Source organism: Marinobacter lacisalsi, assembly GCF_042651045.1.
GTDB lineage: Bacteria > Pseudomonadota > Gammaproteobacteria > Pseudomonadales > Oleiphilaceae > Marinobacter > Marinobacter lacisalsi.
Genome location: NZ_JBHSDI010000010.1, coordinates 115344 through 173014, shown reverse-complemented (window position 1 = coordinate 173014; position 57671 = coordinate 115344). Strand labels below are relative to the sequence as shown.

Below are 57671 nucleotides of genomic sequence, written 5' to 3'. Positions count from 1 at the left end.
TGATCTTCTTCTACGCTTGGCGCATGAACAGGCTGGATAAGCAGTTCGGCCTGGAAGAGGAGGAGTAACCCGATGAGTCAGTTTGCGATTAACCTCATTTTCGTCGGGGGCTCGTTCCTCCTCTACATCCTGATCGCCCTGTGGGCCAAGGCCGGCAGCACCAGCGACTTCTACGTGGCCGGTGGCGGCGTCCACCCCATCACCAACGGCGCCGCCATCGGCGCGGACTGGACGTCAGCGGCATCCTTTATCTCCATGGCGGGCCTGATTGCCGCCGGCGGTTATGCCAACTCAACATTCCTTATGGGCTGGACCGGTGGTTATGTGCTGCTGGCCATGTTGCTTGCCCCCTACCTGCGCAAGTTCGGCAAGTTCACGGTGCCCGAGTTCATCGGTGACCGGTTCTACAGCCGCAATGCCCGGCTGGTGGCAGTGCTGTGTCTGATTGTGGCGTCGGTCACCTACGTTATCGGTCAGATGGCCGGTGCCGGCGTGGCCTTCTCACGCTTCCTTGAGGTAGACGCTACCACCGGTCTGATGATTGCCGCGGTTGTGGTCTTCATCTACGCGGTTCTGGGCGGCATGAAGGGCATCACCTATACCCAGGTGGCCCAGTACTGCGTGTTGATTGTCGCTTACACCATTCCGGCGATCTTCATCGCCATCGAGCTGACCGGCAATCCGGTACCAATGTTCGCGATGTTCTCGGAGCACACCCAGTCCGGCCTGCCGATTCTGGAGAAGCTGAACCAGGTCATCACCGATCTCGGTTTCGGGTCCTACACCGCCGATGTACCCAACAAGCTCAACATGGTGCTGTTCACCCTGTCGCTGATGATCGGTACCGCCGGTCTGCCCCACGTTATTATCCGCTTCTTCACCGTACCCAAGGTGGCTGACGCACGCTGGTCCGCTGGCTGGGCACTGGTATTCATCGCACTGCTGTACCTGACTGCTCCGGCGGTTGCTTCCATGGCGCGCCTGAACCTGATGACGACCATCTATCCGGAAGGCACGCAGGAGCAACCTATTGAGTGGTCGGAAATCCAGGAAGTCAACGAGAATGGGGAACCTCACTGGATCAAGTCTTGGGAGGTCACCGGCCTGATCACCTTTGAGGACAAGAATAACGACGGTCGCGTCCAGTATTACAACGATGCCAATGAAGACTTCGCCGAGGAAGCCGCGTCCCGTGGCTGGGAAGGCAACGAGTTCTCCTACAACCGGGACATCCTGGTACTGGCGAACCCGGAGATCGCCAGCCTGCCCGGCTGGGTGATCGGCCTGATCGCCGCCGGTGGTCTGGCCGCAGCGTTGTCGACGGCAGCCGGTCTGTTGCTGGCCATCTCGTCCGCCATCAGTCACGACCTGATAAAGGGCGCCATCAACCCCAACATCTCGGACAAGGGTGAACTGCTGGCAGCAAGGATATCCATGGCCGTTGCCATAGTGGTGGCCACCTACCTTGGTGCCAACCCCCCGGGGTTCGCAGCGCAGGTAGTGGCACTGGCCTTCGGTATTGCCGCGGCATCCCTGTTCCCGGCCCTGATGATGGGTATCTTCTCCAAGCGGGTGAATAATGTGGGCGCTATCAGCGGTATGCTGGCAGGCCTGACCTTTACCCTGGTATACATCTTCGTATACAAGGGCTGGCTGTTCATCCCCGGCACCAACAACCTGCCGGATAACGCAGACGCCTGGGTACTGGGCATTTCCCCGCTGTCCATTGGTGCCGTAGGCGCGCTGGTGAACTTCGTGGTGGCCTTCGTAGTATCCAACGCCACCGAGGAGCCGCCGGTGGAAATCCAGGAGCTGGTGGAAAGCGTTCGCTATCCGCGCGGCGCTGGCAAGGCAGTGGATCACTAAGACATAATACGCCCCGTATTCAGAGTCGCATCTGAACGGGTTGATCCACGACGGGCCTCCTTTTCGGAGGCCCGTTTTTTTAAGGCCCCTGGAATGCCGCGAACAGTCCTGCTCTGTGCGGATAGTTTCCGGAGCCTCCCAGAGGAAACACTATGTTCTGGAATTTCGTAGCAACCATTGTCTGTGGCCTGGCAGCCGCGGGCATTGCCATGGCGATCCGCGCAGCGACGGCCAAGAAGGCCCCACGCTGGCTGGTACCGGTATTTGCCGGGCTTGGCATGATGGGCTATCAGATCTATATGGAATACAACTGGTACGATCAGATGACCGCCCGTATGCCGGCGGAGTCTGTCGTGGTCGCCACCGAGTCCCAGGCGGAGTTCTGGCGACCGTGGAGTTTTGCGTTCCCCCAGATCAACCGCATCACGGTGCTGGATACCAACAGCATTACCCGCAACCGGGCCAATCCGGATACCGTCCGCTTCCAGCTCTATCGTTTCCGGTCGACGTTTGGCGGTCGTGTCTCCAAGGGCACCTGGCTGCTGAACTGCCCCAGCCGGGAACTGGTTGCCCTGAACAGCGATGGCACCCCGAATACCGACCAGGTCCGCCGCCTGGGCACGGACGACACACTGCTACAGGAAGTATGCGACTGAATCCATCGACCAGGGAGTAACCGGAGATGATCAGTGTCTGGCTGCTGGTAGTCATTTCCATTGCCTACATCTCCCTGCTGTTCGCGGTTGCCTGGGCCGGTGACCGCCACCCGGGCCTGTACCGCAACAAGCTGGCCCGCCCCCACATCTACGCGCTGTCGCTGGCGGTCTATTTTACCTCGTGGACTTTCTACGGCGCCGTCGGCAGGGCCACCCAGGAGGGCCTCGCCTTCCTGCCCATCTACCTGGGACCGCTACTGGTCTTCCTGTTTGGCACGCCGCTGCTGCGTCGCATCATCTACATCAGCAAACGCAGCAACAGCACCTCCATCGCCGACTTTATCGCCTCCCGTTATGGCAAGTCCCAGTCGCTGGCCGCCCTGATCGCGGTCTTTGCACTGGTCGGCAGCGTGCCGTACATCGCACTGCAACTGAAAGCCATCTCACTGGGCTTCAGCGTACTCTCGGAAAACGGCGTCAATAACTCGCTGAATCAGGCCGCCTGGGCGGATTCCGCCTGGTATATCACCCTGGTGCTGGCGGTATTCACCGTGCTGTTCGGCACCCGTCACCTGGAGTCCACCGAACATCACCGGGGCATGATCCAGGCGGTGGCTTTCGAATCGGTGATCAAACTGGTGGCCTTCGTGGCCGTGGGTCTGTTTGTGGGCTTTGGCATGTATGGGGGCTTTGGCGACCTGCTGAGCCGGGTGCAGGACGCGGATCTGGTGGGCCAACTGACCTGGGACGGCGTCGAGGCGCCGGCGTTCATCACCCAGACCATCGTCGCCATGCTGGCCATCCTGTGCCTGCCACGGCAATTCCACGTCATGGTGGTGGAAAACGCCGACTACCGGGATTTCAATACCGCTCGCTGGGCCATGCCGGCGTACCTGTTGATCGCCAGCGCTTTTGTCCTGCCCATTGCCGCCGCTGGTCTGCTTCACGCCGGCACCGAAGGCGTCAATCCGGACATGCTGATCCTCACCCTGCCCATTATCGAGGAGCAGACCTGGCTGGCGATCCTGGCGTTCCTGGGGGGCGGCTCGGCAGCCGCTGCCATGGTTATCGTGTGCTCGGTGGCCATTGCCACCATGGTCAGTAACGAAATCGTGATGCCGGGGCTGCTCAAGTTCTTCCATCCCCGTATGAACCAGCGCGCGGATCTCAGCCGCCTGCTGCTGAGGATCCGGCGGGTCACCATCTTCCTGGTGCTGATGACCGCCTACGGCTTCTATCGTCTCGCCGGGGCGGATTACAGCCTGACCGCCTTCGGCCTGCTGTCCTTTGCCGCCGCAGCCCAGTTCGGCCCCTCGCTGATTGGCGGCATCCTCTGGCGCCGGGGCAACTACAACGGCGCCATCTGGGGCCTGGCCCTGGGTTTTGCCATGTGGTGTTACACCCTGCTGATTCCGGCCCTGGCCTCCACCGGCTGGCTCAGTGACACCCTCATCGACCAGGGCCTCTGGGGCCTGAGCTGGACCCGCCCCACGGCCCTGCTGGGGCTGGAACTGGACACCATGAGCCATGGCATTATCTGGTCCCTGGGCACCAACACCCTGGTCTACGTGCTGCTATCCATGACCACCCGGCAGCGTGTGCGGGAAAAGATCCAGATAGCGTCATTCTTCCATGAACCCCATCCCCGGGCGGAGACCTCCCAGCAGCAGGCCTGGCAGGGTGAGGTGCTCACCGCCGACCTGCAGGCCCTGACGGAGCGGTTCATGGGGGAAGAGCGTGCCGAGGCACTGTTCACCAACTATGAACGCCGCAATGCCATGCGGCTGTCGCCCCAGCGCCCCGCCAGCAGCCACCTGATGCGCTACATCGAGCGGCAGCTGGCCTCGGTGATCGGCGCGTCCACCGCCAGGGTGGTACTGGAATCCACTCTTACCGGCCGCGATATGCAGATCGAGGATGTGGTGAGCATTGTCGACGAAGCATCACAGGCCATGACCTTCAGCCGCGAGCTGCTGCAGTCCGCCATCGAGAACCTGAGCCTGGGCGTTTCGGTGGTCAACCATCAGCAGCAACTGGTGGTGTGGAACCGCCGTTACCTGGAGCTGTTCTCCTACCCCAAGGGCTATGTGCGGACCGGTCGGCCGGTACAGGACCTGATGCGTTACAACCTCACCAGCGCCAGCCTGCCCGCCCGGCGTATTGACGAGATCATCGAGGACCGCTGCGCAGCCATGAAACAGGGGCGACACATGTCCTACGAGCGGCACCGGCCGGACGGGACTGTGGTGAAGGTCGAGGGCAGCCCGATTCCCGGCGGTGGGTACGTCACCACCTTCCAGGACGTTACCGCCATGCGGCGGACCGAACAGGCGTTGAAAGAGACCAACATCTACCTGGAACAGCGGGTGAAGGAACGCACCCAGGAACTGCAGGTCATCAACGAGCAGATGCTGAAGGCCAAGTCCGTGGCGGAACAGGCCAACCAGAGCAAAACCCGCTTCCTGGCATCCGCCAGCCATGACCTGCTGCAACCACTGAACGCTGCCCGCCTGTTTGCTTCGGCACTTCAGAACAAGGTCATCACTGACGAGACCCGGGAACTGGCAAGCCACCTGGACAGCTCACTGGGTGCTGCCGAGGAAATCATCAGCACCTTGCTGGACATATCGAAAATCGACGCGGGGGCCCTTGAGCCGGATATCACCAGCTTCCCGGTGAACGACATGCTGCGTCACCTGGCCACCGAATTCAGCGCCATTGCCGCCGAGCAGAACCTGTCGCTGACCGTTGTACCCAGCTCTACCTGGGTAACCTCGGACGCCAAGTTGCTGCGGCGGGTGGTGCAGAATTTCCTGTCCAACGCCATTCGCTATTCAGAAAACGGCGGTCGTATCCTGATGGGCTGTCGTCGCCTCAAGGGCTACCTGCGAATCGAGGTCTGGGATACCGGTCCCGGCATTCCGGAGGACCAGCTGGCCCATATCTTCGAGGAATTCCGACGCCTGCGCCAGGGGCGTGACAAGAAGGGCCTGGGCCTTGGGCTGGCTATCGTGGACCGCATCAGCGGCATGTTGGGTCACCCGGTCAATGTCCACTCCCAGGTCGGCCGGGGCAGCACCTTCACGGTTACCGTGCCAAGGGCAGCGCCGGAACAGCGACAAGCCCCGGCTACCCCCAGCCGTAACGGCAGCCGGGGGCTGTCCACACTGAAGGGGCTGCACGTACTGTGTATTGACAATGATCCCCACATCCTCGAAGGCATGCAGGCGCTGCTGGGCAACTGGCATTGCCGGGTCACCACGGCCCTCAGCCTTGAGGGCGCACAGGAGGCATTGGCTGGCGAGGTGCCGGACATCATACTGGCGGACTACCAACTGGATGACGACCGCAACGGACTGGATGCCATGGATAGCCTGAGGAAGGATTTCGACCAGCCGGTACCGGGAATACTGATTACCGGCTATCTTGGGGAGGAAGCCCGTGAAGATGCCAGCCACCGCGGCTACCATATTCTCTACAAGCCAGTTAAGCCCGCTGCACTCCGGGCTCTGGTCAACAAACTGATCAAGAAGCGCTCATGATTAACTCGTTCGGTGAAACCAGTGTCCCCGTCAGCTTCAGGAAACTCAACTTTCTGGTGGTGGACGATTTCGAAAACTTCCGTAACTCCATGCGGCAGATGCTTCGCTCCATGGGAGCCGACAAGATCGAACTGGTCCACAATGGTTCTGTTGCGGTGCAGCGCTGTACCTATGACCACTTCGACGTGCTGCTGTGCAACTACAATCTCGGTGAGGGCAAAAGCGGCCAGCACGTGCTGGAAGAACTTCGTCATCGCAAGTTGTTGCGGCATTCATCGCTGTTTCTGATGGTCACGGCGGAAACATCCCGCGAGATGGTCATGGGAGCCCGGGAATACCACCCCGACGCCTACCTGACCAAACCCATCAACCAGGCCATGCTGGCCAAGCGGCTTGGCGCCCTGGCGGAGCGCCGGGACGCCCTGCTGCCCATCACACGGGCCATGGATCTGGAAGACTACCCGGAGGCCATACAGCAATGCCACGCCCTGCTTCCCCACCACCATCGGCACCGCTCCTGGATCTACAAGACCCTGGCGGAACTCTACGTGCGGGTGGGCGACTACGGCCAGGCCCGCAAGATCTACGACGAGATACTGGGGCAGCGGGCATTGTCATGGGCCCGGCTGGGCAAAGCCCGTGTCCTGGTCGCCGAGGGTTTCCATAACGAGGCCATCACCGCCCTGCAATCGCTTATCGAGGATCACCCGGATCACCTGGAGGCCTACGACCTGCTCGCGGAGAGCCTGCAGCGTACCGGCAAGCCCGGGCAGGCCCAGAAAACCCTGCAGCGGGCGGCCGAGCTTTCCCCCAATGCCCTGCTGAGGCAGCGGGATCTGGCAAAACTCGCCACCCACAACCATGACATTGACACCGCCACCGAGGCCTGGCGTCGCACCGTGAACCTGGGCACCTGGTCGGTGCATGACGACGCCGACCATCACCTGGCACTGGGGCGCTCCCTGACCGACCTGAGCGAGGGCGACCCCACCGGCGAAGGGAAGGAGTACGCCGACGAAGCGGTGAAGGTACTCAAGAACCTGGAGCGCAAGTTTCCGGAGGCGCCGGATATCGGCCCCCGCTCCATGTTGGTACGCGCACGCATCGTGGCTTCCCGGGGCAACCGGGCCAAGGCCCTGGCTTTCCTGGAAAAGGCCCGGGAAGCCTTACCGGAAGAGACGCTGTCCGCCGACGCCGGGCTGGATCTGGCCAAGACCATGTACCGGGTCGGCCAGACTCGTGAGGCAGAACAACTGCTGGGAACCCTGGCCCAGAAGTTCGAAGGCCAGAGCGACATCCTGGAGCAGATTGAGTCCCTGATTGACGAACCGGTCGGCCTTCAGCAACGACTGCAGGCACGGACGCTGAACCGGGAAGGGATCCAGGCGTATGAACAGGGGGCCCTTGGGGAAGCTGCCCGGCATTTCGAGCAGGCCCTGGAGGTGGTTCCCAATCATGCCGCGCTCAACCTGAACCTGATCCAGATACGTTTGAAACAGCTGGACAACAAGGACACGGCCGTCAACCCGCAACACGCCGTGGTCCAGTGCCGGCGCTGCCTGGACGCACTTGAGAACCTGCCGCCACAACATCGCCAGTATCGGCGCTACCAGTCCATGAAACGGAAAGTGGAGAATCTGAATGAGTGATCAGCCGCGCCCCGGCGCCGACAAGCGGCGTGAGATCGAAGTCCCGGATTTTTCCATGGTCATCGCCTCGGCGGTACATGACATGAAAAACTCCCTCGGTATGCTGCTCAGTACCCTGGAGGACCTGCGTCAGGAACTGCAGGGTGCGCCGGCAGAAAACCCCAAGCTGAATACCCTGCAATACGAGGCTGAACGTGTCCACAGCGACCTGCTCCAGTTACTGGGCATTTACCGGCTGGGCGAACACACGCTTTCTGCCCACAGTGATGAACACTATGTGGCGGATTTCCTCAGGGAACAGCTGGCCCGCCACCAGCCGCTGCTCGATGGCCACGGCATCCAGCACGAAATCGTGGCGGATGACAGCGCGGTTGGCTTCTTCGACGATGAGCTGATCGCCGGCATTATTACCAGTTCCCTCAACAACGCCATTCGCTACACCCGCAGCCGGCTGCGCCTGGGCGCCCGGGAGCAGGATGGCTGGCTGGTGCTCAGCATCGAAGATGACGGCAAAGGCTACCCGGAATCCATGCGCGAAGCAGGCGATGCGCTGCTGCGCGCGCCCGACTTCAGTAGCGGTTCCACCAGCCTTGGCCTCTACTTCGCCTCTGCCATTGCCAATCTGCATCAGAACGATGGTCGGCGAGGCGAGATCCGGCTTCACAATGAGGGTGAACTGGGCGGCGGCGTGTTCGAGGTGTGGCTACCCTGAGAGGCCCGTATACAGCGCCGTCAACGCTTACGGGGCAGCTTTCACCGACCTGTGCCACAATTTGGCAACGGGCTACTTGAATTGCCCGTCACCGCCCATTAACGTGTGGCAAGCCCTCAAGGATCCGCCAACGCCGCACATCGCAGCAACACGAGGGCACTCGTACAGACAGGGAGAACACAATGCCCCGTGGCAACGCACTCATCGTCGATGATTCCTCCACCGCCAGGATCATTCTTGCCCGGCTGCTGGAAAAAGCCGATCTCACCAGCAAGGGCGCAGGCTCCGCCGAAGAAGCCCTGAGCATGGTGCAGCACGAGCACTTTGACCTGATCTTCCTGGATCATCTGCTGCCAGGCATGAATGGCTTCGAGGCACTGGAGAAGTTCAAGAGCCGCCCGGACAGCAAAGACATCCCGGTGTTCATGTACACTTCCCAGAACGCCGACCGCTACGTACAGGATGCCAAGGCCCGGGGCGCTGCCGGGGTGATCGGCAAACAGGTGGAGCGGGAACAGCTGGTCCAGATGATCGACACCATCCTGGCGGACAGCGATGATGAGCAGGATTTTGCCACCACCGAGCTGAGCCCCTATCAGACCGTAGCCGACCAGTCGTACCTGCGGCGCCTGACCGGACGCCTCTCCACCCTGGAAATCGCCTACGAGGAAGCCAACGAAGATATCCGCGCCATGAAACAGCACATGGCCCGTGTGGATGCCCAGTTCCAGGAGGAGCTGGAAACCCGTGTCGGCAAGATGCGCCGTTTGTGGATGCTCTCCACCCTGGTTTTCGTACTGGTGGCCCTGTTCCTCGGCCTGCAGATCAACAGCGTGTCGGAAACCGTGGACGGGCTGCATACCCAACTGGGTCTGATCAGTCAGATGATCGGCGGCCTCATGGAGCTGGTTGGCGGCAACGGCGGTGGCTGACCCCGGTTCTCCGCAGACCTGGAAAAACAAGGGCGACCAGATGGTCGCCCTTTTTGACAGCGGGTAGTCAACCCAACCGTCAGAGGTTCAGCACATCCAGCCGGCCAAAATCCTGCTCCGGTCCGGCAGCCTGGACCGCAGGCTGCGATCCCGCCACTGAACGCCCTTTCTCGAAGTCATACAGGCTGGTGTCCGCCAGGTGTGAGGGCTCCACATTGCACATGGCCCGGAACATGGATTCAATGCGACCGGGGTGCTGCTTGTCCCACTGCTGAAGCATATCCTTGACCACCTGGCGCTGGAGATTCTCCTGAGAGCCACACAGGTTACAGGGAATGATCGGGTACTCCTGCAGCGCCGCGTAACGGGCAATATCCTTCTCGCGGCTGTAAGCGAGCGGACGAATCACGGTGTTGCGGCCATCATCGCTGAACAGCTTGGGGGGCATGGACTTCATCTTGCCGCCGTAGAACATGTTCAGGAAAAGGGTCTCCAGCAGGTCGTCCCGGTGATGGCCCAGGGCGATCTTGGTGATGCCGTGTTCCTCCGCAAAATTGTAGAGGATGCCCCGCCGCAGCCGCGAGCACAGGCCACAGGTGGTCTTGCCCTCTGGCACCTTCTCCTTGACGATGCTGTAGGTATCCTTCTCGATGATGTGGTACTCGATACCCAGCTTCGACAGGTAGTCCGGCAGCACGTGCTCGGGGAAGCCCGGCTGTTTCTGGTCCAGGTTGACGGCAATCAGCTCGAAGTTCACCGGGGCGCTCTTCTGCAGATTCATCAGGATATCCAGCATGGTGTAGGAATCCTTGCCACCAGACAGGCACACCATCACCCGGTCACCGGATTCGATCATCCGGAAATCCTGGATAGCCTGTCCGGTATCCCGACGCAGCCGCTTCTGGAGTTTGTTCATCTCCAGCTTTCGCTTGCGTGCGGCTTCGCTGGCCGGCCCCGTGGATACCGCTCCCGCCGTTGTCACATCAGACATAGTCAACCTGTGGTCATGGTGAATAAACAGGCGGCGATTATACCGGAGGCAACCCTTCCACGTCAGGTCTTCGGATCCCTGGTGTCCCGACACTTGGGATTGAGGCACCGCTGGCATACCATGTTGCCATGACCCGGCTACACGATACCCGCAAGGATTACACCCCGACGGACACCCGACGGGCCGCCCGCCAGGCACTGGAGAGCCACATCCAGCAGCTCAGCGCGGCAGTCGAGGCATGCCTGCGGGAAGCCCGTGGCGGCCTCTCCGAACTGGAACTGATCCGCCGACTGCAAGCGCCACCATGGCAGATCGTGGGTTCAGTGGACTACGCCAACCCGGCGGCACTGTACCCGGTCCATTTTCTGCTGTTTCATGTGCTCTATCGCCTGCGGGACGAGCTGGCCGAGCGGGGTGAAACGGTCACCATTTCACCGTTGACCATTTCCCTGAGGGAGTCCGACGTGGTGGCCGGCACCGGTCTGCCCGACAACAGCGACCCGCTCAGGGCCTTCTACCTGGACCTGAACCATTACAAGATGTCGGAGGACGACGTGCTGCGAATGGTGGATGATTTCTGGGCCGGGCGCGTTCACCAGCGTCCGGCAAAGAAGTCTGCAGCCGAGGCCGCCAGCGTACTGGGCTTTGACGCCCTGCCAGCCGATTTTCTGGTGGTCAAGCACCGGTTCCGTCGCGCCGTCATGCAGGCGCACCCGGACCGGGGCGGCGATACGGAACGGGTCCAGCAGCTGAATGAGGCGTTCGCCACCCTGCGCCATTACTTCCGACACGGAGACCCATCATGCTGAGCCGATGTCTGATCACTGCCTCCATCGCCACGGCAATAGCCCTTCCCGCCAGGGCAGACCTGGTAGTGCTCCAGTACCACCATGTCAGCGACCGGACCCCACCGAGCACCAGCACCGATGTGGACCTGTTCCAGTCGCACCTTGAGCGGATACAGGCTCTGGGGCTGGAGGTGGTGCCACTGGACTCGGGTACCAGCGCCGCCCTGGAGGGTAAGCTGGCGAATCGCCAGCAGGTGGCCATCACCTTTGACGATGCCTATGAATCCGTATGGGCCACGGCAGCGCCACTACTGGAAGAGTACGGCTACCCCTACACCATCTTCGTAAATACCGGGGCGGTAGGCAGTGATGGCTACATGACCTGGGAACAACTGGCCCGGGCCAGCCAGCACGCGGGCGTTCTCATAGCCAACCATAGCCATGATCACGGTCACCTGCCGAAACGGCCAGAGGAATCCCGGGACCACTGGCACCAGCGCACCACCGGGACCCTCGACCAGGCCCAGACCATGCTGCAAGAGAAGCTGGGGGTGAGCGAACCGCTGTTCGCCTATCCCTACGGCGAGTATGACACCGGCGTCGAGAAGCTGGTGGACAACCGGGACTGGTTTGGTTACGGACAGCAGTCAGGCGCCATTGGCGCTGAGTCGGACCCAAGCCGTCTGCCAAGATTTCCCATGGCTACAGCGTTCGGCCAGCTCGACAGCCTTGATAACAAGCTTCTCAGCCGCGCCCTGCCGGTGGACTTCAGCACACTGCCGGATGGCATCCTGGCCGACAACCCGCCCCGGCTGACGATGACGCTGCCGGAACCATTGAAACCTTCCGCTCTCACCTGCTTTGCCTCCGGTCAGGGCCGCATTCCTACCCATATCGAAGGGCAATCCGTGTCAGTACAGGCACCCAATGCCTTCAACAGCCGCCGTTTTCGCTATAACTGCACCTATCCGGCAGGACAGGGCCGGTTCTACTGGCTATCCCAGCAATGGGTCGACCTGAGCCAGCCCGAGGACTGACTGGCCCACGGGCAAACTACAGGGAAAAGGCCACACCCAACAGCAGATAACCCAGCAGCGTTACCAGCACAATGCCAATCAGGTTCAGTACCAGGCCTGCCCGTATCATATCGCTGATAGCGAGATGCCCGCTGCCGAAGACAATGGCATTGGGTGGTGTGGCCACCGGCATCATGAACGCACAACTGGCTGCAATGGCCGCCGGCACCGTCAGCAGCAGGGGCGATATGCCCTGACCCACCGCCAGCGCGCCAAGCAGTGGCAGGAAGGCCGCGGCGGTGGCAGTGTTACTGGTCACCTCGGTCAGGAAGATGATCACCGCAACCACCAGCCCGACCATCAACAGGGCCGGCAATATCTCAAGCACCGACAGGCTCTCTGCAATGGCTTCCGCCAGCCCGGAACTGCTGATCACCCCGGCCAGCGCAAGGCCCCCGCCAAACAACAGCAAGACACCCCAGGGCAACTCCCTGGCACTTTCCCAATCCATCAGAGCCCGGCCATCATGCTGCCCGGACCGCAACAGGAACAGCACGATGGCGGCGAATATGGCGATCACCGTGTCGCTCAGCCAGGGGATGGTATCAGCCAGCAGGGGCCGGAATATCCAGGCAGCGGCGGTCAGCCCAAAGACAACCGCCACCCTGACTTCAGGCCTGCCCATGGGACCCAGCGCGCCGAGCTCATCCCGGATAGCATCGCCCGCACTGCCGGCACTGCCCATATTGAAATCCGTCCGGGTCAGCCACCACCAGATCACAAGCAGCATCACCAATGCCACCGGCAGGCCGATAATCATCCATTGGGCGAAGCCAACCGGAATACCCTGTTGATCAGAGAGGTAAGCGGCCAGCAAGGCGTTGGGTGGCGTGCCAATCAGGGTCGCAATACCGCCCACGCTGGCCGAGTAGGCAATCGCCAGCAACAGTGCCACCCCGAACCGACGCCGGCTGTCCTCATCACCGATCTCCATCATGCTCAGCACAGACAGACCAATGGGCAGCATCATGATGGTGGTCGCGGTGTTCGACACCCACATACTCAGGAAGGCGGTGGCCAGCATGAAACCGCCGATCTGGCGCCGGGGACTGGTACCAACCATCAACAGTATGTGCAGGGCGATACGCCGGTGGAGGTTCCAGCGCTGCATCGCCAGCCCCAGGGTAAAACCGCCCAGAAACAGGAAGATGATCGGGTTGGCATAGGGCGTGGTGGCATCCTTGACCGTGCCCAGCCCCAATGCCGGGATCAGCACAATAGGCACCAGCGATGTAGCCGGTATGGGGATGGCTTCCGTGGCCCACCAGGTGGCCATCAGCATCATCAGGCCCAACGCAGCCCAGGCTGAACCGGACAGGCCACCGGGTGGCGGGAAAACCAAGGTCACTGCCAGCAGGGCCAGCCCGGTAAACAGACCAATAAACTGGCTTTTGGGCATCCTTCCGTCGGAATTATCGGCAGTCGGGGACACAGTTCAGCAACCTCCTTCCAGGTGTGAAAGTGCTACTCCTCCTCATCTTCGGCGCAGCGGACGCACAATGATGCCCAGGGCAGGATTTTCAGCCGCTCGGGGTTGATCCGGTCACCGCAACGTTCACACACGTCCCCTTCGCCTTCTTCAAGCCGGTCCAGGGCATGGATGACGTGCCGCAACTCCAGCCGCACTTCAGACTCCAGGGAGTCCACCACCTCGTCGTTCTGGCGCTGTACCGCCTGTTCGGAAAAATCGGCCTCCAGCTTGCCATCCTCACGATGCTGGTGGGCCTTATAGCGCCCCAGCCGCCGAGTCAGCTCCTGCTTCAGACGTTCGAGCTCTTCTTTACGGGTATTGGCCATCAGGTGGGTACCTCCTGCTCAGTCCCGGGAGAACGTAAAAGATTGCAAGGTTACCCCAAAGAATGGCTGAGCAATTGATGGCCGTCAAAAACCGACCATCCACCAGGCGCCACAATCATTTCCATTGCTCATAAAACCTGACCCTGACGGAACGACCATGGCCAACCATCTTCCCATAAAGAGCATCATGCGATCCGGCGAGCCTATACACTGCTCACCGGAGACACCGCTTCGAGAGGCGGCTCGACGGATGTCGGAGCGCGCCTGCAGCTCCATTGTGATCATGGACCAGGGAAAACCCGTGGGGATCTGGACAGAACACGACGCCCTGCTGGTGAACTTCGCCGACCCGGATTCCATGCAGCAGCCCATCGCCCGGGTCATGAGTACGCCGCTCGCCACCATTACCGCCGACACCAGCATTGCTGAAGCAGCCATGCGATTCCGTCGGGAAAACCTTCGGCATTTCCTGGTGGAGGATGACCAGCAACGCACCATCGGCATCCTCACCCAGAGCGATATCGCCATGAACCAGGGCCTGGAACCCTACCTGCGACTGCGTGAGGTGCACTCGGCACTGCGCCAGGCACCGCTGGTGCTCGGTGGACACTTCAAGCTTTCCGAGGCGGCCCGGCGCATGCACCGGACCCACCACGATGCGGCGCTGATCACCTGTGAACAGCGGGGACCGGGCGTCATCACGGAACGGGATATACTGCGTTTCATCAGCAATTACCCGGGCGACACCCCCATTTCCGGCCTGGCCAGCCGGCCATTACTCACCATCGGACCGGATGAGCCGCTGATCCGGGCCCGGGACATGTTGCTGGACAATCGCATCCGCCACCTGGGCGTGGAGGATGACGACGGCAACCTCACCGGTCTGCTTGGCTTTGCCGACCTGATCGCCGGCGCAGAACATATGTACCTTGAGGATCTGCGGGAGGCCCTGGAGCAGCGCGATGAGGCCCTGGAAAGATCACGGCAGCACCTGCAGCTCGCTGAACGGGTTATTGATGCCTCCCTCGAGGGAATCCTGATCACGGATCCGCAAATGCGCATCCAGTTCGTTAACCCGGCCTTCACCCAGCTCACCGGCTATCAGCCGGAAGAGGTTATTGGCCGCACACCGGGGCTACTCGCTTCCGGACGTCACGATGACCGCTTCTACAGCGACATGTGGGACACCCTGAAGCGCTCGGGGTGCTGGCGCGGCGAGATCTGGAACCGCCGCAAGACCGGTGAGCTTTTTCTTGAACTGCTCACCATCACCGCTATCCGCGATGACGACGGCAATATCAGCCACTATGCCGGCCTGTTTACCGACATTACCCAGAACCGGCAGAACGAAGAGCACATCCGCCAGCTGGCGTACTATGATGCGCTGACCGGTCTGCCCAACCGGCGCCTGCTGGAGGACCGGCTGGAGCACGCCATCCGTCATGCCCACCGCAAGCAACAGATGCTGGCAGTCCTGTTTATCGACCTGGACCATTTCAAGACGGTTAACGACACTCATGGCCATGCCGTTGGTGACCAGCTGCTTACCGAGTTGTCTCGCCGGCTTAAAAGCTGTCTGAGGGAAGATGACACCCTGGCCAGACTGGGCGGTGATGAGTTCATCGTACTGCTGCCGGAGCTGGACAGTGTCGACCATGCCCGCCGTGTCGCCTCCCGACTGATCGAAGTAAATGCCCGCCCCTACCGCCTCGGCGATGCCCTGCTTCCGGTTGGCTCCAGCATTGGCATCAGCCTCTATCCCCTGGACGGCGAGGAGGTAAAACCACTGATGCAAGCCGCCGACGAGGCCATGTACCGCGCCAAGGCTGCCGGCAGAAACCGCTTCCGGCTGAGTGGTCCGGAACCGGAGCAGACCGACAGCCAGTCCGGATAAGTCACGCCTGGCGCTTCCGGGTTACGCTTGCTTACGTGCAGTAACAGGTAACCACAATTTTCCACCATGGTCACATTGCGAATCTTGCCAACAGCGACAACACTTGCCATTGCCTGTAATTTTGCATTTTTTTACAAATACAACAGAAAAGGTGATGTCACTATGTCGATCCGGTTTCGCTCGCTGCCCGTTTTGCTCGGGTTATTGCTCACCGCCCTGCCCGCCCTGGCAGAACCCCTGAAGCTCGGGTTGAACTATCCCCAGTCGGGGCGTTATCAGGATCAGGGGCTGCAACAGCGTATGGGCGCCTTCCTTGCCGTGGAAGAAATCAATGCCAGCGGTGGCATCCTCGGGCGGGAGGTGGAACTGGTGATTCGCAATACCCGCGGTGATCCCGACCGTGGTGCCGCCAACACCGCTGACCTGATCGATAACCACGGCGTGGAAATGGTATTCGGCGGGTCCTCTTCCGCGGTGGCCATCGCCTCCGGCCGTGCTGCAAAAGAACGGGACCGACTCTATTTCGGCACCCTGACCTATTCCAACGCCACAACAGGCAGCGCCGGTCATACCCACATGTTTCGGGAACCGTTCAACGCGTGGATGTCCGCCAAGGCATTGGGCAGCTACCTGAGTGAGAACTACGCCGACAAGCAGTTCTTCTATATCACGGCCGACTACACCTGGGGCTGGTCGGTGGAGGAGTCCCTGAGGCAGTTCACCGGCACCAACGATACCAGCCGGCATGGCGGGGTGCTGACCCCCTTCCCAAATGCCCTCACCAACGACTTCCAGGCCGCCCTTCAGGAAGCAGCCGACAGCGATGCCGATGTGCTGGCCATGGTACTGTTCGGGGACGACATGGTGCGCGCCGTCAATATTGCCTATTCCATGGGCCTTCACGACAAGATGCAGATCGTGGTCCCCAACATCACTCTGAGCATGGCCAACCAGGTTGGCCCCAGTATCATGGAAGGCGTTATCGGGGCCGCGCCCTGGGTATGGAATCTGCCGGGCGAGGCGGGCTATGAGCGTGGCCAGACCTTTGTGGACACCTTTTCCAATCGCTTCGAGATGCGTCCGTCCTCAGCCGCGGCATCTGCCTACAGTATTGTCTATCAGTACAAAGATGCGGTAGAAAGAGCTGGAACCACCCGCACCGATGCAGTAATCAAGGCGCTTGAGGGCCATCGCTACACCTTCCTGAAGGACGAGCAGCAATGGCGAGCGTTTGACCACCAGAATGTCCAGTCGGTTTATGTGGTACGTATCCGGCCGCGCGAACAGGTGCTGGCCGACGAGTACTCAAGCGACTACTTCGAAATCGTCCACACCCTGAGCGGTGAGGAAGCAGTACGGACCCGGGAAGAATGGGAGGCAGACCGACGCGAAGCGGACATGCCTTTGAACCTGCAGTAACAATTCACCCCCCCGAATAGATGGAAGAGTACATGATAAAAAGAATGTTTATGGCGCTTACACTGCTGTTCGCCAGTCAGCTAACCAGTGCACAGGAGGTTCTGAAAATTGGCCTTAACTACCCGGCCAGCGGCCGCTACGAGTACCTGGGGCTGCAACAGCGGATGGGGGCGTTTCTTGCCGTGGACGAAATCAACGAAGCCGGGGGCATTCTTGGCCATCCTGTGGAGTTGATCATCCGCAATACCCAGCTGGACCCCAAGCGGGGCGCAGCCAACGTCCGTGAAATGGTCGACGAGGAGAATGTCCAGATGCTGTTCGGCGGGGTATCCTCGGCCGTGGCCATTGCCGCAGGCAGGGCGGCAAAGGAAAAGGACCGAATCTACTTCGGCACCCTCACCTATGCCAATGCCACCACAGGAGTCGCCGGCCATACCCACATGTTCCGGGAATCCTACAACGCCTGGATGACGGCCAGCGCGATGGGGCAGTATTTGTCAGAACAGTTCCAGGACAAGAAGTATTTCTATATCGCGGCCGACTATTCCTGGGGCCACTCGGTGGAAAAATCCATGCGCCGTGCGTCCGGCACGCAGGATGCCGATCGCCACCCCGTGGTCCGTACACCCTTCCCCAATGCAACCTCACGGGATTTCCAGGCTGCCCTCCAGCAGGCGGACGACAGCGGAGCTGAAGTGCTGGTACTGATCCTCGGTGGTGGTGACATGGTCCGTGCGGTGAATATCGCCCATGACATGAACCTGAAGGACAAGATGCAGATCGTCTGGCCCAACACCAGCCTGGGGACCGCACTGCAATTGGGGCCCACACTGATGGAAGGCATTATCGGAGCGGCTCCCTGGTTCTGGAACCTGCCCTACGAAAAGGGCTTTGACCGTGGGATCCAGTTTGTCGAGGCTTTCTCCGAACGGCACAGCATGCGGCCATCATCCGCAGCGGCGTCCGCCTACAGTATCGTTTACCAGTACAAGGATGCCGTCGAACGGGCCGGCACCACCAACACCGCCGATGTCATCGAGGCACTGGAGGGACACCGTTACTCACTGCTGAAGGACGAGCAGCAGTGGCGCGCCTTTGATCATCAGAACGTCCAGTCGGTGTATCTGGTCCGCATGGCCTCCCGCGAGAAAGTGCTGGCCGATGAATACAACAGTGGGTTCTATGAAATCCTCGGGTCCGTGCCCGGCGAAGAGGCCGCCCGGACCCTCGAAGAGTGGCAGGAGGCCCGCCGGGAAGCCGGTGTGCCCCTGACCCTGCAGTGACGCGCTGACGGCGGCCAGGAGGTGGCAGCGGGCGCAACGCCCGCCCCGGCTAATTCGCCTGTAGCCGCCGTACGGCCTCCAGCCAGCCATCATAGAGCCGGTCACGGTCCGCCTTGGACATGACCGGCTCGAACCGGCGCTCACAGCGCCACAGTTTTTCGATTTCCTCCAGGTCCCGATAAACGCCAGCGTGAAGGCCGGCCAGGAAAGCCGCCCCCAGCGCCGTGGTCTCGATAACCTCGGGCCGGTCCACGGTGGCCCCGAGGATATCCGCCAGAAACTGCAGCACCCAGTTGTTGACGACCATGCCACCGTCCACTCGCAGCGCCACCGGACGCTCGCCGTCGTCCTCCATGGCTTTCTGCAGGTCCTTGGTCTGGTAGCACACCGACTGCAGGCCGGCGGTCACAATCTCCTTGATGCCCGTATCCCTGGTCAGCCCGAACATCGCACCCCGTGCCTTGGGATCCCAGTGCGGTGCGCCCAGCCCGGTAAACGCCGGCACCAGATAGACGCCGTGATCCACCGGGGTCTGCTCCGCCAGCATCTCGCACTCGTCCGCCATCTGGATCAGGCTGAGGCCATCCCGCAACCACTGGATGGCGGCGCCCGCAATGAAAATGCTGCCCTCCAGGGCGTAGGTGGTCTTGCCATTGAGCCGGTAGCCCACCGTGGTCAGCAACCGGTGTTCCGACTTCAGTGCCTGCTCTCCGGTGTTGAGGATCAGGAAGCATCCGGTACCGTACGTACTCTTGGCAGTGCCCTCGGCAAAGCAGGTCTGGCCAAACAGCGCCGCCTGCTGATCACCGGCCACACCGCCGATGGTCGCGCCGGCGGCCGGCAGGCCTTCGGCGATAGTGCCGAAATCCGAGGCGCAGTCCCGTACTTCCGGGAGCAGGGATGCCGGCACGTCGAAGAGTTTCAGCAGGTCAGGGTCCCAGCACTGCTCGTGAATATTGAACAGCATGGTGCGGGAGGCATTGGTGGCGTCGGTCAGGAATGAGCGCCTTTCGGTGAACCGCCACAGCAGGAACGTATCGATAGTCCCGAAGGCCAGCTCGCCGCGCTCTGCCCGTTCACGGGCACCATCAACGTTCTCCAGTATCCAGCGGATCTTGGTGGCGGAGAAATAGGGATCGATGATCAGACCGGAACGCTCGGTCACCCCCGGCTCATGGCCGTCCTCCTTGAGTTGCTGGCAGAAACCGGCGGTACGACGATCCTGCCAGACAATAGCATTGTAGACGGGCTTACCGGTCTTCCGGTCCCACACCACGGTGGTTTCCCGCTGGTTGGTAATGCCGACGCCGGCGATCTGGCGGGTGTCCACGCCGCTGTTGTCGAGGACCGCCTGGCAGGTGGCCTTGACGGTCTCCCAGATAGCTTCCGGGTCGTGCTCCACCCAGCCGCTGTCCGGATAGATCTGTGCAAACTCCTGTTGCTCCACGGCATGGATGCGGCCTTCCAGTGTGAACAGAATGGCCCGGGAACTGGTGGTCCCCTGATCGATCGCCAGCAGATATTGACTCATGTGCAGCTTTGCTCCCTGTTATTGTTGAAAGTGCCGCCAAAGCTGTATTGTTCTGCCATAACGCTTGCGCGCCACTCCCGTTATTGGAATGGGTGGGGTTGGAAAAACAGCGTAGCACCCTTTTCGGCTTCCGATGCCCCTGTACGGAACCAGGAAAACAGCTCCCTGCCAAGACCATGCTGGTTGGCGGAGAGATCAGCCGTCGCGGGTTCACGGGCAGACAGTTCATCGTCAGGCACGCCAACAGACAGCTCTCCCCTGCCGGCGTCCACACGGATCATATCACCATCCCGCACCCGGGCCAGTACACCATCCCTGGCAGCTTCTGGATAGACGTGGATCGCGGCCGGAACCTTGCCGCTGGCGCCGGACATACGACCGTCTGTCACCAGCGCCACCTTGTAGCCCCGGTCCTGCAGGCTGCCCAGGTAGGGTGTCAACTTGTGCAGCTCGGGCATGCCATTGGCCGCGGGCCCCTGCCACCGGACCACCGCAACGAAGTCCATGTCCAGTTCTCCGCGGTCGAAAGCCTCGGCCACTTCGGACTGGTCGTCAAAGACCCTGGCCGGCGCTTCCACCACACGGTGCTCAGGCGCGACCGCCGATGTCTTGATAATGCCCCGCCCCAGATTACCCTGCACCACCGTCAGCCCTCCTTCCGGATCGAAGGGTTCCGATGCCGGGCGCAGCACGCCGGCATCAGTGCTGGTCGCCGGCGCCGGATGCCAGGCCAGCTTGCCGTCCTCCAGGGTGGGAATTTCGGTGTAGGCCCGCAGCCCATGACCGACCACCGTGTCGACGTCCTCGTGCAGCAGGCCCGCATCCAGCAGCTCCCGGATCAGGAACGCCGTGCCACCGGCCTGGTGGAAATGATTGACGTCTGCCTGACCATTGGGATACATCCGGGTCAGCAGTGGCGTAACGGTGGACAGCTCCGAGTAGTCATCCCAGTCGATCAGGATACCTGCTGCCCGGGCAATGGCCACCCAGTGCAGGGTGTGGTTGGTGGAGCCTCCGGTGGCCAGCAGCGCCACCAGCGCATTGACGATGGTTTTCTCCGACACCATGTCGGCCAGCCCCAGATGACCGCCATTCGGCCTGGACAGGCGGATCACCTGCTCGGTGGCGGCACGGGTCAGCGCCTCACGCAGAGGCGTTCCCGGGTTCACAAAGGCCGCACCGGGCAGGTGCAGCCCCATGACTTCAACCAGCAGCTGGTTACTGTTGGCTGTGCCATAGAAGGTACAGGTGCCCGGGCTGTGATAGGACTGGCTTTCCGCTTCCAGCAGCTCATCCTTGCCCACCTTGCCCTCGGCATACAACTGACGGATACGCTGCTTTTCCTTGTTCGGCAGGCCAGACGGCATGGGTCCCGCAGGGATCAGTACCGTCGGCAGGTAACCGAAGCTCAGGGCACCAATCAGCAGCCCCGGTACGATCTTGTCGCAGATCCCCAGCAACAGGGTGGCATCAAACATGTTGTGGCTGAGAGCAACCGCCGTGCTCATGGCAATCACGTCCCGGGATACCAGACTCAGCTCCATGCCGGGCTGGCCCTGGGTCACACCGTCACACATGGCCGGGGTGCCGCCGGCGAACTGGGCCACGGAGCCCATGCCATGGGCCGCCTGCCGGATCACGTCCGGAAATCCGGCATAAGGCTGATGGGCGGACAGCATGTCGTTGTAGGCTGAGACCATGGCCACGTTGGCCTGATTCATCAGCTTCAGGGTCTGCTTTTCGCCAGGCTGACAGGCCGCAAAACCATGGGCCAGGTTACCGCAGGACAGTGCCGCCCGGTGCGGTGACTGGCGCCCCAGTTCCTGCATACGCCCAAGGTAGTCTTGCCGGCTGTCGCGGCTGCGGTGGATAATCCGGTCCGTTACCTGCTGTACGGTGGGGTGCATCGATGCTCTCCTTCACCATTCTGTTACACTTTGACACTACCATGACGGGCTGATGACCAACAGCAACGACCTGCAGGCCGCCCGCCCGGGCAGGCCCCAGAAAAGGAACTGATACGCTATGCCAGAGCAGCTACGGCGCACCAAGATTGTCGCCACCCTCGGCCCCGCCACCGATTCTCCGGACACCCTGGAGCGCATCATCCGCGCAGGCCTGGACGTCTGCCGCCTCAACTTCTCCCATGGCAGCGCCGAAGAGCACTGTGAGCGTGCCCGCCGGGTACGCCAGGCGGCTGCCAGGTGCGAACGCTTTGTGGCCGTTCTGGCCGACCTTCAGGGCCCCAAGCTCAGGATCGCGCGGTTCCGCGACAACAAGGTCACCCTGAAGGCGGGCCAGACCTTTGTACTGGATGCGGCCATGGACAAGGAGGCCGGCGATGACCAGTGTGTCGGCATTGACTACGAACAGCTGATCCAGGACGTCACTACCGGCGATATTCTGGTGCTTGACGACGGCCGTATCGAGATGGAAGTGACCGCCGTGAATGATCACAGCATCACCTCTACCGTGCTGATCGGCGGCCCACTGTCCAACAACAAAGGCCTCAACAAACGGGGCGGCGGCCTTTCTGCCGATGCCCTCACCTCCAAGGATCGGGAAGATATCGTTACGGCGGCCGAGCTGGGGGCTGACTATGTGGCCGTTTCCTTCGTGCGCACCGCCGAAGACATGCATACCGCCCGCCGGTTGCTGCGGAATGCGGGCTCCCAGGCAGGCCTGGTGGCCAAGATCGAACGCGCCGAACTGGCCCACGATACCGAAGCCCTGGACGCCGTCATTCTCGCCTCGGACGCTGTCATGGTGGCTCGCGGCGATCTGGCCGTGGAAATCGGTGACGCCGAACTGGTTGCAGTGCAGAAACACGTCATTGCCCGCGCCCGCGCCCTGGACCGGGTGGTCATCACCGCTACCCAGATGATGGAGTCAATGATCGACAACCCCATGCCGACCCGCGCCGAAGTCTCCGACGTCGCCAACGCCGTGATGGACTACACCGACGCGGTCATGCTGTCCGCCGAAACCGCCGTGGGCGACTACCCGATCCAGGCGGTGGAAGCCATGGACCGCATCTGCAAGGGTGCCGAACGTCATCCGTCCATGCATCAGTCCGGCCACCGCATGCACGAGAGTATGGAACGGGTGGACGAGGCCATTGCCCTGTCGGCCATGTATGCCGCCAACCACCTGCAAGGCGTAACCGCCATCATCTGCCTTACCGAAACCGGGTCCACGCCTCTGCTGATGTCCCGCATCAAGTCGGGGCTGCCCATCTTCGCGTTTTCCCGCCATTTCACCACCCAGCACCGGGTGGCGCTGTACCGGGGCGTACAGACCGTACCCTTCGACTCTGCCGAGGTGCCGCCGGAGCAGACCAATGCCCTGGCCGTGCGGCAACTGCAGGACCGGGGCATCGTCAACCCGGGGGACCTGGTGGTATTGACCAAGGGCGACTACGTGAATGCCCAGGGTGGCACCAACACCATGAAAATTGTCCGCGTGAACGACGATATCCGCTGATGGCCCGGGGGCCGGCCCGAATCACCGGCTAGCCCGGTCTGCCTCAACCGAGGCAGCTGGCCAGGCTTTCACGCGCCAGTCTGGCAATAGCCGGCCAGTCCCCTGCGTTGACCTGTTTCTCAGGCGTCAGCCAGGTGCCGCCCACTGCCATCACGTTATCCAGGGCCAGGTACTCCCTGGCCGTATCCCGCCGTATGCCTCCAGTAGGACAGAACATCACATCCGGAAAGGGGCCGGACATCGCCTTCAGGGCTTCCAGACCCCCGGCCACTGCAGCCGGGAAGAACTTGAAAGCACGATATCCCAACTCATATCCCAGCATCAGTTCCGATACCGTCGCCACGCCTGGCAGTAGTGGCGCATTCGAGGTCAACCCGTAATCCAGCAGGCGGGGCGTAATGCCCGGGCTGACCACGAACCGGGCTCCGGCGCTTTCAGCCTGGCGGTAACGGCCCGGGTCGGTCACGGTGCCAGCCCCCACCAGTACTTCCGGGGGCAGGCGCTTGCTCAGGGTCTCGATCGCGGGCAACCCCTGTGGCGTTCTCAGGGTCACCCCCAGCACGCGGATACCCCCTTCCACCAGCGCTTCAGCCAGGGGCAAGGCGTCCTCTTCCCGATGAATGGTAATCACCGGCATCAGGGGTCCCGTCGACAATACGGCCTGGATGCGTTGCCGCTGGTCTTGTGACAGTCCGGGCATGGCACGGTCCTCCTTGGGGTTCAGGGGCTCCAGACAACCCGCAATGGTTGCTGGAAAAAATAACGCACCGGCATCGGTCCGATGGCCAGGGGGGCGGAAACAGCCTCTTCCAGGGCGACCCGCTTGCCTTCACCCCGTATCAGGAGCGCCGTCAAGGCCGCTCCAGACAGGACCCGGGCACTCAGGGTCAACCTTACCGTGGATTGGGAGGGTGGTGTTGTGACCACCACCGACGGGGCATCGGCTGACAGGGCGAACGCCAGCTCGGGAGCATCCGGAAACAACGACGCCGTATGGCCATCTTCACCCATGCCCAGAACCACCACATCCGCAGGCCAATGCAGCGGGTAAAGCCGGTCAGAGGCCCGCTCCGCAGATTGCTCCGGTGACTGGTCATCCGTCTCCACCAGATCGATCAGCCGGGAGCTGGCGGCCGCCCCCTGCAACAGGTTCCGCCGAATCAGGCGGCTGTTGCGCTGGTCGCTGTCCGCGGGTACCCAGCGTTCGTCCGATGGCAGGATCGTCACCTTCTCCCAGGGCAGCGCCTGGCCGGAAAGGACGCGAAAAAAGTCCACCGGCGTCTGTCCACCGGACACCACCATCAACGCACCGCCCCGGGTTTCGATGGACTGGCGCAGACGATCCGCCACCTGCCCGGCGAGATCCCGCGCGAGTGTTTCCGAATCATTCCAGGCACAGAACGCCACCCCGGGGAGCAACGTGTGCTCAGGCGTCTTCATACCAGCTCCGGTCGTCACGGGTGATCATGGCAATAGAGGCCACAGGCCCCCAGCTTCCGGCCGAGTAGCGCTTGGGATGGGCTCCGCATTCCTCGCAGTTATCCAGCAGCTCATCAATCCAGCGCCAGGCGTATTCCACTTCATCTCGGCGTACGAACAGGTACTGGTTGCCTTTCATGACCTCCAGCAACAGCCGCTCATAGGCGTCGGGTATCCGGTCGGTATCAAAAGCCTCGGCAAATGACAGGTCCAACGGGCCCTGGCGTAGCCGCATACCGCGGCTTAGGCCCTGATCCTTGGTGAGAATCTGAAGCGCCATACCTTCATCCGGCTGCAGGCGGATGATCAGCTTGTTGTTGGCCAGATGCTTCTGGTCCGGGTCAAAAATGTAGTGTGGCGCCGGCTTGAAGTGGACAATGATTTCCGAACGTTTTTCGGGCAGCCGCTTGCCTGTGCGGATATAGAAGGGAACACCGGCCCAGCGCCAGTTTTCAATTTCCACCTTGAGAGCGACAAAGGTTTCGGTGTGGCTGTGACCCGCAGCGCCTTCCTCTTCGAGGTATCCGGGTACCGGGTGGCCATCGGCGGTGCCAGCCGTGTACTGCCCCCGAACCAGATGAGTCGGTATACGCGTCTGGGTCATGGGCGAGAGTGCCTTGAGTACCTTGACCTTTTCATCACGGATACTGTGAGAGGAAAGGTCCGATGGCGGGTCCATGGCCAGCAGACACAGCAGCTGCAACAGGTGACTCTGCACCATATCCCGCAGCTGGCCGGCACCATCGAAGTAGGACCAGCGACCTTCGATACCGACACTCTCCGCCACGGTAATCTCCATATGGGAAATATGGTTCTGGTCCCACTGGGAGGCAAACAGGTTATTGGCAAACCGCAGGGCAATCAGGTTCTGCACGGTTTCCTTACCCAGGTAATGATCAATGCGGAAGATGTTCTCCTCCCGGAACACCGACGCCAACTGATCATTGAGCTGCCTGGAGGAAGGCAGGTCATGGCCGATAGGTTTCTCAACCACCACGCGGGTATGCTCGTCACAGCTGTCGAGGTCGGCCAGGTGACTGGTAATGGTGGCGTACAGGCCTGGTGGTGTTGCGTAATACAGGATCAGGGTATTGTCCGCTGGGCCCTCGCTCCGCCATTTTGCCAGGGCTTTGTACCCCTCGGGACTGGAGAAATCGAGGTTCTGGTACCCCACCCGAGCCAGGAAACTCTCCATGGCATCCGCAGAGACCTCGTCCGGCTCCAGCTTTTCCAACAGCCGCTCTCGCACGGCCTCCCTGGCCTCATCCAGTGTGTAGTCCCGTCGCGCCAGCCCAAGGATACGGGTTCCCGGCGACAGCAAGTCTGCACGGTGCAGCTGGTACAGAGCGGGAAACAGCTTCTTCGAGGCAAGATCGCCCATGGCCCCGAACAGAATCAGGTCACAGGCAGTGTCCGGGCTCCCCATATTGGTGCTTCCTCCGGTTCAGGAACGGCAGTTGTCGCCATTTACAGCATGATCATACAAAAATCATGACAACCGTCGCCCCGATTTCCAGTTCATGGTTGAATCAGCGTATGCCCATAATAAAAAACCCGCCACCGGAACTTTCCGGAGGCGGGTTTTTTTCACTGGCGTAGTAGCGTTTCAGGCCTCAGGGGCGCTCGACCTCTGCCTGATCACGAAGCGTGCGGACATAGGCCTGATATTCCTGCTGCCCATTGAGCTGGGCCAGGAACAGACTCATGTTCTTCACATCCTCGCTACCTTCCTCGATTTCGCCATCAGTGACGCCGGACAGGGCAATAACCACCAGGTCCGTGCCATCCTCGGCGGCACCGAAACGGAACTCGCCCTCACCGGGCGCAGGCAGTGAGAATGCTTCAGCCACCACCGGCCCGGCCAGGTCGGCCTGAGCACGAACGACGTCATCGTATTCTGTCCAGCCCTCTCCCTGCGGCGCAATCTCGCCATTGCGAAGCTGGCTCAGGAGTTCCTCGGCCCTTTGCCCGAGCAGTTCCAGGGTACGCTCACGCTCAAGACGATCGCGAATCTGGTCAGCGACTTCTGCCAGGGGCCGGGGCTTCTCCGGCTGGTGCTCAGTCACACGGGCCACCACGGCTGATGTCTGGCTGACGTCAATCAGTTCGGTGTTGAAGCCGTCTTCAAGCACATCGCCGGAGAACAGCTGACGTATAAGGCCGGCATGGTCAAAGGGAGCCCTGTTATTGTCACGGGTCACTCCACTGCGGGTCTGCAGTTCCAGGTCGAACTGCTCAGCGGGGTACTCGAGATCTTCCGATGAAAAGGCCAGATCCGCCAGCTCGGTGCGCTGACGGGAAAACTCATCGCCAGCCTGGCGCCGGGCCAGCTGCGCGCGGATATCCGGTGCCTGCTCCTCGAAGCTTGGGGCGTCCCCCTTGCGAATATCCAGCAGTTTGATGAAGTGGGTACCGAATTCGCTTTCCACCGGGCCGGCCACGTCGCCCTCGTCCAGCGAAAACAGCGCTTCATCGTAGGCGCCACCCAGATCACCCTCCATCAGGTAACCCAGATCACCGCCCTGCTCCGCCGACAGCGGATCATCAGAGAACTCCCGAGCCAGTTCAGCGAAATCGGCGCCTTCCTCCAGACGTTGCTGGATGGTTTCAATACGCTCCTGGGCGTTGTCACCGTCCTCAACCAGGATGTGGGCGCTACGGCGCTCTTCCTGTGTCAGCTGGTCAGCCATCTGGTCATAACGCTGGCGCACCTCCTCTTCAGAGATCTCGATGCGATCCTGTACATCGTCCAGGGACAACACCAGGTATTCGACGTCCACCGATTCAGGCTGCATGAACTGCGACTGGTTTTCGTCGTACCACTGCGCCACATCCTCTTCGGTGACCTCAACCTGGTCAGCCACCGAGTCGCCATTCAGGCGCATCAGGCTGAAATCGCGGCTCTGGCCCTGAATGGCCAGCAGGCGGCGGGCCGACTCAGCCGGCGCGATGCCGCCACGAACCACCGCGGTGCGAATCTGGTTGCTGATATAGTCCCGTTTCAGCAATTCCCGGAATTCGGTGGGGGTCATGCCGAGGTTGCTGACAAAAGAGGTGAAGCGCTGCTGACTGAACTCGCCATTCACCTGGAACTGGGACATACCCACGATCAACTGGTCCACGCTGGCGTTGTTCAGCGCAAGGCCCTGCGCCCCTGCATCCTGGGCCAGCACTTCGGCCTGAATCATGCTTTCAAGAACATCCTTGCGGATCTGGTCCTCATCCAGCAGGGTCGGATCCGGACGTTCCATCTGCCTGAGCCGGTCCTGAGTGGCAATCTGTACCATCCGCAGGTATTCACGTTCGGTAATGTCTTCACCGTTTACCGTTGCCACTTCAGGCTCTCCACGGAAACCACCAACGATGGCATCCATGCCCCAGATGGACAGGGATACGATCAATACGGCGATGATAATCTTGGCAATGGTGCCCTGGGCATTGTCCCGAATGTCTTGAAGCATGTTCCTCCCGGATCGCTCGCACCCGTTTATACCATTGTGCTGGTACCAGGCTCGGCGTCAGGCCTCTTTTCAATGTTCGTCTGAAGAATCAGTCAGCGGGGTTATCGGAACTGCCGGGCCGAGGGAGTCTGTGGAAAGTCCCGGAACCTTCTGTTCGCAGGAGCCGGCCAACACTCGTTAACTGACTGAACGTAAAAAGGCGCACCCGGGATGGAATGCGCCTTGAATTCGAGCAGGGCGGCACTGAACAGAAAATGCCGGCACCGCCTGCCGAAGGAGTCCGTTACTTGACGGCGTCCTTCAGAGCCTTGCCTGCCTTGAACCCGGGCACCTTGGATGCCGGGATCTTGATCTCAGCGCCAGTCTGCGGGTTACGACCAGTGCGAGCGGCACGCTCTTTTACAGAGAAAGTACCAAAGCCGATCAGGGTGACCTGGTCGCCTTTCTGCAGTGCGCCTGTGATGGAGCCGGTCATGGCATCCAGTGCACGGCCGGCGGCGGCCTTGGAGATATCGGCGGACTCTGCAATTGCATCGATAAGTTCGGACTTGTTCACACTAAACCCCTTCGATTTCAGGTTGGAGAAGTTCTCGGTCTGTTTATTTTTCTGAGACGTTCCCGACTATCGCACAAGCGGTCGGAGAATGCCATTTTTCACTTTCTTTATTCCCTGCGGCTGTTAACCGGTCCACGGAATAGGTTCTGATTGCGCGGGAGCCCTTGGTATTGGCTGCTTCACGGCGAAACAGTTATACCAACGGGCTCTCCGGCATGTCAACAAAGCACGCAGCTTTTAATGTGTGTTGATCCGTTCGCCAGCGTCGCCCTCTTCATCTCGACCGGTCGTCCCCTGCCCCTGAGGGGCACTGGTGCTGGCCAGTGGCTCCGGAGTGTACTCCAGGGCGATGTCCAGGACTTCATCGATCCACTTGGCCGGGCGGATCTCCAGCGACTCCTTGATATTGTCCGGTATCTCCTTGAGATCACGAACGTTTTCATCCGGAATGATAACAGTCTTGATGCCGCCCCGATGGGCCGCCAGCAGCTTTTCCTTCAGCCCGCCAATGGGTAGTACCCGGCCACGGAGAGTGATTTCACCGGTCATGGCGACGTCTGCACGGACGGGAATTCCGGTCAGGGAAGACACCAGGGCAGTACACATGCCGATACCCGCGCTGGGCCCGTCTTTCGGTGTAGCGCCTTCAGGTACATGTACATGCAAGTCGTGTTTTTCGTGAAAGTCATCACGAATTCCGAGTCCCGGTGCGCGACTACGGACGACGGTGAGGGCCGCCTGGATGGATTCCTGCATCACATCCCCCAGGGAACCGGTCTTCACCACCCGGCCCTTGCCGGAGGTAACAGCCGTCTCGATAGTGAGCAGCTCGCCACCCACGGAGGTCCAGGCCAGCCCGGTCACGGAACCGACCTGGTTCTTTTCTTCCGCCAGACCGTACTTGAACTTGCGTACGCCTGAGTAGTCCTCCAGCAGCTCCGGCGTCAGCTCGAAAGCGGTCTTCTCGCCCTTCTCCACGTGCTCGCGAACCACCTTGCGACAGATCTTGGCGATCTCCCGCTCAAGCCCCCGCACGCCCGCCTCGCGGGTGTAGTAGCGGATGACGTCTCGCAGGGTCTGCTCCGGAATCTCGAGCTCGTTCCTTTTCAGCCCATTGGCCTTGAGCTGCTTGGGCATCAGATACTTGAGGGCGATATTGACCTTCTCGTCCTCGGTATAACCGGGGATGCGGATGATCTCCATCCGGTCCAGCAACGCCGGCGGGATGTTCATGGAGTTTGACGTACAGACAAACATCACATCGGACAGGTCGTAATCCACTTCCAGGTAATGATCGTTGAACGTGTGGTTCTGTTCCGGGTCCAGCACCTCAAGCAGCGCCGACGCCGGATCGCCCCGGTGGTCCATGCCCATCTTGTCGATTTCGTCAAACAGGAACAGCGGGTTCTTGACCCCGACCTTCGACAGCTTCTGGACCAACTTGCCCGGCAGCGCGCCGATGTAGGTCTTGCGGTGACCACGGATCTCGGCCTCGTCACGAACACCACCCAGGGCCATACGGGTGTATTTGCGATTGGTGGCGCGGGCGATGGACTGACCCAGGGAGGTCTTACCGACACCGGGAGGGCCTACCAGGCACAATACCGGCCCTTTCACCTTTTTCACACGGCTTTGAACCGCCAGGTATTCCAGGATACGGGTCTTTACCTCGTCCAGGCCATAATGGTCCTCATCGAGGATCTCACGGGCCTTCTCGATGTCATGACGGACACGGCTACGCTTCTTCCAGGGCAGCGCCAGCATCCAGTCGATATAACCACGCACAACGGTCGCCTCGGCAGACATCGGCGACATCATCTTGAGCTTGTTCAGTTCGGCTTCGGTTTTCTTGCGGGCCTCTTCCGGCAGGCCAGCTTCCTCGATCTTCTGCTCAAGCTCCTCGAAGTCACCACCGCCTTCACCCAGGGAGCCCATCTCCTTCTGGATGGCCTTCATCTGTTCGTTGAGGTAATACTCCCGCTGGCTCTTCTCCATCTGCTTCTTGACCCGTCCGCGGATTCGCTTCTCCACTTCAATCAGGTCAATTTCGCTGTCCAGCCGGCCGAGCAACAGCTCAACCCGGGTGCGGATATCCAGGGCCTCGAGCAGCTCCTGCTTCTCAGGCACCTTCAACTCCAGGTGGGCGGCCATGGTGTCCGCCAGACGCTCCACTTCATTGATTCCCTGTAGTGCGCTGGAGACCTCGGAAGGCACCTTGCGGGACATCTTGACGTACTTCTCGAATTCTTCGGTCAAGGTACGGACCAGCACATCTTCTTCCCGTTCCGGCACGGAGTCCGGCTCCAGGAGCGACGCGGTGGCCGTCAGGTAATCCCCTTCAGCCACGGCATCGATGTTGGCGCGGGCATTGCCCTCCACCAGCACCTTGACGGTGCCGTCCGGCAGCCTGAGCATTTGCAGGACCGTGGCCAGGGTACCCACGTCAAACACGTCGGACGGGCCCGGGTCATCGGTGCCAGCGTCCCGCTGTGATACCAGCAGAATTTCCTTGCTGCCTTCCATGGCCACTTCCAGGGCCTGGATGGACTTTTCACGCCCCACAAACAGCGGCACCACCATGTGGGGGAAGACAACCACGTCCCGAAGGGGAAGCATCGGGTACTCGGTACGGGTTTCGGGAGTCGGGGTCATACGGAATCCTCTGACGACGTTTCTTTCAGCATACCACCGAATATTGGGATAATTTGCGGGATTGCAATGTTTTTACAGACGGTTGCCGAGCCATACGGGATGTAACCTGGAGACACGTCACACCGTCGCAATAACAGACACAAAAAAAGGGCGTTGCCGCCCTTCTTTTGTCGTCCGGCGTGCACTGCCGTCAATCTTCCGGTACCGCCTTGGCGTGATCGCTGCTGGCGTAGATCTTGAACGGTTCGGAATCACCGTCGATCACGCTTTCGTCGATCACTACTTTTGAGACATCCGGTTCTGACGGAATCTGGTACATGGTGTCCAGCAAGGTAGCTTCCATGATGGAGCGCAAGCCACGGGCCCCGGTTTTCCGGATCAGGGCCTTGCGGGCCACGGCACGCAGGGCGTCTTCCCGGAAGTCCAGCTCCACGCCTTCCATATCGAACAGCTTCTGGTACTGCTTCGTCAGCGCGTTCTTGGGCTGGGTGAGAATCTGCACCAGGGCTTCCTCGTCGAGTTCGGTCAGGGTTGCCACCACAGGCAGACGACCTACAAACTCGGGTATCAGGCCATATTTGACCAGATCCTCGGTTTCCACGTTGCGAATGACATCGCCGGTGCTCTTGGCATCGTCCCGACTGGCAACGGAGGCCGAGAACCCGATACTGCTCTTTTCAGTACGCTCGCGGATCACCTTGTCGAGACCGGCAAAGGCACCACCACAGATAAACAGCATGTTGCCGGTATCCACCTGCAGGAATTCCTGCTGGGGATGCTTGCGGCCACCCTGGGGCGGAACCGAGGCCACGGTGCCCTCGATCAGCTTGAGCAGCGCCTGCTGCACGCCTTCACCGGACACATCACGGGTGATGGACGGGTTATCAGACTTGCGGGAGATCTTGTCGATCTCATCGATATAGACAATGCCACGCTGGGCCTTGTCTACGTCATAGTCGCACTTCTGCAGCAGCTTCTGGATGATGTTCTCGACATCCTCACCCACATAACCGGCTTCCGTCAGCGTGGTGGCGTCGGCAATGGTGAACGGCACATTCAGCATCCGCGCCAGGGTTTCCGCCAGCAGCGTCTTGCCGCTGCCAGTGGGCCCTATCAGCAGGATGTTGCTTTTGCCGAGTTCCACCTCGGCCTTGCCTTCACCATAGCGCAGGCGCTTGTAGTGATTGTACACAGCAACAGACAACACGACTTTGGCACGGTCCTGCCCGATCACGTACTCGTTGAGCGTACCGCGGATTTCCTCCGGTGTCGGCAGGCGGTCACTGGCCTCTTCCTGTGCATTTTCCTGGATTTCCTCCCGGATAATGTCATTGCACAGGTCGACACACTCGTCGCAGATGAATACCGAGGGCCCTGCTATGAGCTTACGGACTTCATGCTGGCTTTTTCCGCAAAACGAGCAGTACAGCAACTTACCGTTGTCGTCGCCCCTGCCGTTTCTTTCATCTGCCATTGAATTACCTCTGGTCTGGTTTCCGGTGCCAATGTGCGGCCTGGCATGCACCTTTACCGCCCTGATATGTAAACAAGGGTACGCGGCCACACATCCTGTCGATTACCGTCAGTATTATTTATTCGATACGCGCTTATCAAGTACGGTGTCGATAAGCCCGTATTCCTTCGCCTGCTGCGGATCCATGAAGTTGTCACGATCAGTGTCTCTGGCGATGGTTTCCAGATCCTGCCCGGTATGCTGCGACAGGATACGGTTCAGGGTGTCACGAATCTTGAGAATCTCTTTCGTATGGATCTCGATATCGGTGGCCTGGCCCTGATAACCGCCCAGCGGCTGATGGATCATCACCCGGGAATTGGGCAGGCACGCGCGCTTGCCCTCGGCGCCGCCGGCCAACAGGAAAGCCCCCATGCTGGCCGCCTGGCCCACACAAAGTGTCGCCACATCGGGCTTTACGAACTGCATGGTGTCATAGATCGACATGCCCGCCGTAACCGAACCACCCGGGCTATTGATGTACAGGTGAATATCCTTGTCCGGATTCTCCGACTCCAGAAACAGCATCTGCGCCACAATCAGGTTGGCCATGTGATCTTCCACCGGCCCCACCATGAAGATGACCCGCTCCTTCAGGAGCCGTGAGTAAATATCGAAAGACCGCTCACCGCGAGAGGTCTGTTCGATCACCATCGGGATCAAGGCGGCATTTGGGTCCATGGAAGAACCGTCAAAAGGCTTCTGGGTCATGTGTGCCTGCACTCCTTTTCGGATTCGGACTGAATGTCTCTGAACATAGAAACAGCCGGACGAGCCGGCTGTTTCTCCGGGCGGTCAGCCCGGGACAAGTGGCTGGCACTTACCCCTGTTGTTGCTGGGCCGCCTGAATGACGTCGTCGTATTTCGCTTTCTTTTCCTTAACTTTGGCCTGATCAAGCACAAAGTCAACCACCGCATCCTCAAGAACCACAGATTCGATCTGGGCCTTCTGCTCCGGATTGCTGTTGAAGTGGGTCACCACCTCTTCCGGCTGCTCGTAGGTGGACGCAATCTCGCGAATTTTCTCGTCAACCTTCTCGTCGTCCGCCTTCAGGTCGTTGACCTTTACGATTTCCTGGAAAAGCAGACCGGTCTTTACACGACGGGTTGCCTGATCCTGGAAAATTTCCTTGGGCAGCTGCTGCGGATCCATCTGGCCGCCAAAACGTTGTACGGCGTCGTTGCGCAGACGGTCGATTTCCTGGTCCACCAGCGCCTGGGGCACGTCCAGTTCAGTGGACTCCAGCAGACCGTCAACCACGTCGTTTTTTACTTTGGCAGACATGGCCTGCTTGAGTTCCCGCTCCATGTTCTTCTTCACTTCCTCGCGGAAGGCTTCCTCGGAGTCAGCCTCGATACCGAAGCGCTTGAAGAACTCTTCGTTCAATTCAGGCAACTGAGGCTCTTCAACCTTCTTGACGCTGATCTCGAACTTGGCGGGCTTACCCTTGAGTTCTTCATTGTGGTAGTCCTCGGGGAACTCAACCTCAATCTCGATATCTTCGCCGGTCTTGGCACCGACGATGCCTTTCTCGAAACCGGGGATCATCTGGCCGGAGCCCAGCTCCAGGCGGTGATCCTGGGCTTCGCCACCCTCAAAGGCCTCGCCGTCGACATAGCCCTTGAAGTCGATGGTCACGGTGTCCTTGTTCTTGGACTTGCGCTTCACTTCCTTCATGGTGGCCTGCTGGCGACGCAGGTTATCGATCATCTTGTCGATATCCTTGTCGGTTACCTCGGCAACCAGCTTTTCAACCTCAACCTTGCTCAGGTCGCCCAGCTCGATTTCCGGCAGCACCTCGAAAATGGCCACGAACTCCAGGTCCTTGCCTTCTTCCATGGTCTTGGGTTCAAACTGCGGCCAGCCCGCCGGGGATACGTCTTTCTCTTCCAGTGCCTTTACATAGCTGTCACGCATGACTTCGCCAACCACTTCCTGGCGAACACTTTCACCGAAACGACGCTTGACCACCTTGTAGGGCACCTTGCCCGGGCGGAAGCCATTCATGCGCACGGTACGCGCGGTTTCCTGAAGACGCTTTTGAACCGCCTGGTCGATTTCCTGGGCGGGCACACCAATCGTCATGCGACGCTCGATGTTTGACGTCGTTTCAACAGACACTTGCATGGAAGTTCCTCAAATTACCGGATCAATTAAGTGGATTTGGGTTTGGCTAAAATTAAAAGACGTAGTCTATCACGGAACCAACGGGGGAGAGAATCACCTGAAAAGCACGAAGGTGACTATGGGGAGCACGGGCTGGATGTTTTTGTGAACAGGATTCGGACGCCAACCGGGCCAGCTGGCTGCGCGAGCCTGGAAACCGACTCGCCCGATGCAGCATCGAACCGGGATGAATCCCGGCAGGCTCACGCAGAAACCCCGGGGGACAGGGCTTCCCAGTCAATTGGTACCGGTGGAGGGACTTGAACCCCCACGCCTTTCGGCACTTGGACCTAAACCAAGCGTGTCTACCAATTCCACCACACCGGCATGAATCATTGTCTGATTCGGGCACCCGTTGCCCGAATCAGACCTGCTCCAGTTCCGCACCTGCTTCAGGGCGTCACCGCACTATCGTATATCACCTGCCATTCCCGCGAAAAGTACGATATCAACCACGTATTCCGGACAATCAGGAAGGAAGGATCAGGAAAAGAGGGAAATGGGGTGGACGAAGGGGTTCGAACCCTCGACCGCAGGAGTCACAATCCTGAGCTCTACCAACTGAGCTACGTCCACCATAATCCTTTCAAACAACGCTCACCGGCCATACCGGATAACGCTAACCTTGCCTGCAGCTGCTTTTAAGTCTGCCTGAACGGCGAATGGCGCGCCCGGCAGGACTCGAACCTGCGACCACCGGCTTAGAAGGCCGATGCTCTATCCAGCTGAGCTACGAGCGCATGACCGTGTGCCCACCTGAACATCAGCATGGGAATGGTCGGGGTAGAGAGATTCGAACTCCCGACATCCTGCTCCCAAAGCAGGCGCGCTACCAGACTGCGCTATACCCCGAAACCTGAACAACAGATGCCTCAGCAAAGTTGGCGCGCATATTACCGGCGGATCCGGGGTGCGTCAACCTGCATCACCGCTATTTTTCTCCCCGCACCGCAGGAAGGCAAGAGGAATTGGCGCCGGATCGCTTACATGCGAGAATGCATAGCTTCCATTTTCGCATCAAAAAGACAATCACATGACCGCAGAACTCATCAAGGGAAAAGAGATCGCGGCGGGCATCCGCCAGCAGGTAGCCGCCGGTGTTGAAGCACGACGCCAGAAAGGCCTGCGGGCACCCGGACTGGCCGTGGTACTGGTGGGCAGCGACCCTGCCTCCCAGGTGTATGTAGGCAACAAACGCAAGGCCTGCGAAGCGGCAGGCATCCACTCCCTGTCCTATGACCTTCCTGCCGACACATCACAGGAAGCGCTGGAAGCCCTGGTTGACGAGCTGAACGACAACCCTGAAGTGGACGGCATCCTGGTCCAGCTCCCCCTGCCCGACCACCTGGACGACGATCCAATCCTGTTGCGCATTCGACCGGACAAAGACGTCGACGGCTTTCACCCCTACAATATTGGCCGCCTGGTCCAGCGGCAGCCGGCCCTGCGCCCCTGCACGCCGAGGGGCATCATCACCCTGCTGGACCATATCGGCACCCCCTACAAGGGCCAGCACGCGGTCATCGTGGGCGCCTCCAATATTGTTGGCCGCCCCATGTCCATGGAACTGCTGCTCAAGGGTGCCACCACCACCGTCACGCACCGTTTCACCAAAAACCTGGAAAAGTTTGTCGGTGAGGCCGACATTCTGATCGCGGCTGCCGGCAAGCCAGGGCTGATCAAGGGCGAATGGATCAAACCGGGCGCCACCGTTATCGATGTGGGCATCAACCGGATGGAGGATGGCAAGCTGCGCGGCGACGTGGACTTTGAGGCGGCCTCAGAGCGCGCTGGCTACATTACGCCGGTACCTGGTGGCGTAGGCCCCATGACCATCGCCACGCTACTGCAGAACACTCTGTATGCAGCGAACGTTCTCCATACGGACGACTGAGCCTTGAGGTTGTAGGCCGAAGCCTCAGACCACACCACCTCCCCAAAAATAAAAAACCCCGAACGGCATAAACCGAACGGGGTTTTCTGAATCAGTTCAGACTATTACTGCCCGAACTTCTCCTTGGCCTTCAGGCGATAGGCGTGCAGGAGCGGCTCGGTGTAGCCGTTCGGCTGCTCGCGGCCCTTCAGAATCAGGTCTTTGGCGGCCTGGAAAGCAACGCTGTCATCAAAGCTGGGTGCCATGTTGCGGTACGTGGGGTCTGCCTCGTTCTGGCGATCCACCACTGCCGCCATACGCTCCAGCGTCTTGACGATCTGGTCTTCGCTGCAGATGCCATGGTACAGCCAGTTGCACAGCAACTGGGACGCAATCCGCAGCGTGGCACGGTCTTCCATCAGGCCTACATCGTTAATGTCAGGCACCTTGGAGCAGCCCACACCGTGGTCGATCCAGCGCACCACATAGCCGAGGATGCCCTGGGCGTTGTTGTCCAGCTCTTCCTGGATTTCACCTTCTGACAGCGACTTGGGATCGTCCATCACCGGCACGGTCAGGATGTCTTCCAGAGCGGCACGCTGACGGCTTTCCAGATCTTTCTGCACGTCCGCCACGCTCACCTGGTGATAGTGGATGGCGTGCAGGGTAGCCGCGGTCGGCGACGGAACCCAGGCGGTGTTGGCGCCAGCTTTCGGATGGCCAATCTTGGCTTCCAGCATACCGGCCATCAGATCCGGCATGGCCCACATGCCCTTGCCGATCTGGGCGACACCACGGAAGCCGGTCTCCAGACCGATATCCACGTTCCACTGCTCATAGGCCTGAATCCAGGTAGCCTGCTTCATCGGCCCCTTGCGGATGAACGGGCCCTTTTCCATGGAGGTGTGGATCTCATCACCGGTGCGATCCAGGAAGCCGGTGTTGATGAACACGGCGCGCTCCTTGGCGGCATGGATGCAGGCCTTCAGGTTCACCGTGGTACGGCGCTCCTCATCCATGATGCCCACCTTCAGGGTAAAGCTCGGCAACCCCAGGGCATCTTCCACCTTGCCGAAGAACTCATTGGTAAAGGCCACTTCTTCGGGACCGTGCATCTTGGGCTTCACGATGTACACGGAGCCGGTGGTGCTGTTCTGGTATTTGCTGTCGCCCTTGAGGTCGTGAATGGCGATCAGCGAGGTCAGCAGGCCGTCCATCAGACCCTCAGGCACTTCGCTGCCATCCTTGAGCAGGATAGCCGGGTTGGTCATCAGGTGACCCACATTACGCACGAACATCAGGCTGCGGCCCTTCAGGCTCAGCTCACTGCCATCGGCAGCGGTATAGGTGCGATCAGGGTGCATGCGACGGGTCATCATCTCGCCGCCCTTCTGGAAGCTCTCTTCCAGGTCACCCTTCATCAGGCCCAGCCAGTTGCGGTAGGCCAGGGTCTTGTCGTCCGCATCAACGGCAGCAACAGAATCCTCACAGTCCATGATGGTGGTCAGCGCGGACTCCATCAGCACGTCTTTCACGTGGGCGCCATCGTCCTTGCCAATGGGATGAGTGGCGTCAACCTGGATCTCGAAGTGCATGCCGTTCTTCACCAGCAGGATGCCGGTGGGCTCGCTCTCGGCGCCGGTGTAGCCGGCAAATGCGGACTCGTCCTTCAGACCGGTGCTTTTACCGTTCTGCAGCTTGACCACCAGTTTGCCGCCTTTGACCAGATACTGGGCAGCATCCTTGTGGCTGCCGGAAGCCAGCGGAGCGGACTCATCCAGCAGGTTGCGGGCAAACTCGATAACCTTGGCGCCACGTACCGGGTTGTAACCGGGGCCTTTCTGGGCTCCGTCTTCCTCGGAGATGGCATCGGTACCGTAAAGGGCGTCGTAAAGGCTGCCCCAGCGTGCGTTAGCAGCGTTCAGGGCAAAACGACCGTTCATCACCGGCACCACCAGCTGCGGACCAGCCATGGTGGCGATTTCCGGGTCAACGTTGGAGGTGGAAATCTTGAACTCACCCGGCTCGTCCACCAGGTAACCGATCTCCTTCAGGAACGACTTGTACTCGTCCATGTTGAAGGGCTGACCCTTGTGGTTGCGGTACCAGCCGTCCATTTTTTCCTGAATATCGTCACGCTTGGCAAGCAGCTCCTTGTTACGGGGCGCCAGCTCGTGGACGATCCGGTCAAAATCGGCCCAGAATTTGTCTGCGTCGACGCCGGTTCCCGGGATCGCTTCGTTGTTCACGAAATCGAACAGGTTCTTTGCGACCTGCAGGCCGCCGACTTGCACGCGTTCTGTCATCGTTGTCTGCCTCAGTGTTGTCTGTATTCCCTAAGAGGCCAGGCGGATTGCGTCATCCATCCTGATGCCTCTTGCTCATACCTCGGGGCGCGATAGTTTACGCCATAATGGGGGCTATTTCACACCTTGCCACTCAGCCCCGGCGCCAGCTGGTGCCTTCACGGCTGTCGTCGAGAATAATGCCCTTTTCCTGCAGTTCGTCGCGGATACGGTCCGCTTCGGCAAAATTTTTCTCTTTTCTGGCGGTCGCCCTGGCCTCGATCATGGCCTCGATCTGCTCGGCGGACAGGTCATCGGGCACGCCGGCCTTGAAGAACGCCTCCGGGTCCTGCTGCAACAGGCCCAGCACCCCGCCCAGACGGACCAGCACCGCCGCCAGCTCACGGATACGGTCTTCATCCCCATCCCGTCGTGCCTGATTCAGCGCTCCGGCGACACCGTGCAGCACACTGATGGCACCTGCGGTATTGAAGTCGTCGTCCATCACCTCGTGGAACTGGCGGTCATAGTCGCTCTCCGGTACGTTCTTGCCCGGAATCACGCCACGCAGGGCGTGGTAAAGCCGCTCCAGCGTCTGACCGGCCTCGACCAGATTGTCCTCGGAGTAATCCACCTGGCTGCGGTAATGGCTCGACACCAGGAAATAGCGCACCACTTCCGGTGGATAGCTGTCCAGAATCTCACGGATGGTAAAGAAGTTGCCCAGGGACTTGGACATCTTCTCCTTGTTCACCCGGATGGCACCGGCGTGCATCCAGGTATTGACGAAATGATGGCCGGTAGCGCATTCAGACTGGGCGATTTCGTTCTCGTGGTGCGGGAACAGCAGATCCGGCCCGCCACCATGGATATCAAAGGTGTCACCTAGGCATTTGGTGGACATGGCGGAGCATTCGATATGCCAGCCCGGACGCCCGTCACCCCAGGGTGATGGCCAGCTGACCTCCCCTGGCTTGGCGGCCTTCCACAGGGCAAAGTCCGCCGGGCTCTTCTTGGCCTGCTCCACATCCACACGGGCGCCGGCCAACAGGTCTTCCAGCTTTTTCTTGCTGAGTTTGCCGTAGCCGTCAAAACTGTCGACGGAGAAATAGACATCGCCATTATCCGCGGCATACGCATGGCCCTTGTGGATAAGCTGATGGATCATGGCGATGATCTCGTCAATAAAATCCGTAGCTTTTGGCTCTTCATCCGGGGCCTGCACGCCCAGCCGGCGCTCGTCCTCGTGCATGGCGCGGATCATGCGATCGGTCAGATCAGTGAACGTCTCACCGTTCTCATCGGCCCGGCGCAGGATCTTGTCGTCAATATCGGTGATATTGCGAACATAGTGCACATCGTAGCCCCGGTGACGCAGATAACGGGTAATCACATCAAAGGCCACCAGAACCCGGGCATGGCCCAGGTGACAGTAGTCGTACACCGTCATACCACAGACGTACATGCGCACCTTGCCCGGCTGAATGGGCTGGAAGTCTTCCTTTTGCTGGCTGAGGGTGTTGTAGATTCTAATCACGCGTTCGGCATCCAGATCATGCGTTAAATGAATTGGGACTACACGGCAACTGACTGGCTCGGAGCAGGACAATCAGAACGTCCGGGAGGGAAGCCAACGGGGAGGTCCTTCCGGGACACGCCGTGAATACATCCCTGTAGGCTCTTCAAAAACGTCCCTGTTTTTGAAGGTCCCGGAAGGACCTCCCCGCCGGCTTCCACCAGCCTTTGTGGTTTACGCCTTTCCCTTACCCCACGAGTCCCGCAGGGTTACGGTCCGGTTAAACACCAGGCGCCCGGACTCGGAGGCCTCTTCATCAAAGAAGAAATACCCCTCCCGCTCGAACTGATACGGCAGATCGCCCCGGGGCTCGCCCAGGCTCTTCTCCGCCCTCACCTTCTCCAGGCGCACCAGCGAATCCGGGTTCAGGTGGTCGGTGAAGTCGCCGGTCTTGTCACTGTCCGGATTTTCGTGGTTGAACAGCCGATCGTAAACGTTGATATCCGCTTCCACACTGTCGGTTGCAGATACCCAGTGGATAACACCATTGGGCTTGTAGCCTTCCGGGTTCACGCCCAGGGTGTTCGGGTCGTACTCGCACCGGAGCTCGACGATCTCGCCACTGTTATCACGGACAATCTCGCGACAGGTCATCACATAGCCGCCACGCAGCCGCACCGCCTGATCGGGGGCCAGCCGCTTCCACTTGCGGGGTGGCTCCTCCACGAAGTCTTCCCGGTCGATGTACAGCTCGCGGGTCCAGGGCACCTGGCGCGTTCCCATATCCGGATTCTGGGGGTGCACCGGCAGCTCCAGGGTTTCTGCCTTGTCTTCAGGATAATTGGTCAGGGTCACCTTCAGGGGTCGCATGACACACATGGCCCGGGGCGAATGGGTGTTCAGGTCCTCCCGGATGGCATGCTCCAGCATGCCCACATCCACCGTGCCACCGGCCTTGTTGACACCAATCATGTCGCAGAAGGTGCGAATGGAAGCCGGCGTGAACCCACGGCGGCGCAGGCCGGAGATAGTGGGCATACGGGGGTCGTCCCAGCCATCCACGTGGCCTTCGTCCACCAGGCGCTTTAACTTGCGCTTGCTGGTTACCGTGTAGTTCAGGTTCAGCCGGGCGAACTCGATCTGCCGGGGCTGGCACGGGGCGGAAATATTCTGGACCACCCAGTCATACAGCGGGCGATGGTCCTCGAATTCCAGGGTGCACAAAGAGTGGGTAATCCCCTCCATGGCATCAGAAATCGGATGGGTAAAGTCATACATCGGGTAGATGCACCACTTGTCGCCGGTCTGATGGTGGGTGGCGTACCTGACCCGATAAAGGATCGGATCCCGCAGGTTGATGTTCGGGGACGCCATGTCGATCTTCGCCCGCAGTACCAGCTCGCCATTGCCAAACTTGCCGTCGCGCATATCCCGGAACAGCTGCAGGTTCTCTTCCACGGGGCGGTCACGGTAAGGGCTGTTGCGGCCCGGCTCTTTCAGGGTGCCACGGTACTCGGTCATCTCCTCGGCCGTCAGGGCACAGACATAGGCCTTACCCTTTTCAATCAGCTCCACCGCGAAATCGTAAATGGCGTCAAAATAGTCCGATGCATACCGCACATCGCCGGCCCACTCGTAGCCCAGCCAGCTGACATCCCGTTTGATGGAGTCTATGTATTCCTGCTCTTCCTTTTCAGGGTTGGTGTCATCGAACCGCAGGTTGCATTCACCACCGAAGGTGTCCGCAATACCAAAATTCAGGCAGATGGACTTGGCGTGACCAATGTGCAGGTAGCCGTTGGGCTCCGGCGGGAACCGGGTAACTACCTTGCCGGTGTGCTCGCCCTTCTCGATGGCGTCTTCGATCAGGCTCTGAATAAAGTTGTGGGCTTTCTTCGACTCGGCGCTCATAAGGTCTCGAAATGAAAGAAGTGGATCTGAAACCGCCTATTATACGCATAAAAGGCGGCGGGACTCATGCATGGCTGCCAACTCTTGCGTACAATATTCTGAAATCGATGACGAATAGCCCACACAGGAAAACCCGATGATTCTGCTGAAAACCACACACGGCGATATTACGCTGGAACTGGACCACGACAAGGCCCCGGAGACCGCGAAGAACTTCGAGCAGTACGTTCGCGATGGCTTTTACGACGGCCTGATTTTCCACCGCGTGATTCCCAACTTCATGGTTCAGGGCGGTGGTTTTACCCCGGACATGCAGCCCCGCAAGACCCGTGAACCGATCCAGAACGAAGCGGATAACGGTCTGAGCAACATGCAGGGTACTGTGGCCATGGCCCGTACCATGGACCCGCATTCCGCCACCGCGCAGTTCTTTATCAATGCCGAGAACAACGGCTTCCTGGATCACACCGCGAAGAATGCCGACGGCTGGGGCTACTGCGTGTTTGGCAAGGTGGTGGACGGTATGGACACGGTCAACCGTATTCGCGCCGTACGCACCGAAAGCCGGGGCATGCACGACGACGTCCCCAGTGAGAATGTGATCATCGAGAAAGCGGAGGTGATCGAAGACGGGGGAGAAGTGTGACCACCCGTTTTATCTCGGACCTCCACCTGGAAGAAGCTCGTCCTGACATCACCCATGCCTTCCTCGCCTTCCTGAAGGACAAGGCCATGGGCATCGATGCGCTTTATATCCTGGGGGATTTCTTCGAAGCATGGATCGGAGACGATGAGGAAACACCGCTGCAGAACCAGGTAGCCGAGGCACTACGCGCTGTCAGCGACAGTGGCACTGCCATCTACCTGATGCACGGCAACCGGGATTTCCTCATCGGCGAGGACTACAGCAGTCGTTGCGGCGCCACCCTGCTGCCAGATCCGACAGTGGTGGATCTGTATGGCACCCCCACCCTGCTGATGCACGGCGACAGCCTGTGCACGGCTGATGTGGAGTACCAGAAGTTCCGTACCACCATGCGCAATCAGCAGTGGCAACAGATGTTCCTGCAACGCCCCCTGGCCGACCGCCAGACCGTGGCCCGCCAGCTACGGGAAATCAGTATGGCGAAGAATCAGGGCAAGGAAGAGTTCATCATGGACGTCACGCCGGAGGAAGTGGTCAGTGAAATGGAAGCGCACCAGGTGCAACGTCTGATTCATGGCCACACCCACCGCCCGGCGGAACACGAACTCGAAGCCAATGGCCAGCCGGCAAAGCGGATAGTACTGGGCGACTGGGCCGAAAACGTCTGGTGGCTGGACGTGTCGGCTGGCGAAGAACCGGTACTGAAAAAACAGCCGCTGGAATAAATGGATGCCGCCTCCGCTACGGGGAGTCTGATATGTCACTTTACAGGACAGCCCAGTATCGGCGGCTTGCCCAGACTATGGCATTGGCGTTTGCCTGGCTGTTGCTGGTTCGTGTAGCGCTTATCCTGCACAGCGGTGTGCTTCCCGAGATCGGGCGCATGCTGCTGAGTGATCTTGCGGGGGCCGCCATTCTGGCTGGCCTGCTGACGCTTGCCCGCACCTTCCTGCTCAGATGGGTGCTGCTGATTGGTCTCAGCGGCCTGCTGATGACCGCAGCCATGCACCTGGCGGCCCATGGCACCTATCCTCGCCTGTCCATGGTGGCCAAGAGTGCCGACCCGGTGTTCCTGGCCTCCTCGGTAATCAGCCCCCACCTGTTGCTCCTGCCGGTCTACATCGGCCTTGCCTGGCTGCTGCTCAGGGCCTACCGCTGGCTGGTCCCGATCCCGCCACACCAGAACTCCTCTGCCGCACTGTTGGTGATAGCCACTACCCTGGTCTATCTGGCCGCGTCTCACAGCCTGACGACCTCCAGGAACAATGTGGTGGCCAGCATGCTGGCACAGGTCCCGGGCGCAATCCTGGCGCCTGCCGGGTCGCAGATCGGCAAGGAAGTCGCAAAGAACGCCACCCCGGACGAGGATGATGACTACTTCCAGGCGGACCTGGCCCGACCGGATGTGGACGACCCTCCCAATGTCCTGCTGATCATGGTGGAAGGCCTGTCGGCCGGGTACTTCCCCTCAATCAGCGAGTATCACGGCCTCACACCCGCCATTTCGCTGCCGGAGCTTGAAGCCACCCTCAGCGACAAGGGCTTCCGTTTGTATCGCAACATGCTCAGCATGGAACGGCAAACGGATCGTGGCACCTTCGCCATCCTTTGCGGCCAGTATCCGGACTTCCAGCGCCTGTCCACAAAGCTGGAGGATGTCGCCAACGGCGAAGCCTTCCCGGTCTGCATGCCCGAACTGTTGCGTGCCCATGGATACATCACCGCCTACTGGCAGGCTGCACCCCTGGAATACATGAGCAAGGACCGGTTCATGCCGCGGGCCGGCTTTACCCGGGTGACCGGTGCGGACGCGTTTGATAAGGGAGGCGAGGAGCCTGAGGGCTGGGGACCGCCGGATCCGGTCTACTTTGCTGACGTGGCACGACGACTGCAAGAACTTGACCAGAGCGAGTCCAGGTGGCTGGTAACCCTGCTGAACGTGGGTACACACCACCCGTTCAATACCGGCGGCAGAATTGCTGGCGATACGGCAGAAGACAGTAACGAGGCCCCACCACTGCCAACCGACCCCCAGGAAGCCCGCCGCAACGCCATGTCGGTGATGGAAGAGGAGCTGATCAGTTTCCTGGGTAACATGGAGCATGCCGGAGTGCTGGACAACACGCTGGTCATTCTCACCTCAGATGAGTCCGGCGGTTTCGTGCGCCAGGGCCAGGCCTTCTTTCCGCTCAATGGCAATACCGGAGTGCTGGCAGTACGGCCGCCCCGGCCCGGGCGCCTGGAGGATTACGCAGACCGTGATCGCATCGTGGCACAACTGGATATCCCCCTGACGATTCTTGACGCTACCGGTGCCGCCGAATCGGGCGGGCCCATGACCGGACGCAGCCTGTTGAGTCATGGCGATGATGTAGAAAGGGAACTGATGCTGGCCGATACCTATACCGGGATGAAATTTTTTCTTCGGGAGTCGGGGAGCTTACTGGCCTGCACTGAAAGCCTTGTTCGTTGTCAGACCTGGCAATTCACCCCCGGCCGCCTTTTTGGATCACTGTCGCCTTCAGACCAGCAGCCCTTTCTGACCCTTGAGCAACGCCTGCATCTCTTCGGCGAATCCGCCAAACTGTCCGCAGGGCCATCCGTCGACGCCCAATGATGAGACTGCTTATCGACACCCTCGGCATCCTGCGCAGGCACCGGCGCAGCCTGTTGCTGTACCACCTGTTCTTTACCGGGCTCACCCTGGCCCTGGTGGGACCGGCAGTCAACGCCCTGTTCTCCACCCTGGAGCCGGTAACCGGCCAGGGCGCGATCAGCACCGGCGGTATTGCGGCATTCCTGCTGTCGGCTGGCGGCCTGGTGTGGATGGTCGTCACCCTGACCGCGATCCTGGCCAGTTTCACGCTGGAACAGGCCGGAATGATGGTGATTGCCTCCTCGGTGGATCGTGCCGGCGAGTACCGGCTGACCCTGGCAGCCCTCTGGCTGGTGGCCCGGCGATCCGGTCGGCTGGTATTGCTGGCCCTGCTACAGGCTCTGGGGCACCTGATTGTGGCCATGCCCTTCCTGCTGACACTGGCGCTGGCATGGTGGGGCCTGTTGTCCGACTACGAAGCCTATTTTATCCGGGTAACCCGCCCTGCCGAGCTGTGGTGGTTCGTTGGTATTGCTGTGTCAGCCCTGGCGGGCATGGTGGTCTGCAACGGCTGGCTGTTCCTTCGCTGGAGCCTGGCGGAGCCCATCGCGACCCTGGAACAGACAACGGCCATGGGGGCGCTGGAGGAAAGCAGCCATCGCATCCACGACAGCAAACGCCAGCTGATTGTCCCCATCGGCCTTTTCGGGGGGCTGCTGTTTCTGCTACCACTGCTGATCACCTACGCGTTCCAGCTAATGGGCACCCCCTATCTGAGCCTGTTTCCAGACAGCCCGAGGGCCCTGACCCCGGCGATTACGGCCTATATAGCCCTGTATCTGCTCACCATGGTTGTAACGGTCTTTGTGCTGTCGGCCGGGTACAGCCTGCTGATCTACCGGGTATACCTGACCACCAGTGGACACTCACACCATCACCACGCCCCGACCCCGCCCAAAGCGACCGGCGTGAGGGCCTTGCTCGCAGAAACCATACTGCTGGCCGTTGCCATTACCCAGGCACTGATGATCGTGGGGGCCTTTGGCGTTCAGGATAAGGTGTCCATCACCGCCCACCGGGGCAACGCGTTCGCTGCCCCGGAAAACACCGCCAGTGCCCTGGAGCAGGCCATTACTGACGGCGCTGACTTCCTTGAAGTGGACGTTCGCATGACCGCGGATGGCACGCTGATACTGTGGCATGACGCCGACCTGCAACGGGTATATGGCCGCCCCGAACGTATTTCCGAACTCTCCTGGGCCGAGATCCGGACACTGGACGCGGGAGCCTGGTTCTCACCCGTTTTTGCCGGCGAACGGATCCTGACGCTAACGGAACTGATTGAACTGGCAAGGGGGCGGGTCAACCTGTTCCTCGATCTCAAGCCGGATCACAAAAGCCGTGACCTGGCCCGCGAAGTCGTCAGCGTGCTTCGCCGTGAAGACGCCCTTGAGGGAACCGTCATCGCAGCAGCCGAACGCCACGTTCTGAATGATGCCAGGGCCATGGAGCCCAGCCTGCGAACGGCTCTGCTCGCCGAGTTCGTGATCGGCCCCCTGCGTGACGAGCAATTCGATATCCTCGGCCTGCGCTACAACCGCATTACCCCGGGAGCCGTTGCCCGTGCCCGACAGCTTGGGTACGAGCTATACGTCTGGACGGTCAACCAGCCCGAGGATATGTCGAAGTTCATCGATATGGGCGTAGACAGCATCATCACCGACAGGCCCGACGTGCTGGCCCGGATACTGGCGGAACGCAAACAGCTTTCAGACGCCGAACGCCTGGCGGTCAAGCTTCGCAGCTGGCTGAAATGACCGTGACCGGACTCACTGGTCATCGGGCTCCCGGTAGGTATCAACACGCTTCAACCAGCCTGCCAACCACTGTTCCCGTTCAATGGGACGTTCGGCCAGCTCCGCCCGCGAGGTGAGTACTTTCGCCGCTGCCTCCCTGAACTGCTCAAGTACCGTAACGGTGGCCAGTTCCTTCTCGGGCATGGCCTCCAGCACCTGCAACAGCCCCCAGCCGACACCCCGATAACGCTCGGACTCGGCCAGCCCCTCCCCTTTGAAGTTCACATAGTCGATCAGGGCGTAGGTTCCGCCGGGCGTCATTGTCAGCGCGTTGATCTTTGCCCGGGTGCGGCCGGGGTTGTCCGAAGCAGCCACGACGTCAGTCATGGCATCCCTGGCTCTCGACATCAGAAAGGCGGCCTGGACGGCCGGTGTGGCCGACAGCAGCTGACGCAGCTGATCGACTCGACTGTCCTCCTGTTCCGCCCGCAGGAAAGCCTCACGATCTGGCCAGGGCGCCCCCTCCGGCGCCTGCCGGAGCAGCCACTGGGGCACATCCACGTCCTGTGCCCCCATATAGGCCACCAGCGATGGAAAACTCTCCACAAATGGGCCGCCGCCACCTACCGGATACCAGATGAAATGGCCGATACCGAGAGAGGGGAAAGGCTCCCCCCGGTTCCAGTGAACCAGACAGGACGGGCGTAAGTCGCACTCATTGCGGAACACCTGGCGGCCGACCCACTCCAGCTGGCTGTCGGTTATCACCAGCGTTGGCGGCGGGTCTGACTGCATAGCAACGCAGCCCTGCGCCAGGCTAATGACGGCAAGGTAAAGGAAGACCATCAGGTATGTTCGCAAACGATTACCCCTCATGCGGATCCGTAGCCACCGGAAATTTGGCGTAGCCCGTAGAGGCCTCCATGGCGTACTGATGGAACCGGCTATCAAACGTCCATAACTGCTCATAACGGCCTACATTCACACCATGGCGTTGATGAGAGGAGAAATACTCGGGTTCCTTGGTCAGGGCCGGGCAGAGGTCAGGATGGCCGCAGAGGTAGTCATAGAGGGAAGACGTCCCACACTTCATGGCTCCGATGATAAGCAGGTAACGGTCACGCGGGATGACGCCTGGCATCGTTGACTCCCTGTCAGAATGAATATCATGGAACTTCCTTAATCTGGAGTGTAGCAAAATCAGGAGACGGTGGAACACGTTCGCCGGGTGTTACCGGGCATTGCATCCTTTCTGAACGGGTGGTCAGGCCGCCCAAAAAAACCCCGGACGGGGCCGGGGTTCAAGTCGAAGGGTCTTGATGTCTTACTGCTCTACAAAGGCACGCTCGATGACGTAATGCCCGAGGTCACCCTGGCGGGCTTCCCTGAAGCCCATGTCATCCAGGATGCGGCAGGTGTCCTTGAGCATGCTGGGGCTGCCACAGACCATGAAGCGGTCGTTCTCCAGATCAAAATCCTGCAGGCCGAGATCCCTGGTCAGTTTGCCGGTCTGCATAGCGTCGGTCAGGCGACCCTGATTACGGAACGCCTCACGGGTTACCGTCGGGTAGTACAGCAACTTGCCGTCCACCATCTCGCCGAAATACTCGTTCTTCGGCAGGCCTTCGATCTCCTCCTGGTACGCCAGTTCGGACGCATAGCGGACACCGTGGGTAACGATGACCTTGTCGAACGCCTCGTACACTTCCGGGTCCTTGATGATGCTCATGAACGGCGCCAGACCGGTGCCGGTGCTGATCAGCCAGAGGTTCTTGCCTGGCAGCAGGTTGTCCAGAATCAGGGTACCGGTAGGCTTGCGGCTGACCAGAATCTCGTCACCCACCTCAATCTTCTGCAGGCGTGAGGTCAGCGGGCCATCAGGCACCTTGATGGAAAAGAACTCCAGTTCCTCCTCGTAATTGGCGCTGGCAATGCTGTAGGCCCGCATCAGGGGCTTGCCATCCGTCTCAAGGCCGATCATGGTGAAATGACCGTTCTTGAACCGGAAGCCCGGATCACGACTGGTGGTAAAGCTGAACAGGGTGTCGTTCCAGTGCTTGACGCTGGTAACGGTCTCTACGTTCATCTTGCTCATAGTAGTCAATCCGCCTGAATCTCTGGGTTTCTTTCAAAACATGGTAAATGCGATTGTTTGTATGGTACCTGACGGGTAACCTATCGATGAAATGGGATATTTTCATAACGTTATTCGAGAAAACCGATTATGAAGTACAGTTTCCGCCAACTTGAGGTTTTCCTGGCCGCCTCCCACTACCAGAACATTACCCGGGCGGCGGAGTCACTGGCCATGTCGCAGTCCGCCGCCAGCAGTGCCCTGAAGGAGCTGGAGAACCAGTTCGACATCCAGTTGTTCGACCGGGTCGGCAAGCGTCTGCAGCTCAACGAGCTGGGCCGGCTCTACAGGCCCAAGGTAGAGAGCCTGCTGGCCCAGGCCAACGAGCTGGAGCAGGCGTTCAGCAAGCACACAGAAGCGGGCGCTCTGAAGGTGGGCGCCACCCTGACCATCGGCAACTATCTGGCAGTGGGCGTAATGGCACAGTACATGGAGTCTGCATCCCGGCCCCGGGTGTCGCTGGAGGTGGCCAACACCAGCACAATCGCCCGCCGTGTATCGGACTTCGAGCTGGATATCGGGCTCATCGAGGGGGAACTGCAGGCACCGGAGCTGGAAGTCATTCCCTGGCGCCATGATGAGCTGATCATTTTCTGTTCACCGCAACATCCGCTGGCGAACAAGCAGGGGCTCACCGACGAGGACCTGAAATCAGCCACCTGGATAGCCCGTGAACCCGGTTCCGGCACCCGCCAGACCTTCGAAAGGGGCATGCACGGACTGCTGCCGGACCTGAATATCCTGCTGGAACTGGAACACACCGAGGCCATCAAGCGGGCGGTGGAGGCCAACCTGGGCATCGGCTGCCTGTCCCGGGTCTGCCTGCAGGATGCCTTCAACCGGGGCTCACTGGTGCCACTGAGGGCCGCTGCCCATCGGCGCTTTGACCGGCAGTTCTACTTTATCCTGCACAAGCAGAAGTATCGAAGCGCGGGGATCGATCGGTGGATGGAGCTTTGCCGTGATCTGCCCTGAGAAAGCCGGAGCTTCTGATGCCTCAGGCGGACGCAAAAACCACAGCGTTGCGACCTGCCTCCTTTGCCCGATATAGCGCACGGTCGGCTGCATCCAGCAGCTCAGTAACGGTATTATGGCCCCGGTCTGAGGTTGCACTGCCGAGGCTGAGCGTAATGACCCCGGCGGGGGAATCCGGGTGAGCAATCCGCAGGGCTTCCACCGCTTTTCTCGCCTGCTCTCCTATTGTGACGGCGCCCGCCCTGTCGGTGCCAGGAAGGACGATAACAAACTCCTCGCCTCCATAGCGGGCGACCACGTCTCCGGGGCGCCCACAGACCTGCTGCAGTGCGTCAGCCACCTGCTTGAGGCAACGGTCACCGTCGGCATGACCGAAACGATCGTTGAACCGTTTGAAATAGTCGACATCGCACATCAATACGGTAAGAGGCATCCGATAGCGGGCGACGTTGGTCCAGGCAACTTCCAGAACGTCATCAAGTTCCCGTCGGTTGGCCAGACCAGTGAGCTGATCGGTACCGCTGAGCCGCTCAAGGCGCTGATTGGTCAGCAGAAGCTCATGCTGGGTCTGATCGATACTGTGGCGGAACAGAAACAACACGACTGCTGATAGCGCCATACTGGCCACAACGGAGACACCAAACATAATGTGAATCCAGGGAGCTGGCACGGGGGCAGGCGTGCTCCCTGCCGGGAACAGAAAATAGGTAACCAGAAACAGAAACATCAGCAGCACCATCAGCCCGATGTATATCGACAGACGAGCCCGATGGAACAGGAACACCGCAACCGATGCCATGGTGAAATAGAAAAAATGGACGCCAGCGCTGGTGCTGATCTCGGAAGTGACTACAAAGATCTGCAGAGTCGCATTTACCAGTAACAAAACGCTGGCCAGCCAATATCTGCCCATACGGTTGAACAGAACAACGACGATATAACCCGTAATACAAATCATATTCGCCAGAAATACCGAAAGATAAAGACTGAAATCGGCAATGGCGTAGAAAAACTGGTAAGGAATGGTGGCAATCGCGCCGAACAGCGCCACCTGGTTAGCCAGCTCTATCTGACGTCTTATAGTAGCGGTCTGGTTACCGGCCCCCTGCCCCCAGAGGCGCCGCAGAACGTTCAGCATGCATAGTCTCCAGGCTGCCCTCTGCGTGGCCCGGCGAACCGGCCAGGCCTGCAGCTACACCATAGATCATAGGGGGCCGCTGTGGAAACGGAATTCCGTGTCGGGAGCTTCGATCAGGCCTTGCTCTGCTGAGAGAAATTCACTGATGCGCGCGACCACCGGCCCACCATTGGCCCGCTCCGCCAGCTTCAGATAATCCTGGTAATGCCGCGCTTTGGATTTCAGCAGGCTGTTGTAGAAATCCGCCAGGGTATCGTCCAGATGCGGCGCCAAAGCCGCAAAGCGTTCGCAGGAACGGGCCTCGATGATGGCCCCAACGATCAGCACATCCACCAGTCGACCCGGATCATCACTGCGGACCTCCCTCCGTCAAGGGGGAGCTGTAGGCGCCGGAGCTTGAAGTGATCCCCTGGCGCAATGACGAACTGGTGATTTTCTGCTCCCCGAAGCACCCGCTCGCCAACAAACAGGGCCTGACCGACGACGACCTGAAGTCGGCCACCTGGGTCGCCCGCGAACCCGGCTCGGGCACCCGCCAGACCTTCGAGCGCGGCATGCACGGCCTGCTTCCGGACCTGAATATTCTGCTGGACCTGGAACACACCGAAGCCATCAAGCGCGCCGTTGAAGCCAATCTGGGTATTGGGTGCCTGTCAAAGGTCTGCCTTGAGGATGCTTTCCAGAGAGGTTCGCTCGTGCCATTGCAGGCCGCGGCCCACCGTCGTTTTGATCGGCAGTTCTACTTCATCCTGCACAAGCAGAAGTACAAAAGTGCCGGTATTGATCGATGGATGGAGCTTTGCAGGAATCTTTAGTGCTCTGGCGCTCTCTTTTGATGCGTTCATTCTGCAACGTTGAGCCACATCAAGGTGCAAACCGGAACAAAGGATCTATAGTGATGATGGGTTTGGGTATTTTTTGAGCAAACGCCCAGAAGTCCATGCCCCAGGCACTTCATATCATTAAGTCTCGCCAATCTGGCAAATGTGAGCCAAGGGGAACTGAATCATGGATCATCGAATCAATCGGTCTGCCATACCTGCAATTTTGGCGGCGGGCATCGCCGCAGCACTGACCGGGTGCAGTGACAGCAGCAGCTCAGCGGGCACGCCTCAGCCTATCATTGAAGCATTCCTTACCGAACAGGCCAATCAGATTGGTGGCGCTACCACCGCCGCCGCCAGGGCCGACATAGGGGGAACCGACTGGGCGGTCTACAACATGGCCAACCGGCTCGCTATAACGCCTGTTCAGACAACGGCCGGGACCGTTCATGAGATTGCGCTGGAAAACTTTATCCAGGACATCCTCGTGATCCCCTACAATGGCAGAACCTATGCACTGGCTGCGGTGCGCGAATCCGGGATTGCCGTTGTCGATATCACTGACCCTTCCGCAATGGAGGTCCTGCACACAACCCCGGTCAATTACTACCAGGATGGCATCACCTACGCAGAAGGCGGCGGTGACCTGGTAACCGATGTCATTATCGAAGGCCATGGTTTCATCAAGTCACTTGAAACCGATGGCACGGATTTGTGGATCGCCAATGAAAGCTACGGCATCCATCGCGTGCCTCTTGCCAACATCGTCACCACCTCCCCACTCCTGGAAGAAGACGGCAGCCTTCAGATTGACCCAACAGCAGAGGTCTATACCCTCCAGTACTCCGGTGAGCATCCCTGGGGTGCCCCCGCCGACCTTCAGCTCCATGATGGTTACCTCTACGCTGCAATCGGGTTCCTGGGGCTTGGCGTCTATGATCCGGTCACCCTGGACCGGGTGGGTTATTACAACCTTTACACAGACACCAGTGTCACTGAAGACTGGTTCCTGGGAATGGATGTCACAACCGAGGTTGTCGACCCGGCAACGCATATCGATCCGGATACCGGTATGCCCAATTACAACCAGGCCTCATTCGAAATCCAGGATGTGTGGCATGGTGACGTGGACGCACCCACCCCCTGGGCCGACTTCGACCGTTACGGAAAATACTATTACAAAGCCAACAAGCTGGATGTAGAAACCTATAGCCCCGGGGGTGGCGACCGGACCCTGGTGTACATGGCATACGGACTGGCCGGACTGGTAGCGGTCGATGCCACAGATCTGGCAAACATCACCTATCAGGGCTACGCCCCGGCGGTACCAGCCCATGGCCCCGACGAACCAACCGGCGAGCAGTCACAGAGTCTGTTCCCCTACTTTGGCGTCGGCATGCTCAAAGAGGCAGGCGTTGTTGATGTCGAGGTGGACACAGCAAACAATCGGGTGCTGTATGCTGACCACTTCGCAGGACTTGTGGTACTTGAGAGCGCTGACGCGCCTGAAACTCAATGGCAGCAATCGGGGGCGCCCTATGACAACGACCTCTTCCCGGAAAGACTGCACTGGCCCGACTACGAATTCATCACGTCATATGACATGGGCGCCTGGGACCCGGATGACAATGAATCACTGCCAATCTGGATGTACCAGGCTCCAAGCCTGCTCGTTACCGGTGAGGTCAGCGGTCACGGTAACGCGCTGTTCCTGATGCCCGTTGTCAGCGACACCACCGGAGCTGTCGATGTTGTCCAGGCTACTGGCGCAGGTGGCCTGAACTTCATGGACCTCGGCGACCTGACCATCGCCGGTACCGACATGAGCAGCAAATTCAGTGTTCCTGCATACTTCGCCAGCACCGAAGAAACCTATGCCGCCGCAGACGGAATGCCCACGGCACCGCTGGCTGTCGGGCACACCCAGGGATTGGCTGCCTCGGGGCAATACCTTTACCTCGCAGACGGCCCCCACGGTATGAGTGTCTGGCAGATTGCCGATTCCAGTGGTATGCCAGTTGAAGAACCCCATGTAGTCGCCAACACCGTCGTGGACGAGTATGCCGTAGACAATCCTGATGGCACGACCATCTACCCCACCCCCCACGCCTACAATGTGATCCTGTCAGGAAACAACGAACTGGGCTACGTCATGTCACAAAGCCTGGGCCTGCGACGGGTGGATATCAGTGCGGCCGAAGATGGACAGGGCACGCCCGGCCTTCCACTGTTGCTTACTCCCCAACCCTCGGATTTCTACGAACATAACCTGGCTTCCGGGTCCTATGGTGGAATCAGCCGACAAGACCATGCTTATGATGTTGACTTCCACGGCGACTATGCGGTGGTGGCTGACGGGAGCAACGGTTTAACCGTTTACGATATGACCAAGAACCCGGCTGACGGCAGTGGAGCCCACGTGGTTGCGAATCTGGGATCATCAACCGGCAACCCCGGACTCGGCCGGGCCTCTGGCGTCGAACTCTGGACTCATCCGGACAACGGAAAGATCTATGCTTTCGTCGCGGCCGGCCACTCTGGCATTGCAGTGGTCGATATGAGCGGCCTGTTGGTGGATGGGACAACCCCCGGCATGGAACTGATCAAGATTTTCCAGCCCATCAAAATTGAAGAGGAGCTGGACGGCACCGTGCATATTGGTAAAGCCGATAGCCGAAGCATTGATGTGGACGTCGTTGGCGACCATGCGTACTTCAGCTACGGTGGTTTCGGTCTGCTCGCGTACCACATTGATGACCTGCTCGAACCCCTGCCCGAAGGCGTCGATCCGACCAAGATCTGGACCATGGGTAGCGGCGGCTATGATTACCGGCCCGAAGCCGTCGCCCAATATCGACTCTCTGCGGAGCCTGGCCTGGAAGACTCGGACCCCGAAGCGCTCTACATGACACTGCAGTACTTCCCGGCCGACACATTGTTGAGCGACGGCAATGGCAACTCATACACCCTTGACGAACCACGTCTTCTATTCTACGTCGCCTACGGGGAAGCCGGCGTGGCCAAACTGGACTGGAGTAACCCTGCCAGTCCCGTGCTGATGGAACACCAGCACACTGTTGGCGAAGCGACGGGAACCGCCATCGCCAACGGCCGGGTTTATGTGGCTGACGGCGGAGGAGGTCTGGTGATTTTCCGTCAGTAACGCTGATCGTTGAGAAACGCACAGGCCGGGCCGAACCCGGTCTGTGTGCGCTTCCGGAACCACTGACCAATACGTGATCTGGTCAATGGGTTACCGGCCCACTGTGAAAACGGAACTCTTCATCCGGCGCCTCAATTAATTCCTTCTCGATGGCAAGAAACTTCCCCACCCGCTCATCCACCGGCCCACCATTGGCCCGTTCCGCCAGCTTCAGATAATCCTGGTAATGCCGCGCTTTGGATTTCAGCAGGCTGTTGTAGAAATCCGCCAGGGTATCGTCCAGATGCGGCGCCAAAGCCGCAAAGCGTTCGCAGGAACGGGCCTCGATGATGGCCCCAACGATCAGCACATCCACCAGTCGACCCGGATCATCACTGCGGACCTCCCTCCGCAACCCGGCCGCATAGCGGGCTGGTGACAGGTGACAGTAGGTGACACCCCGCTTCTTCATGATCGCCAGCACCTGCTCGAAGTGCCGCAACTCCTCCCGGGCCAGGCGAGACATCTTGTTGAGCAAGTCGTGATTGTCCATGTAGCGATACATCAGACTGAGCGCTGTAGACGCAGCCTTTTTCTCACAATGGGCGTGGTCAATCAGCATCAGGTCCTGATTCGCCAGGGCATTGTCGATCCACGCCCGGGGCGTCGGGCAGGGAAGAAAATGCTGTATTTCGGCAAGGGCGGCGCTGGTTTCAGGCATGACGGTATCCGGCTGAGAGTTCAATTTGCGCGGGAGTATACCTCAGGATGTGTTCAGTCTCCGACCATAAGCCAACTTAACTTTAATGCCTGAATCCTATAGAATGCAGCGCCAATTCGTGGCCTTTTCCACACAACAACGCCCGCCAGCTCACGAGGCCCGCGCGGGTTTCCCCAACTGATGAGGGTCTATACCGTGTTAGAAGCATACCGTGAACACGTTGCCGAGCGCGAAGCTCTGGGCATCCCCCCCAAGCCTTTGAACGCCGAGCAGACCGCCGAATTGGTGGAGCTGCTGAAGAACCCGCCCAAGGGCGAGGAAGAGTTCCTGGTCTACCTGCTGGAAAACCGCATCCCGCCGGGCGTTGACGAGGCCGCTTACGTCAAGGCCGGCTTCCTGTCTGCCATTGCCAAGGGCGAGGCCACCAGCCCGCTGCTGAACAAAGAGAAAGCCGTTGAGCTGCTGGGCATGATGCAGGGCGGCTACAACATCGCCACCCTGGTTGAACTGCTGGACAATGATGAGCTGGCCAAGCTGGCCGGTGAGAAACTGAAGAAAACCCTGCTGATGTTCGACGCCTTCAACGATGTGAAGGAAAAGATGGATGCCGGCAATGCCATTGCCAGGGACGTGGTTGAATCCTGGGCCAATGCCGAGTGGTTCACCG

44 protein-coding genes, 4 tRNA genes and 1 pseudogene (2 of these 49 cut by a window edge) are annotated in these 57671 nt (G+C 60.0%); 22 read left to right on the top strand and 27 right to left on the bottom strand.

Annotation, left to right across the window (positions count from 1 at the left end):
- The 7 genes from ACFOZ5_RS06660 to ACFOZ5_RS06630 form a co-directional block, all read left to right on the top strand.
- Positions 1-68 carry the end of a DUF4212 domain-containing protein gene (locus ACFOZ5_RS06660; protein ID WP_379886238.1) on the top strand. Its footprint begins 199 nt before the window's first position, so only the last 68 of its 267 coding nucleotides appear in the window; its start codon lies off the left edge, out of view; its stop codon occupies positions 66-68.
- A gap of 4 nt (positions 69-72) precedes the next feature.
- Positions 73-1866 (top strand): sodium:solute symporter family protein, encoded by a 1794-nt coding sequence (locus ACFOZ5_RS06655; RefSeq protein ID WP_379886237.1) that lies wholly within the window; start codon positions 73-75, stop codon positions 1864-1866.
- A 152-nt stretch (positions 1867-2018) separates the two neighbouring features.
- Positions 2019-2522, top strand: coding sequence for a hypothetical protein (locus ACFOZ5_RS06650; RefSeq protein WP_379886236.1), 504 nt, complete (start codon positions 2019-2021; stop codon positions 2520-2522).
- Between the two features lie 26 nt (positions 2523-2548).
- Positions 2549-6064, top strand: a complete 3516-nt coding sequence (locus ACFOZ5_RS06645; protein WP_379886235.1) for a PAS domain-containing hybrid sensor histidine kinase/response regulator — start codon at positions 2549-2551, stop codon at positions 6062-6064.
- Entirely contained in the window at positions 6061-7713 is a 1653-nt protein-coding gene (locus tag ACFOZ5_RS06640) for a tetratricopeptide repeat protein (RefSeq protein ID WP_379886234.1), read from the top strand. The genes ACFOZ5_RS06645 and ACFOZ5_RS06640 overlap by 4 nt, the downstream gene beginning before the upstream one ends.
- Complete coding sequence (locus ACFOZ5_RS06635) at positions 7706-8425, top strand: sensor histidine kinase (RefSeq protein ID WP_379886233.1); 720 nt, start codon at positions 7706-7708, stop codon at positions 8423-8425. The genes ACFOZ5_RS06640 and ACFOZ5_RS06635 overlap by 8 nt, the downstream gene beginning before the upstream one ends.
- 182 nt (positions 8426-8607) lie before the next feature.
- The gene (locus tag ACFOZ5_RS06630; RefSeq protein ID WP_379886232.1) at positions 8608-9357 is read left to right on the top strand and encodes a response regulator; all 750 of its coding nucleotides are present in this window, start codon (positions 8608-8610) and stop codon (positions 9355-9357) included.
- A gap of 79 nt (positions 9358-9436) precedes the next feature.
- Here ACFOZ5_RS06630 and ttcA read toward each other — a convergent pair whose 3' ends face one another.
- Positions 9437-10348, bottom strand: coding sequence for a tRNA 2-thiocytidine(32) synthetase TtcA (gene ttcA / locus ACFOZ5_RS06625; RefSeq protein ID WP_449288621.1), 912 nt, complete (start codon positions 10346-10348; stop codon positions 9437-9439).
- Between the two features lie 128 nt (positions 10349-10476).
- On the opposite strand from ttcA, the gene ACFOZ5_RS06620 reads away from it, so the two are divergent.
- Both ACFOZ5_RS06620 and ACFOZ5_RS06615 read left to right on the top strand, forming a co-directional pair.
- Positions 10477-11157 (top strand): DNA-J related domain-containing protein, encoded by a 681-nt coding sequence (locus ACFOZ5_RS06620; RefSeq protein ID WP_379886231.1) that lies wholly within the window; start codon positions 10477-10479, stop codon positions 11155-11157.
- Positions 11151-12173, top strand: a complete 1023-nt coding sequence (locus ACFOZ5_RS06615; protein ID WP_379886230.1) for a polysaccharide deacetylase family protein — start codon at positions 11151-11153, stop codon at positions 12171-12173. The genes ACFOZ5_RS06620 and ACFOZ5_RS06615 overlap by 7 nt, the downstream gene beginning before the upstream one ends.
- Positions 12174-12189: 16 nt before the next feature.
- Here the strand turns inward: ACFOZ5_RS06615 and ACFOZ5_RS06610 are convergent, their stop codons facing one another.
- Complete coding sequence (locus ACFOZ5_RS06610) at positions 12190-13611, bottom strand: SLC13 family permease (RefSeq protein WP_379886229.1); 1422 nt, start codon at positions 13609-13611, stop codon at positions 12190-12192.
- A 65-nt stretch (positions 13612-13676) separates the two neighbouring features.
- Complete coding sequence (locus tag ACFOZ5_RS06605; RefSeq protein ID WP_379886228.1) at positions 13677-14009, bottom strand: TraR/DksA family transcriptional regulator; 333 nt, start codon at positions 14007-14009, stop codon at positions 13677-13679.
- Positions 14010-14166: 157 nt separating this feature from the next.
- On the opposite strand from ACFOZ5_RS06605, the gene ACFOZ5_RS06600 reads away from it, so the two are divergent.
- The 3 genes from ACFOZ5_RS06600 (at position 14167) to ACFOZ5_RS06590 (ending at position 18605) form a co-directional block, all read left to right on the top strand.
- Complete coding sequence (locus tag ACFOZ5_RS06600; RefSeq protein ID WP_379886227.1) at positions 14167-15903, top strand: diguanylate cyclase domain-containing protein; 1737 nt, start codon at positions 14167-14169, stop codon at positions 15901-15903.
- A gap of 162 nt (positions 15904-16065) precedes the next feature.
- Positions 16066-17322: an ABC transporter substrate-binding protein gene (locus ACFOZ5_RS06595; protein ID WP_379886226.1), complete on the top strand. Its 1257-nt coding sequence runs from the start codon at positions 16066-16068 to the stop codon at positions 17320-17322.
- A 50-nt stretch (positions 17323-17372) separates the two neighbouring features.
- Positions 17373-18605, top strand: a complete 1233-nt coding sequence (locus ACFOZ5_RS06590) for an ABC transporter substrate-binding protein (RefSeq protein WP_379886225.1) — start codon at positions 17373-17375, stop codon at positions 18603-18605.
- Between the two features lie 49 nt (positions 18606-18654).
- On the opposite strand, the gene glpK is transcribed toward ACFOZ5_RS06590, so the two are convergent.
- Complete coding sequence (glpK, locus tag ACFOZ5_RS06585; RefSeq protein WP_379886224.1) at positions 18655-20136, bottom strand: glycerol kinase GlpK; 1482 nt, start codon at positions 20134-20136, stop codon at positions 18655-18657.
- An 80-nt stretch (positions 20137-20216) separates the two neighbouring features.
- Positions 20217-22043 carry a phosphogluconate dehydratase gene (edd, locus tag ACFOZ5_RS06580; RefSeq protein WP_379886223.1) on the bottom strand — a complete coding sequence of 609 codons (1827 nt, stop codon included), beginning with the start codon at positions 22041-22043 and terminating at the stop codon, positions 20217-20219.
- A gap of 118 nt (positions 22044-22161) precedes the next feature.
- Between edd and pyk the strand changes: the two genes are divergently transcribed.
- The gene (gene pyk, locus ACFOZ5_RS06575; protein ID WP_379886222.1) at positions 22162-23619 is read left to right on the top strand and encodes a pyruvate kinase; all 1458 of its coding nucleotides are present in this window, start codon (positions 22162-22164) and stop codon (positions 23617-23619) included.
- 43 nt (positions 23620-23662) lie between these two features.
- Here pyk and ACFOZ5_RS06570 read toward each other — a convergent pair whose 3' ends face one another.
- The 13 genes from ACFOZ5_RS06570 to ACFOZ5_RS06510 form a co-directional block, all read right to left on the bottom strand.
- The gene (locus ACFOZ5_RS06570; RefSeq protein ID WP_379886221.1) at positions 23663-24319 is read right to left on the bottom strand and encodes a bifunctional 4-hydroxy-2-oxoglutarate aldolase/2-dehydro-3-deoxy-phosphogluconate aldolase; all 657 of its coding nucleotides are present in this window, start codon (positions 24317-24319) and stop codon (positions 23663-23665) included.
- 20 nt (positions 24320-24339) lie between these two features.
- Complete coding sequence (pgl, locus tag ACFOZ5_RS06565; RefSeq protein WP_379886220.1) at positions 24340-25059, bottom strand: 6-phosphogluconolactonase; 720 nt, start codon at positions 25057-25059, stop codon at positions 24340-24342.
- Positions 25046-26524, bottom strand: coding sequence for a glucose-6-phosphate dehydrogenase (gene zwf / locus ACFOZ5_RS06560; protein WP_379886219.1), 1479 nt, complete (start codon positions 26522-26524; stop codon positions 25046-25048). Before zwf ends, pgl begins: the two co-directional genes overlap by 14 nt.
- Positions 26525-26711: 187 nt before the next feature.
- Complete coding sequence (locus ACFOZ5_RS06555) at positions 26712-28559, bottom strand: SurA N-terminal domain-containing protein (protein WP_379886218.1); 1848 nt, start codon at positions 28557-28559, stop codon at positions 26712-26714.
- A gap of 283 nt (positions 28560-28842) precedes the next feature.
- Positions 28843-29115 carry an HU family DNA-binding protein gene (locus ACFOZ5_RS06550; protein ID WP_189573490.1) on the bottom strand — a complete coding sequence of 91 codons (273 nt, stop codon included), beginning with the start codon at positions 29113-29115 and terminating at the stop codon, positions 28843-28845.
- A 237-nt stretch (positions 29116-29352) separates the two neighbouring features.
- A complete protein-coding gene (lon, locus tag ACFOZ5_RS06545) occupies positions 29353-31767 on the bottom strand; it encodes an endopeptidase La (protein WP_379886217.1) in 2415 nt (804 codons plus the stop codon).
- A gap of 190 nt (positions 31768-31957) precedes the next feature.
- Positions 31958-33241 (bottom strand): ATP-dependent Clp protease ATP-binding subunit ClpX, encoded by a 1284-nt coding sequence (gene clpX, locus ACFOZ5_RS06540; protein ID WP_379886216.1) that lies wholly within the window; start codon positions 33239-33241, stop codon positions 31958-31960.
- A 114-nt stretch (positions 33242-33355) separates the two neighbouring features.
- The gene (clpP, locus tag ACFOZ5_RS06535; RefSeq protein WP_379886215.1) at positions 33356-33991 is read right to left on the bottom strand and encodes an ATP-dependent Clp endopeptidase proteolytic subunit ClpP; all 636 of its coding nucleotides are present in this window, start codon (positions 33989-33991) and stop codon (positions 33356-33358) included.
- A 109-nt stretch (positions 33992-34100) separates the two neighbouring features.
- Positions 34101-35408 (bottom strand): trigger factor, encoded by a 1308-nt coding sequence (gene tig, locus ACFOZ5_RS06530; RefSeq protein ID WP_379886214.1) that lies wholly within the window; start codon positions 35406-35408, stop codon positions 34101-34103.
- A 281-nt stretch (positions 35409-35689) separates the two neighbouring features.
- A tRNA-Leu gene (locus ACFOZ5_RS06525) sits at positions 35690-35774 on the bottom strand.
- A gap of 173 nt (positions 35775-35947) precedes the next feature.
- A tRNA-His gene (locus ACFOZ5_RS06520) sits at positions 35948-36023 on the bottom strand.
- Between the two features lie 87 nt (positions 36024-36110).
- A tRNA-Arg gene (locus tag ACFOZ5_RS06515) sits at positions 36111-36187 on the bottom strand.
- A gap of 35 nt (positions 36188-36222) precedes the next feature.
- Positions 36223-36299, bottom strand: a tRNA-Pro gene (locus tag ACFOZ5_RS06510).
- Positions 36300-36480: 181 nt separating this feature from the next.
- Here ACFOZ5_RS06510 and folD point away from each other — a divergent pair.
- Complete coding sequence (folD, locus tag ACFOZ5_RS06505) at positions 36481-37341, top strand: bifunctional methylenetetrahydrofolate dehydrogenase/methenyltetrahydrofolate cyclohydrolase FolD (RefSeq protein WP_379886213.1); 861 nt, start codon at positions 36481-36483, stop codon at positions 37339-37341.
- Positions 37342-37445: 104 nt separating this feature from the next.
- Here folD and ACFOZ5_RS06500 read toward each other — a convergent pair whose 3' ends face one another.
- The 3 genes from ACFOZ5_RS06500 to ACFOZ5_RS06490 form a co-directional block, all read right to left on the bottom strand.
- Positions 37446-39626 (bottom strand): malate synthase G, encoded by a 2181-nt coding sequence (locus ACFOZ5_RS06500; RefSeq protein WP_379886212.1) that lies wholly within the window; start codon positions 39624-39626, stop codon positions 37446-37448.
- A gap of 133 nt (positions 39627-39759) precedes the next feature.
- The gene (gene cysS / locus ACFOZ5_RS06495; protein WP_379886211.1) at positions 39760-41142 is read right to left on the bottom strand and encodes a cysteine--tRNA ligase; all 1383 of its coding nucleotides are present in this window, start codon (positions 41140-41142) and stop codon (positions 39760-39762) included.
- Between the two features lie 213 nt (positions 41143-41355).
- Positions 41356-43032, bottom strand: coding sequence for a glutamine--tRNA ligase/YqeY domain fusion protein (locus tag ACFOZ5_RS06490; protein WP_379886210.1), 1677 nt, complete (start codon positions 43030-43032; stop codon positions 41356-41358).
- Positions 43033-43168: 136 nt separating this feature from the next.
- Here ACFOZ5_RS06490 and ACFOZ5_RS06485 point away from each other — a divergent pair, with 136 nt between their 5' ends.
- Genes ACFOZ5_RS06485 through ACFOZ5_RS06470 form a run of 4 tightly spaced genes read left to right on the top strand, consistent with a single transcriptional unit; the run spans position 43169 to position 48091 of the window.
- Positions 43169-43678, top strand: a complete 510-nt coding sequence (locus ACFOZ5_RS06485; RefSeq protein ID WP_379886209.1) for a peptidylprolyl isomerase — start codon at positions 43169-43171, stop codon at positions 43676-43678.
- Positions 43675-44403: a UDP-2,3-diacylglucosamine diphosphatase gene (gene lpxH / locus ACFOZ5_RS06480; RefSeq protein ID WP_379886208.1), complete on the top strand. Its 729-nt coding sequence runs from the start codon at positions 43675-43677 to the stop codon at positions 44401-44403. Before ACFOZ5_RS06485 ends, lpxH begins: the two co-directional genes overlap by 4 nt.
- A gap of 32 nt (positions 44404-44435) precedes the next feature.
- On the top strand, positions 44436-46295 hold the full coding sequence (locus ACFOZ5_RS06475) for an LTA synthase family protein (RefSeq protein WP_379886206.1): 1860 nt from the start codon (positions 44436-44438) through the stop codon (positions 46293-46295).
- Positions 46292-48091, top strand: coding sequence for a glycerophosphodiester phosphodiesterase (locus ACFOZ5_RS06470; RefSeq protein ID WP_379886205.1), 1800 nt, complete (start codon positions 46292-46294; stop codon positions 48089-48091). The genes ACFOZ5_RS06475 and ACFOZ5_RS06470 overlap by 4 nt, the downstream gene beginning before the upstream one ends.
- Before the next feature lie 12 nt (positions 48092-48103).
- Here the strand turns inward: ACFOZ5_RS06470 and ACFOZ5_RS06465 are convergent, their stop codons facing one another.
- The 3 genes from ACFOZ5_RS06465 to ACFOZ5_RS06455 all read right to left on the bottom strand — a co-directional run bounded on the left by ACFOZ5_RS06465 (position 48104) and on the right by ACFOZ5_RS06455 (position 50165).
- Complete coding sequence (locus ACFOZ5_RS06465) at positions 48104-48931, bottom strand: hypothetical protein (protein WP_379886204.1); 828 nt, start codon at positions 48929-48931, stop codon at positions 48104-48106.
- A 4-nt stretch (positions 48932-48935) separates the two neighbouring features.
- A complete protein-coding gene (locus ACFOZ5_RS06460) occupies positions 48936-49211 on the bottom strand; it encodes a hypothetical protein (RefSeq protein ID WP_379886203.1) in 276 nt (91 codons plus the stop codon).
- Between the two features lie 183 nt (positions 49212-49394).
- Complete coding sequence (locus tag ACFOZ5_RS06455) at positions 49395-50165, bottom strand: ferredoxin--NADP reductase (RefSeq protein ID WP_379886202.1); 771 nt, start codon at positions 50163-50165, stop codon at positions 49395-49397.
- 129 nt (positions 50166-50294) lie between these two features.
- Between ACFOZ5_RS06455 and ACFOZ5_RS06450 the strand changes: the two genes are divergently transcribed.
- A complete protein-coding gene (locus ACFOZ5_RS06450; RefSeq protein ID WP_379886201.1) occupies positions 50295-51179 on the top strand; it encodes a LysR family transcriptional regulator in 885 nt (294 codons plus the stop codon).
- A 22-nt stretch (positions 51180-51201) separates the two neighbouring features.
- On the opposite strand, the gene ACFOZ5_RS06445 is transcribed toward ACFOZ5_RS06450, so the two are convergent.
- Together ACFOZ5_RS06445 and miaE (ACFOZ5_RS06440) are read right to left on the bottom strand one after the other, a co-directional pair.
- Entirely contained in the window at positions 51202-52317 is a 1116-nt protein-coding gene (locus ACFOZ5_RS06445; protein WP_379886200.1) for a GGDEF domain-containing protein, read from the bottom strand.
- Positions 52318-52383: 66 nt separating this feature from the next.
- A pseudogene (miaE, locus tag ACFOZ5_RS06440) lies at positions 52384-52686 on the bottom strand (tRNA isopentenyl-2-thiomethyl-A-37 hydroxylase MiaE); the annotation flags it as partial.
- A gap of 32 nt (positions 52687-52718) precedes the next feature.
- Here miaE (ACFOZ5_RS06440) and ACFOZ5_RS06435 point away from each other — a divergent pair.
- On the top strand, positions 52719-53132 hold the full coding sequence (locus ACFOZ5_RS06435) for a LysR substrate-binding domain-containing protein (RefSeq protein ID WP_379886199.1): 414 nt from the start codon (positions 52719-52721) through the stop codon (positions 53130-53132).
- A gap of 193 nt (positions 53133-53325) precedes the next feature.
- The gene (locus ACFOZ5_RS06430) at positions 53326-56304 is read left to right on the top strand and encodes a hypothetical protein (RefSeq protein WP_379886198.1); all 2979 of its coding nucleotides are present in this window, start codon (positions 53326-53328) and stop codon (positions 56302-56304) included.
- Between the two features lie 82 nt (positions 56305-56386).
- Here the strand turns inward: ACFOZ5_RS06430 and miaE (ACFOZ5_RS06425) are convergent, their stop codons facing one another.
- Complete coding sequence (gene miaE / locus ACFOZ5_RS06425; RefSeq protein ID WP_379886197.1) at positions 56387-57004, bottom strand: tRNA-(ms[2]io[6]A)-hydroxylase; 618 nt, start codon at positions 57002-57004, stop codon at positions 56387-56389.
- A 195-nt stretch (positions 57005-57199) separates the two neighbouring features.
- Between miaE (ACFOZ5_RS06425) and acnB the strand changes: the two genes are divergently transcribed.
- A protein-coding gene (gene acnB, locus ACFOZ5_RS06420; protein WP_379886196.1) for a bifunctional aconitate hydratase 2/2-methylisocitrate dehydratase crosses the window boundary here: on the top strand, positions 57200-57671 show its beginning. Its footprint extends 2123 nt past the window's final position; the window shows 472 of its 2595 coding nt (coding positions 1-472); it begins with the start codon at positions 57200-57202; the stop codon falls past the right edge of the window.

Excerpts from the sequence above, each read along its gene's own strand:
- ACFOZ5_RS06655 (WP_379886237.1), top strand. The coding sequence starts at position 73 with ATGAGTCAGTTTGCGATTAACCTCATTTTCGTCGGGGGCTCGTTCCTC.
- ACFOZ5_RS06650 (WP_379886236.1), top strand. The coding sequence starts at position 2,019 with ATGTTCTGGAATTTCGTAGCAACCATTGTCTGTGGCCTGGCAGCCGCG.
- ACFOZ5_RS06645 (WP_379886235.1), top strand. The coding sequence starts at position 2,549 with ATGATCAGTGTCTGGCTGCTGGTAGTCATTTCCATTGCCTACATCTCC.
- ACFOZ5_RS06640 (WP_379886234.1), top strand. The coding sequence starts at position 6,061 with ATGATTAACTCGTTCGGTGAAACCAGTGTCCCCGTCAGCTTCAGGAAA.
- ACFOZ5_RS06635 (WP_379886233.1), top strand. The coding sequence starts at position 7,706 with ATGAGTGATCAGCCGCGCCCCGGCGCCGACAAGCGGCGTGAGATCGAA.
- ACFOZ5_RS06630 (WP_379886232.1), top strand. The coding sequence starts at position 8,608 with ATGCCCCGTGGCAACGCACTCATCGTCGATGATTCCTCCACCGCCAGG.
- ttcA (WP_449288621.1), bottom strand. The coding sequence starts at position 10,348 with ATGTCTGATGTGACAACGGCGGGAGCGGTATCCACGGGGCCGGCCAGC.
- ACFOZ5_RS06620 (WP_379886231.1), top strand. The coding sequence starts at position 10,477 with ATGACCCGGCTACACGATACCCGCAAGGATTACACCCCGACGGACACC.
- ACFOZ5_RS06615 (WP_379886230.1), top strand. The coding sequence starts at position 11,151 with ATGCTGAGCCGATGTCTGATCACTGCCTCCATCGCCACGGCAATAGCC.
- ACFOZ5_RS06610 (WP_379886229.1), bottom strand. The coding sequence starts at position 13,611 with ATGCCCAAAAGCCAGTTTATTGGTCTGTTTACCGGGCTGGCCCTGCTG.
- ACFOZ5_RS06605 (WP_379886228.1), bottom strand. The coding sequence starts at position 14,009 with ATGGCCAATACCCGTAAAGAAGAGCTCGAACGTCTGAAGCAGGAGCTG.
- ACFOZ5_RS06600 (WP_379886227.1), top strand. The coding sequence starts at position 14,167 with ATGGCCAACCATCTTCCCATAAAGAGCATCATGCGATCCGGCGAGCCT.
- ACFOZ5_RS06595 (WP_379886226.1), top strand. The coding sequence starts at position 16,066 with ATGTCGATCCGGTTTCGCTCGCTGCCCGTTTTGCTCGGGTTATTGCTC.
- ACFOZ5_RS06590 (WP_379886225.1), top strand. The coding sequence starts at position 17,373 with ATGGCGCTTACACTGCTGTTCGCCAGTCAGCTAACCAGTGCACAGGAG.
- glpK (WP_379886224.1), bottom strand. The coding sequence starts at position 20,136 with ATGAGTCAATATCTGCTGGCGATCGATCAGGGGACCACCAGTTCCCGG.
- edd (WP_379886223.1), bottom strand. The coding sequence starts at position 22,043 with ATGCACCCCACCGTACAGCAGGTAACGGACCGGATTATCCACCGCAGC.
- pyk (WP_379886222.1), top strand. The coding sequence starts at position 22,162 with ATGCCAGAGCAGCTACGGCGCACCAAGATTGTCGCCACCCTCGGCCCC.
- ACFOZ5_RS06570 (WP_379886221.1), bottom strand. The coding sequence starts at position 24,319 with ATGCCCGGACTGTCACAAGACCAGCGGCAACGCATCCAGGCCGTATTG.
- pgl (WP_379886220.1), bottom strand. The coding sequence starts at position 25,059 with ATGAAGACGCCTGAGCACACGTTGCTCCCCGGGGTGGCGTTCTGTGCC.
- zwf (WP_379886219.1), bottom strand. The coding sequence starts at position 26,524 with ATGGGGAGCCCGGACACTGCCTGTGACCTGATTCTGTTCGGGGCCATG.
- ACFOZ5_RS06555 (WP_379886218.1), bottom strand. The coding sequence starts at position 28,559 with ATGCTTCAAGACATTCGGGACAATGCCCAGGGCACCATTGCCAAGATT.
- lon (WP_379886217.1), bottom strand. The coding sequence starts at position 31,767 with ATGACCCCGACTCCCGAAACCCGTACCGAGTACCCGATGCTTCCCCTT.
- clpX (WP_379886216.1), bottom strand. The coding sequence starts at position 33,241 with ATGGCAGATGAAAGAAACGGCAGGGGCGACGACAACGGTAAGTTGCTG.
- clpP (WP_379886215.1), bottom strand. The coding sequence starts at position 33,991 with ATGACCCAGAAGCCTTTTGACGGTTCTTCCATGGACCCAAATGCCGCC.
- tig (WP_379886214.1), bottom strand. The coding sequence starts at position 35,408 with ATGCAAGTGTCTGTTGAAACGACGTCAAACATCGAGCGTCGCATGACG.
- folD (WP_379886213.1), top strand. The coding sequence starts at position 36,481 with ATGACCGCAGAACTCATCAAGGGAAAAGAGATCGCGGCGGGCATCCGC.
- ACFOZ5_RS06500 (WP_379886212.1), bottom strand. The coding sequence starts at position 39,626 with ATGACAGAACGCGTGCAAGTCGGCGGCCTGCAGGTCGCAAAGAACCTG.
- ACFOZ5_RS06490 (WP_379886210.1), bottom strand. The coding sequence starts at position 43,032 with ATGAGCGCCGAGTCGAAGAAAGCCCACAACTTTATTCAGAGCCTGATC.
- ACFOZ5_RS06485 (WP_379886209.1), top strand. The coding sequence starts at position 43,169 with ATGATTCTGCTGAAAACCACACACGGCGATATTACGCTGGAACTGGAC.
- ACFOZ5_RS06475 (WP_379886206.1), top strand. The coding sequence starts at position 44,436 with ATGTCACTTTACAGGACAGCCCAGTATCGGCGGCTTGCCCAGACTATG.
- ACFOZ5_RS06470 (WP_379886205.1), top strand. The coding sequence starts at position 46,292 with ATGATGAGACTGCTTATCGACACCCTCGGCATCCTGCGCAGGCACCGG.
- ACFOZ5_RS06460 (WP_379886203.1), bottom strand. The coding sequence starts at position 49,211 with ATGCCAGGCGTCATCCCGCGTGACCGTTACCTGCTTATCATCGGAGCC.
- ACFOZ5_RS06455 (WP_379886202.1), bottom strand. The coding sequence starts at position 50,165 with ATGAGCAAGATGAACGTAGAGACCGTTACCAGCGTCAAGCACTGGAAC.
- ACFOZ5_RS06450 (WP_379886201.1), top strand. The coding sequence starts at position 50,295 with ATGAAGTACAGTTTCCGCCAACTTGAGGTTTTCCTGGCCGCCTCCCAC.
- ACFOZ5_RS06445 (WP_379886200.1), bottom strand. The coding sequence starts at position 52,317 with ATGCTGAACGTTCTGCGGCGCCTCTGGGGGCAGGGGGCCGGTAACCAG.
- ACFOZ5_RS06430 (WP_379886198.1), top strand. The coding sequence starts at position 53,326 with ATGGATCATCGAATCAATCGGTCTGCCATACCTGCAATTTTGGCGGCG.
- miaE (WP_379886197.1), bottom strand. The coding sequence starts at position 57,004 with ATGCCTGAAACCAGCGCCGCCCTTGCCGAAATACAGCATTTTCTTCCC.